General features: G+C 37.0%; 44 protein-coding genes and 1 pseudogene (2 of these 45 cut by a window edge). 41 read left to right on the top strand and 4 right to left on the bottom strand.

Translation table 11 applies throughout. From position 1 onward, the window contains the following. The 16 genes from ISU02_RS18970 to ISU02_RS18895 form a co-directional block, all read left to right on the top strand. A protein-coding gene (locus ISU02_RS18970) for an S-layer homology domain-containing protein (RefSeq protein WP_194703427.1) crosses the window boundary here: on the top strand, positions 1–124 show its 3' portion. It extends 2,939 nt beyond the left edge of the window; the window shows 124 of its 3,063 coding nt (coding positions 2,940–3,063); the start codon falls outside the window, past its left edge; the stop codon is at positions 122–124. 70 nt (positions 125–194) lie between these two features. Next, on the top strand, positions 195–1,730 hold the full coding sequence (locus ISU02_RS18965) for an S-layer homology domain-containing protein (protein ID WP_194703426.1): 1,536 nt from the start codon (positions 195–197) through the stop codon (positions 1,728–1,730). Positions 1,731–1,947: 217 nt separating this feature from the next. Next, positions 1,948–2,970 carry a magnesium/cobalt transporter CorA gene (gene corA, locus ISU02_RS18960; protein WP_194703425.1) on the top strand — a complete coding sequence of 341 codons (1,023 nt, stop codon included), beginning with the start codon at positions 1,948–1,950 and terminating at the stop codon, positions 2,968–2,970. Positions 2,971–3,270: 300 nt separating this feature from the next. Further along, positions 3,271–6,738 carry an S-layer homology domain-containing protein gene (locus tag ISU02_RS18955; protein ID WP_194703424.1) on the top strand — a complete coding sequence of 1,156 codons (3,468 nt, stop codon included), beginning with the start codon at positions 3,271–3,273 and terminating at the stop codon, positions 6,736–6,738. A 300-nt stretch (positions 6,739–7,038) separates the two neighbouring features. Then, positions 7,039–8,997 carry a leucine-rich repeat domain-containing protein gene (locus ISU02_RS18950; protein ID WP_194703423.1) on the top strand — a complete coding sequence of 653 codons (1,959 nt, stop codon included), beginning with the start codon at positions 7,039–7,041 and terminating at the stop codon, positions 8,995–8,997. A gap of 75 nt (positions 8,998–9,072) precedes the next feature. Next, positions 9,073–10,692, top strand: a complete 1,620-nt coding sequence (locus ISU02_RS18945) for a S41 family peptidase (protein ID WP_207736415.1) — start codon at positions 9,073–9,075, stop codon at positions 10,690–10,692. Between the two features lie 402 nt (positions 10,693–11,094). Next, positions 11,095–14,160 (top strand): S-layer homology domain-containing protein, encoded by a 3,066-nt coding sequence (locus ISU02_RS18940; protein ID WP_194703421.1) that lies wholly within the window; start codon positions 11,095–11,097, stop codon positions 14,158–14,160. A 252-nt stretch (positions 14,161–14,412) separates the two neighbouring features. Beyond that, positions 14,413–15,669 (top strand): S-layer homology domain-containing protein, encoded by a 1,257-nt coding sequence (locus tag ISU02_RS18935; RefSeq protein WP_194703420.1) that lies wholly within the window; start codon positions 14,413–14,415, stop codon positions 15,667–15,669. A 186-nt stretch (positions 15,670–15,855) separates the two neighbouring features. After that, on the top strand, positions 15,856–16,656 hold the full coding sequence (gene frlD, locus ISU02_RS18930; RefSeq protein WP_323985060.1) for a fructoselysine 6-kinase: 801 nt from the start codon (positions 15,856–15,858) through the stop codon (positions 16,654–16,656). A gap of 11 nt (positions 16,657–16,667) precedes the next feature. Further along, a complete protein-coding gene (locus ISU02_RS18925; RefSeq protein WP_194703418.1) occupies positions 16,668–18,113 on the top strand; it encodes an MATE family efflux transporter in 1,446 nt (481 codons plus the stop codon). A 74-nt stretch (positions 18,114–18,187) separates the two neighbouring features. Beyond that, a complete protein-coding gene (locus tag ISU02_RS18920; RefSeq protein ID WP_194703417.1) occupies positions 18,188–18,931 on the top strand; it encodes a GntR family transcriptional regulator in 744 nt (247 codons plus the stop codon). Positions 18,932–18,933: 2 nt separating this feature from the next. Beyond that, complete coding sequence (locus tag ISU02_RS18915; protein WP_194703416.1) at positions 18,934–19,095, top strand: hypothetical protein; 162 nt, start codon at positions 18,934–18,936, stop codon at positions 19,093–19,095. 136 nt (positions 19,096–19,231) lie between these two features. Continuing rightward, the gene (locus ISU02_RS18910; protein WP_194703415.1) at positions 19,232–20,080 is read left to right on the top strand and encodes a transporter substrate-binding domain-containing protein; all 849 of its coding nucleotides are present in this window, start codon (positions 19,232–19,234) and stop codon (positions 20,078–20,080) included. Positions 20,081–20,109: 29 nt separating this feature from the next. Next, positions 20,110–20,868, top strand: coding sequence for an amino acid ABC transporter permease (locus ISU02_RS18905; protein WP_194703414.1), 759 nt, complete (start codon positions 20,110–20,112; stop codon positions 20,866–20,868). After that, positions 20,868–21,617 carry an amino acid ABC transporter ATP-binding protein gene (locus ISU02_RS18900; RefSeq protein WP_194703413.1) on the top strand — a complete coding sequence of 250 codons (750 nt, stop codon included), beginning with the start codon at positions 20,868–20,870 and terminating at the stop codon, positions 21,615–21,617. The genes ISU02_RS18905 and ISU02_RS18900 overlap by 1 nt, the downstream gene beginning before the upstream one ends. Positions 21,618–21,637: 20 nt before the next feature. Next, positions 21,638–22,633: an SIS domain-containing protein gene (locus ISU02_RS18895; protein ID WP_194703412.1), complete on the top strand. Its 996-nt coding sequence runs from the start codon at positions 21,638–21,640 to the stop codon at positions 22,631–22,633. An 88-nt stretch (positions 22,634–22,721) separates the two neighbouring features. Here ISU02_RS18895 and ISU02_RS18890 read toward each other — a convergent pair whose 3' ends face one another. Continuing rightward, entirely contained in the window at positions 22,722–23,075 is a 354-nt protein-coding gene (locus ISU02_RS18890; RefSeq protein WP_194703411.1) for a hypothetical protein, read from the bottom strand. A 162-nt stretch (positions 23,076–23,237) separates the two neighbouring features. On the opposite strand from ISU02_RS18890, the gene ISU02_RS18885 reads away from it, so the two are divergent. After that, on the top strand, positions 23,238–24,305 hold the full coding sequence (locus ISU02_RS18885) for a LacI family DNA-binding transcriptional regulator (protein WP_228727887.1): 1,068 nt from the start codon (positions 23,238–23,240) through the stop codon (positions 24,303–24,305). Positions 24,306–24,331: 26 nt separating this feature from the next. Here ISU02_RS18885 and ISU02_RS18880 read toward each other — a convergent pair whose 3' ends face one another. Beyond that, the gene (locus tag ISU02_RS18880) at positions 24,332–25,705 is read right to left on the bottom strand and encodes a YfcC family protein (RefSeq protein ID WP_194703409.1); all 1,374 of its coding nucleotides are present in this window, start codon (positions 25,703–25,705) and stop codon (positions 24,332–24,334) included. A 300-nt stretch (positions 25,706–26,005) separates the two neighbouring features. Here ISU02_RS18880 and ISU02_RS18875 point away from each other — a divergent pair, with 300 nt between their 5' ends. Then, positions 26,006–29,395 carry an S-layer homology domain-containing protein gene (locus tag ISU02_RS18875; protein WP_194703408.1) on the top strand — a complete coding sequence of 1,130 codons (3,390 nt, stop codon included), beginning with the start codon at positions 26,006–26,008 and terminating at the stop codon, positions 29,393–29,395. Positions 29,396–29,510: 115 nt separating this feature from the next. On the opposite strand, the gene ISU02_RS18870 is transcribed toward ISU02_RS18875, so the two are convergent. Then, positions 29,511–30,713: an ATP-binding protein gene (locus tag ISU02_RS18870; RefSeq protein WP_194703407.1), complete on the bottom strand. Its 1,203-nt coding sequence runs from the start codon at positions 30,711–30,713 to the stop codon at positions 29,511–29,513. Between the two features lie 272 nt (positions 30,714–30,985). Here ISU02_RS18870 and ISU02_RS18865 point away from each other — a divergent pair, with 272 nt between their 5' ends. The 9 genes from ISU02_RS18865 (at position 30,986) to ISU02_RS18825 (ending at position 40,845) form a co-directional block, all read left to right on the top strand. After that, positions 30,986–31,270, top strand: a complete 285-nt coding sequence (locus ISU02_RS18865) for a nucleotidyltransferase domain-containing protein (RefSeq protein ID WP_194703406.1) — start codon at positions 30,986–30,988, stop codon at positions 31,268–31,270. Next, a complete protein-coding gene (locus ISU02_RS18860; RefSeq protein ID WP_194703405.1) occupies positions 31,263–31,670 on the top strand; it encodes a nucleotidyltransferase substrate binding protein in 408 nt (135 codons plus the stop codon). The genes ISU02_RS18865 and ISU02_RS18860 overlap by 8 nt, the downstream gene beginning before the upstream one ends. A gap of 46 nt (positions 31,671–31,716) precedes the next feature. Further along, positions 31,717–32,127, top strand: a complete 411-nt coding sequence (locus tag ISU02_RS18855) for a nucleotidyltransferase substrate binding protein (RefSeq protein ID WP_194703404.1) — start codon at positions 31,717–31,719, stop codon at positions 32,125–32,127. Between the two features lie 3 nt (positions 32,128–32,130). Further along, positions 32,131–32,433, top strand: coding sequence for a nucleotidyltransferase domain-containing protein (locus ISU02_RS18850; RefSeq protein WP_194703403.1), 303 nt, complete (start codon positions 32,131–32,133; stop codon positions 32,431–32,433). Between the two features lie 32 nt (positions 32,434–32,465). Beyond that, positions 32,466–33,863 (top strand): Wadjet anti-phage system protein JetA family protein, encoded by a 1,398-nt coding sequence (locus tag ISU02_RS18845; RefSeq protein WP_194703402.1) that lies wholly within the window; start codon positions 32,466–32,468, stop codon positions 33,861–33,863. Continuing rightward, positions 33,860–34,555 (top strand): DUF4194 domain-containing protein, encoded by a 696-nt coding sequence (locus ISU02_RS18840; protein ID WP_194703401.1) that lies wholly within the window; start codon positions 33,860–33,862, stop codon positions 34,553–34,555. The genes ISU02_RS18845 and ISU02_RS18840 overlap by 4 nt, the downstream gene beginning before the upstream one ends. Next, positions 34,552–37,854 carry an ATP-binding protein gene (locus ISU02_RS18835; RefSeq protein WP_194703400.1) on the top strand — a complete coding sequence of 1,101 codons (3,303 nt, stop codon included), beginning with the start codon at positions 34,552–34,554 and terminating at the stop codon, positions 37,852–37,854. Before ISU02_RS18840 ends, ISU02_RS18835 begins: the two co-directional genes overlap by 4 nt. Before the next feature lie 79 nt (positions 37,855–37,933). Further along, positions 37,934–39,181: a Wadjet anti-phage system protein JetD domain-containing protein gene (locus ISU02_RS24400; RefSeq protein WP_194703399.1), complete on the top strand. Its 1,248-nt coding sequence runs from the start codon at positions 37,934–37,936 to the stop codon at positions 39,179–39,181. Positions 39,182–39,435: 254 nt separating this feature from the next. After that, positions 39,436–40,845: an ATP-binding protein gene (locus tag ISU02_RS18825; protein WP_194703398.1), complete on the top strand. Its 1,410-nt coding sequence runs from the start codon at positions 39,436–39,438 to the stop codon at positions 40,843–40,845. On the opposite strand, the gene grpE is transcribed toward ISU02_RS18825, so the two are convergent. After that, positions 40,840–41,121 (bottom strand): nucleotide exchange factor GrpE, encoded by a 282-nt coding sequence (gene grpE, locus ISU02_RS18820; RefSeq protein WP_194703397.1) that lies wholly within the window; start codon positions 41,119–41,121, stop codon positions 40,840–40,842. The genes ISU02_RS18825 and grpE overlap by 6 nt on opposite strands. A gap of 440 nt (positions 41,122–41,561) precedes the next feature. Between grpE and ISU02_RS18815 the strand changes: the two genes are divergently transcribed. The 14 genes and pseudogenes from ISU02_RS18815 to ISU02_RS18750 form a co-directional block, all read left to right on the top strand. Beyond that, complete coding sequence (locus ISU02_RS18815; RefSeq protein ID WP_194703396.1) at positions 41,562–42,836, top strand: RNA-binding domain-containing protein; 1,275 nt, start codon at positions 41,562–41,564, stop codon at positions 42,834–42,836. A 74-nt stretch (positions 42,837–42,910) separates the two neighbouring features. After that, positions 42,911–43,435, top strand: a pseudogene (locus tag ISU02_RS18810) (VanZ family protein). A gap of 19 nt (positions 43,436–43,454) precedes the next feature. Beyond that, positions 43,455–44,504 carry a dTDP-glucose 4,6-dehydratase gene (gene rfbB / locus ISU02_RS18805; RefSeq protein ID WP_194703395.1) on the top strand — a complete coding sequence of 350 codons (1,050 nt, stop codon included), beginning with the start codon at positions 43,455–43,457 and terminating at the stop codon, positions 44,502–44,504. 134 nt (positions 44,505–44,638) lie between these two features. Continuing rightward, positions 44,639–45,235 carry a type IV toxin-antitoxin system AbiEi family antitoxin domain-containing protein gene (locus ISU02_RS18800; RefSeq protein WP_194703394.1) on the top strand — a complete coding sequence of 199 codons (597 nt, stop codon included), beginning with the start codon at positions 44,639–44,641 and terminating at the stop codon, positions 45,233–45,235. Further along, the gene (locus tag ISU02_RS18795; RefSeq protein ID WP_194703393.1) at positions 45,232–45,459 is read left to right on the top strand and encodes a hypothetical protein; all 228 of its coding nucleotides are present in this window, start codon (positions 45,232–45,234) and stop codon (positions 45,457–45,459) included. The genes ISU02_RS18800 and ISU02_RS18795 overlap by 4 nt, the downstream gene beginning before the upstream one ends. 89 nt (positions 45,460–45,548) lie before the next feature. Continuing rightward, the gene (locus ISU02_RS18790) at positions 45,549–46,952 is read left to right on the top strand and encodes an undecaprenyl-phosphate glucose phosphotransferase (protein WP_194703392.1); all 1,404 of its coding nucleotides are present in this window, start codon (positions 45,549–45,551) and stop codon (positions 46,950–46,952) included. Positions 46,953–47,079: 127 nt separating this feature from the next. Further along, on the top strand, positions 47,080–48,132 hold the full coding sequence (locus ISU02_RS18785) for a GumC family protein (protein WP_194703391.1): 1,053 nt from the start codon (positions 47,080–47,082) through the stop codon (positions 48,130–48,132). A 68-nt stretch (positions 48,133–48,200) separates the two neighbouring features. Beyond that, positions 48,201–50,441, top strand: coding sequence for an O-antigen ligase family protein (locus tag ISU02_RS18780; RefSeq protein WP_194703390.1), 2,241 nt, complete (start codon positions 48,201–48,203; stop codon positions 50,439–50,441). A gap of 1,139 nt (positions 50,442–51,580) precedes the next feature. After that, the gene (locus tag ISU02_RS18775) at positions 51,581–52,147 is read left to right on the top strand and encodes a winged helix-turn-helix transcriptional regulator (protein WP_194703389.1); all 567 of its coding nucleotides are present in this window, start codon (positions 51,581–51,583) and stop codon (positions 52,145–52,147) included. A gap of 1,332 nt (positions 52,148–53,479) precedes the next feature. After that, the gene (locus ISU02_RS18770) at positions 53,480–54,100 is read left to right on the top strand and encodes a sugar transferase (RefSeq protein ID WP_194703388.1); all 621 of its coding nucleotides are present in this window, start codon (positions 53,480–53,482) and stop codon (positions 54,098–54,100) included. Positions 54,101–54,110: 10 nt separating this feature from the next. Then, positions 54,111–55,007, top strand: a complete 897-nt coding sequence (locus tag ISU02_RS18765) for an NAD-dependent epimerase/dehydratase family protein (protein WP_194703387.1) — start codon at positions 54,111–54,113, stop codon at positions 55,005–55,007. A 27-nt stretch (positions 55,008–55,034) separates the two neighbouring features. Continuing rightward, entirely contained in the window at positions 55,035–56,255 is a 1,221-nt protein-coding gene (locus ISU02_RS18760) for a glycosyltransferase family 4 protein (protein ID WP_194703386.1), read from the top strand. Next, entirely contained in the window at positions 56,248–57,270 is a 1,023-nt protein-coding gene (locus ISU02_RS18755; protein ID WP_194703385.1) for a polysaccharide biosynthesis protein, read from the top strand. Before ISU02_RS18760 ends, ISU02_RS18755 begins: the two co-directional genes overlap by 8 nt. Then, a protein-coding gene (locus ISU02_RS18750; protein ID WP_194703384.1) for a capsular polysaccharide biosynthesis protein CapF crosses the window boundary here: on the top strand, positions 57,270–57,671 show its beginning. The gene runs 723 nt beyond the window's last position; the window shows 402 of its 1,125 coding nt (coding positions 1–402); the start codon lies at positions 57,270–57,272; its stop codon lies beyond the right edge, outside the window. Before ISU02_RS18755 ends, ISU02_RS18750 begins: the two co-directional genes overlap by 1 nt.

Below are 57,671 nucleotides of genomic sequence, written 5' to 3'. Positions count from 1 at the left end.
GTACTCGGATGCTATTGTGATCAAGAACAATAAAGTGATTTCAAAAGATGATGTTAAGATAGGGGATTATATTTATGTGATGAGGATAAATGCCAACGCATTGGTCATCTTTGTGGAAAGTTAATCCAAGATCTTTTAATCGCTCGATAACTGTTGTGATCGGATAAAAAATAGAAATGAAATAGGTGGTATGTATGAAAAGAGCATTTAGTCTCATTTTAATAATCGTTATGATCTTGACCTCGCAAGTTGCATTTGCCCAAATTCCCTTTGTTGAAGGTGGTGTTATAGGGGATGTGGCTTTAGATGGCACATATGAATATGAAGAAATGTTCTTTTTAACAGGTAAACCGATGACGCTAAAGGGTATTGTCAAAGTACCAGCAGTGCCCAATAAGGACACCTATACGCAGAAAGTGACCTTTAGTCTTGCAAATACAGCTGAGAACATTACACTGACGCGAAACATCACTTATGATGTGGTTAAAACTCAAAAAGATGCTGTGACTCAGACACTCTATGAAAAAACCATTACGAAGTTTGATGAGACAATTGTAACCAATGAAGGGACTTTTACACTTGGAAAATACACTTTTAATGACAGTCGAATTTATGATCATTCTCCAAGTGTGAGTTATTTCGCAGGACAGCTTGTGGGTGAACGCACTTATTACCTTAATGGGGATTATCTGACGAATTCAGGCTATATTAAGATTGTGGATGAAGGTGATCCAATCGTCGGCTATGAACATCAGTGGGGCAAGAGTGAGACCATGGTGAACAGGCAAGAGATCACACATAGTATTCCAAATCCAAACTATGATGCTACGGTAAGGGGGTCACAGGAAAACCTCGTTTGGCATGCCGCTTTAGATATCAATTTGGCATCTACTCAGAAAGTGGATTTCATCTATCAGGGGACTGACCCTCAGAGTATCAGTTTTAGAGGCAGCTATTTTAAAGTGACCACAGAGGAAAATGTGCTCAGTGTCAAGTATGATTTGCCTACGCTGACATCAGCAGGCGATGTGGATTATACTGTGACTAAGCGCAATCAAAGTGAAATGAACAAGAGCAAAGAAGTCATTCTGGAAACAAAGGCGCTGATTACGCCTAAAATTAGAGATATTGGTGATCATTGGGCAAAGGAGGATGTCTTTTTATTGACGTCGCTGGAGATTTTTGATGTGAAGCAAGAATATTTTGCACCAGATGCCTATATTTCAAGACTTGAATTTGGTAAGGCCGTTGTAAATGCACTTGCAGGTGTATTGCCAGAAGCCACGCGAACAGATTTAATCAAGCGCAAAAGACCCGGTGTGACAACGCCGTATTTAGATGTTTTACCTGATGATCCGGATTATCAGTATTTTGAGTACATCCATGAACATCAACTCATGTCTGGTGAAAACCGTTATTTTAAGCCAGACGAGCCCATCACAAGGGCTGAGATGGTAGCGGTACTCATCAAGGCACTTGGTCTTGAATATTTGGCACCAAACCCGCCTTATAAGACTGTTTTTACAGATGACTCTAAGATTGCAGAATGGGCTAAGGATTATGTCTATATGGCAAATGAAATCGGCTTGGTTACAGGTTATGACGATGGTTCTTTTAAACCGCTTAATCGGGTCACTAAGGCAGAAGCAGCCAGTATGATTCATGCGCTTATTAAACATCTTAAAGACGAGATTACGTATGATTATCGCGAAAAGATTATAAATAGATAGGTGGATTAGAGCCGGTTGAACATTCCGTCTCCAATCTTGACGAAAACTAATGACATGCAATCATTGTTTATCAAAACCAATGATTTGAAAAAGGCTTAGTCGATTATGGGATTGGGTCTTTTTTTGTGGGGTGTGATGAAAATGGGGTATAATATGGGCAATGATTGCAAAGTAATGAAATCGGTGCCTAGCACGTCAATAAAGGAGATCGTGTGATATGAAAAAAGCGAAAAGAAATTTACCTCCTGGGACGATGGTTTATACTGGGGAATACGCAAACGAACCTTTAAAGCTTGAACTCTTTTCTTTTTCAGAGGGACACCATGAATATAAAGTACTTAAAAACTTGGATGAGGTACATGCTGCAAAAGGGACTAAATGGCTTAACGTGATCGGTTTATCCCATATTGATGCTTTGAGCCAGATTGCCCAGCAGTATCAGATTAATGACATGATCATGGAAGATATCGTCAATGTCTCTCATAGAAGTAAGGTTGAGTTCGAAGAAAAATATCTTTTCAGCATTTTTAAAATGATTTATTTGGGAAAAGAAGATACCCTCTTTAGGGAGCATTTATCGATCATTCAGATGCCGGGTATTGTGATTACTTTTCAAGAACGTCAAGAGGATGTTTTTGACGGTATCAGGCAACGCATTAGAATGGGACAAGGCAAGATCAGAGGCAATGGCTCAGATTATTTATTTTATGCACTATTAGATGCTATTGTGGATCATCAGTTGGATGTGATGAATTTTATACAAGATCAAGTGGATGAACTTGAAAGACAAATTATTGATGAAGATGATACTCTCATTGAATCCCTTTATCATATGAGAAAAGATCTCCTAATTCTCAAAACAGCTGTGATGCCTTTGGATGACATCATCACAAGATTGCTCTCTGATAAAAACAATCACTTCTCTGAGTATACAAAGCTGTATTTAAGAGACGTGGCAGATCATACAACGCATCTTAAAGAAAATATAGTGATGTATCGCGAAGTCATCGCCACTCTTTATGAAACGCATCAGACCAATGTCAGCAATAATATGAACAAGGTGATGACGACACTGACAATTTTTTCTGCGACATTTATTCCGCTCTCTTTTCTAGCAGGTGTATTTGGAATGAACTTCAAACATATGCCTGGGCTTGGAAATCCGAATGCATTTTTGTATTTTTCCATCTTTTGTGTGCTGAGCACTTTGGGCATGTTGTGGTATTTTAAAAGGGATTGATCTATACGCTTTCAGATCAAGAGTCCTCGACATTGTTTGCTCAAAAAGATGTTGATTGTTTAAATTGAAATAAAAAAATAGAATAGGATAGCTTAAAAGAGCACATTTAATGGATTTAATGCATTAAATGCGCTTTTTTTTTCTCCATTTAATGGTCATAATGGGCAGTAGGCTAGCTCAAAATAAAGATTAAAAAAAGATTTAAAAAATTATAGTCATACTATCAAAGAAGTCAATTCACTAAAAAGAACATATCAGCAGGGTCACTTAAATAGAAAATAGTTGATACGGGGGTACAAAATGATTTTATTCAAAAATATTTTAAAGAGGAAAAGCTTTGCTCTAAGCTTAATTGTACTGATGTTGATTAATCAGTCATTTGTCTTTGCCAGCGCAAAGGGGAGTAACGTAGATTACACAGATCACTGGGCGCAGGCTTATATTTCAAAGTTTTTAGGACAAGGTGTTATCAATGGTTATCCAGACGGGTCTTTTAAACCGGACAATCCGATTACGAAGGCAGAGTATATTACTTTTTTAAATCACGTCTTTGGCTATACTGAAACTGCAAACTCGGATTACAGTTCCGAGCAGTGGTATGAACAGGAGATTAAAGCGGCGCTCAATCAAGGGTATTTGGTAAAGGACTTTACAGGTGCGATAAATGCTGATGCAGAGATTACGCGTCAAGAAGCAGCTGTTTTGTTATCTAATATTTTAATGAAAGATCGTGAGCTGCCAGTACTTACGAATAAATTTAAAGATATTGCTTCACTTAGTGCCACTGTAAAAACAGGCATCAATTTTCTTGTAAATGAAAATATTGTCTCTGGATTTGAAGATGGCACCTTTAGACCTAATCAAAAGATCACAAGAGCTGAGGTGGCGACACTTTTAACGAAAACAGCAGGTGAACTTGTGAGTCAAAAGGACGCTCAAGTGGGCGATGAAGTTCATAGTCAAGTGATCAAGGGAAATTTAACTTTGACTGCAACGGGCATTAAAGTTAAAAATACCACGGTTGAAGGGGACTTATTCATCACTGAAGGGGTTGGTCTTGGTCATATTGAGCTGGATAATGTCATCGTAAAAGGCGAAACAATTATTCGCGGTGGTGGTGAAAACAGTATTATTCTCATCAACACGAAACTTGGAAAAGTGCTTGTCAATGTACCTTTTGGATCAAAAGTGAGATTGGTGAGCGAAGGCAGTACTGAGGTCGAATCAACGACGATTAAGTCTGTTGCCAAAATAGAATCATCAAACAGTGGCTTTAAGACGGTTAATGTTGAAATTCCAAAAGATGCAACCATTGAACTGATTGGGAATTTTGAAATGGTGGACATGTTAACTTCTTTTTCGAAATTGGATTTCATCTCAGGAAAGATTAATAATCTCAACATTTCAAGTGAAGCCGAAGGCGTCAATGTTGCACTCAATAAAGAAGCGAATGTCAGTCATGCTTATGTGAATAAAATAGCGACTTTTACAGGAGAGGGCTCCATAGAGACTGCAACGGTTTCCGTTAAAGATATGAACTTTGCCGTCAAACCAAGTAAGATTGAAAAGATCAATGCGGCAGCAGATGACACCAATACAGATGCCGTTGTTACCGCTGGAGGTGGTGCTTCGGCAGGCCCGACTTCTGGAGGGGGATCTTCTGGTGGTTCAAATGATGATAAAGAAACTGGCAATAATACGGGTGGCGACTCGGGTCATGGTGGCGATAACGGCGGCACAGATCAACCAGCTTTGCTGACACCGCCAGTGCTTAATGCGGATAGTACCACGCCTACGGTAGCTCAAGATATGGAAATTACATTCGCGGATAATGTCACTTGGAGAAGTAAAATTACGGGTTTAATGGTAAAACGCAGCACATCTCAAGAAGGCGCATTACAAGCTTCTGATTATACGCTATCTGAGGGGAAAATTACCATTAAATTCAATGAAACCAATAGACAACTTTTCAATACTACAGGCAGTGCCGTTATAATAACGGTTAAAGCAACAGGATATAAGGATGCTGTTTTAACGCAAAGAATTGAAAGCACAGGTTTTAATCATTTAGAAGTAACGGTTCAACCGCCGCTCAGTATCGTTTCAGGTGAACAATTACCAGAGCTTGCACCAGGACACGTAGAAGGGACTTCAAACGGACAGATCGAAGTGGTTCTCAGAGATGAATTCAATAATACAGTTTCAGAGGACAACGTCAGCGTTATTGGCGTGGTTATGAAGAAGGGTTCATCGGCACAGTGGGAGATTGATGGCTATTATCCACAAGAGCGCAGTTTAAATTCAGGTGCCACTAGATTTTTTGAATTAATCGCCAAGCTTAAATCAGGTCAAACCGAAGCGGTTACAGATGCACAATTTAGATTTTATATTAAAACTTCTGGATTTGATGTAAAAAGTTATGATGGGACGAATTGGCCAGAAAATGTGCCTTATGTGGACTCACGCGTCTTTGAAATCAGACCTTATGCTGGGCCAGCAATAGAGGGCTATTACAAAGAAGAAAAAGGCGCAAAAGAAGTTGGCCTCGGAAGCGGCGATACTTTGACCATCGTATTTAAAGCGGATACGAACATGGCAGGTGCAAAGCAAGGTGCAACACTTGATCAAAATGCGTTGAATGCGCTTATTGATTTTAATGGTCAGTCGTTTGGAGCTGCATATCATGGTCTTTGGATCAATGCGAAGACACTTCAATTGGTTTGTGACACGGCACCTGTAAGCACAACGGTAAGAAATTGGTATAGTGCCCCAGAAGTGGACGGTGACCTCATCTTTGAAGAGCATAGTGTTAAAGACTATAAATTCAAGAGTACAAGTGGTCTAAAAAATGCAGATGGTTTAAGCGATGTTTGTACGCTTTCTTTGAGAAGTGCAGAGCGTGATTTTGGATCATTTGGAACCCCTAAAGCACCAGGTATTAAATTGACTAAAGAAGATACGACACTTTATGGGCCGCACAATATCGGTATTGAAGTATTCAATATTGATCCAAATGCTCAAAGCATAGAAATTAATGTTGGCAGAAATGGTGACGATGAAAATCGATTTAGTACAGCCTATTCAACTGAATTTAAATACAGTGTACAGTGGATTAAGAGTACTTCAACAAGTGCCGTTTTGGTCATTTTAGATCCAACAGAATTTGGATCTGGCGATGAGGTTTGGAATCATCCTCTTAGCAGTATTTCAGTTAGACAAACGGTTAATGGCACTGATAATAATGACTATGTAGCAAGACTTGAAAATGGCATAAGATATGTAAATGGTGAGTTTGAGCCTAATTATTTTGGGACCGGTTATTTGTATGCTCCAGATTATTTCATCACAAGGTATGCTGGAGACGAACGTTACACCCTCAAGCCATATGAGGCTAACCGTGACTACGAAGGCCAAGCCGCTTACCAAACATACTCACTCTATCCTTATTGGAATGTAACAGTCAATGGTCGTATAGAGGATGGTTTCTATGCAAATGGCGATCACGGTACACCTGTGGGGATTATCTTTGGCAACGGTGGCGTGGACTCCGGTGTCGATTATAAGCAACAAGCTATTGGCATGACTTGGTGGGATCTCAAAGAAGAACTCAGAGCATCCATGAAAGGCGTCAGTGGATATGTAGATATCCGTTTTTATTACAACATGAATGATGCCGTGAACGATTCAAATGAAATTCAGGATGCAAGTATTCTTCTCGATCAAGGGATGATTATAAAAATGGATAACAGTTATTACTGGGTTCATTAATCCGGAAATCCATTAGATTTGTAAAAGAGAAGGCATCTCATGGGGTGTCACTTAAAAAGATATAGCAGTATGACTTTTTAAGTGGCCCCCTTGGGATGGCTTCTTTTTAGATTTTAGAGAATTTTAAGTTTATCATATGCATACGGGTATATTTCCAGTACCGAATGCAGACAGATATGAATCCAATTTGAAATTGTGAATTATTTATCGAAAAATCTGTAGTTTAGTGGTATTTTGCTTGCAGAGCGTGTGGTTCCCCAGTATAATAAATTTACAACTATCAAAACTGGGGGGAAAGCGATGCGTTTGAATTTTAATACCTTGTTAAAATTGCTAATTGAGTTGAGATATGAATCGAACAAAAAAAATGTATGTGTCGTGAGCAAATATGAAGAACAGCGTGAGAGATTTCAAAAAGAGATCAAAATAGGCGTGACCCCTGTACTAGATTTAATAATAGAAACATTCGACCTCCGAAGAGGAGATCTGATCACATTTGGCAATAATTTTTATCTTGAAAGTATTAGCAGTTCCAATCTGAGTCAATGGCAAAAAAATATAATGCCTACGCCAGTGAAAGCAGCATTTGTAAGCCATGCAGTGGCTGACGCACTTAAAGACATCGCGGTACAAGAAATGCTGGAAATGACCAATAAACTTAAGCGCACTTTAAACTTAAAGAAAATGCAGTTAGATGAGCCCAAATCAGAGGCCGAATGCTATCTGTTTTTCTTTAAACTACTGGCGTTGGCTTACAAGAATGAACTGATTTATCTAACGGCTGAAGAGATTGAAAAAAAGCATTTGGAAGCAGAGGCACACACCAAATTAACCGACGGAGTAGATTCAGATGAGCCTGTAAAGTCACTTGTCGGCTTAAGCGCATTTTTAAATCTTAGGCACCTTAAATGGATGGTTGCCTTTTTTGTGATTTTGGTGATTGCCAGTATAGGTGTAAATATGACTCTAAATCCATACGTTGATTTTAATGATCCTACTTTGGAAGCTGTTTTAAAACGTGAAGTGGAGGGTGCTATTGGCAAAAAAATTGAGGGCAAAATCACCAAAGAAGAAGCACTTTCAATTTCCAAAATAACCTATGATCTAAAGAATCCGTCCACAACGCAATGGTATAATCATGTCTCCATACATGACCTGTACGGTATACAGTACTTTAAAAATCTAGAATTGATCAATTTTAGAGGGAATCAAATCTCAGAATTGGGTGCCTTAAAGCATTTAAAAAAACTGAATCAACTCTATCTGGGTTCAAATGGATTTGACAGTATAGAAGCGTTGTCGGGATTAACGGAACTCAAGCGGTTGGCGATTGACGGGAATCTGTTAACGGGCTCTTTAGAACCATTGAAAACGCTTAAGAATCTAGAACTTTTGAATATCAGTTATACAAATGTTAAGGATATTACGCCAATCCTTGAGTTGAAGGCTCTAAAATACCTTTACTTTCAAGGGCCTACAAATGCAGATGTGTCTATCATTCGGAAAATGTCACAACTTGAGGACGTGTATCTAGATCATACCAATTTAAAAGGTGGCTATGACTTTTTAGGTCAAATGACAAATCTGAGACATTTAAACCTCAGTCAAAACAATCTTAGCGAAATCAAATTTGTAGCTTCATTGCCACTTCTTGAAGGGTTGGATGTAAAGGAAAATCAAATCACAGACATCTCTCCAATTTTGGAAGCGGAAGCTCGTAAAGAAGTAGATGCCAGCCGCATGAAATTTTTAAAGCTGGACCACAACCAAATTCAAGATATTAAAGGATTAAGCGCCCTAAAGGAATTGAAGCGGTTAACGCTTGCAAGCAACTGGATAACTTCCTATAATGAAGCTTACATTATAAGTGCTAGAAATCCGCTTTTAGAAAAAGATTTTGAAATAGATTTGGAGGATTATGGTAGCATTATCCAAAACCCACATGATGAAATCTGGTATAAGTTTATACCTTCTCAAACGGATTTGTATGTGTGTTTTAGCATCAGTGAAGGTCTTATTCAAGGTGCAGTATTTGATGAAGATAGGGAAAAAATTTTGTCGGGGTGGTACAACGAGGGTGAAGTCATTCGTTTCTATACAGAAGGTGTTTTAGAAGCCGGCAAAACTTATTTTATAAAAATACGTGCTAGAGGGGAACAACTTACGCCTTATAAGTTTCACATAGTAGGAGAGCACACAACGGTTTCAAAAGATCAAATTTCAATAGTAGGCGTAGAAAATCATTTTGTGCCAAAATAATCGTGGAGATTTAGCTTCATTGTTGCTATAATATAAGTTGACATATATCTATGATGAACAAGATGGGAAGGTGACATGGTGAAACAGAAGAAAAAGAAAATGAAGAAAAACAATATAGCACCTAAAAAGAAGACGCAATCGATGATTAACATAAGAAGCATTTTGGCACTTTTATTGATATTGTTACTGATCGGTACGGCTATTTCTCCTGTTTTTTCGGAAACAGTGACGCCTAATCGAGATTTCTCCTATGAAAGCAAGCTTCAAGCAAGGGGACTTCTTGCAGATAATGATGCAGTCGATGAGGGTGAAAAGGCACCGGAAACCACACCAGAAAACACAACGGATAATGCGGCGCAAAATACGGATGACGTGTCAGAGTCAACAGATGTAAGAGCAGCAACTTATAAAGACTATGCAGAATTTATGCTCGATTATGTAAATGAAAATTATTATAAAGATGTTGATCAGCAGAAGCTGATCGATGGGATTTACAAAGGCATCTTTGAAACGCTGGATAAGCACAGTGTTTATTTTACACCTGAAGAGTATTCAGAGTTTAACACAGACATCAATGGCGAATTTAGTGGCATCGGCGCTGTGATTACAAATGGAGAAAATTATGTGGAGGTTGTATCACCCATCAAGGAAACGCCTGCTTATGAAGCAGGGCTTCTACCAGGGGATAGAATTGCCACAGTGAACGATGCAGATGCAAAGGGTTGGACGACAGAAAAAGCGATTTCGGTAATTAGAGGACCTGCAGGTACACCTGTTAAAATCGGCATCTTGCGCAACAATTCAGATGAAATTTTATATTTTGATATTGTGAGAGCGGTTATTACAGTAAAATCCGTCAACTATGAAATGAAAAAGGACAATATCGGGTATATTGAAATTACACAATTTGGAGATAAGACAAACGCTGAGTTTGATGAAGCCATTCAATATATGATTGATAATAATGTAAAGAAATTGGTGCTTGATGTTCGAAACAATCCAGGCGGCTATTTGGATTCTGCAATACACATTAGCGATTATTTTGTAGAAAAGGGCAAGGAAATCGTCAAAGTGGTTTACAAGGACACTACCAATCAGTTGTATCGTGCAGAAAAGCTCAAATTGGATATGGACGTGGTCGTTCTCGTCAATGAAGGTTCTGCAAGTGCGTCCGAGATTTTGTCAGGGACCATACAACAAAATGGAACAGGTATCATCGTTGGTGATGACACCTACGGCAAGGGAACGGTTCAAAATATTGTTCCTTTGACAAATGGGGGGAGTATCAAACTGACCATTGCAGAGTATCTTGTACCGAATGACTACCATGTGGATCAAAATGGCATTCATCCAGATGTTGTGGTTCACGGTGTTACGCCGGATCAACGCAAGCTCTATAGTAATTTTGTCCCAATGAATGAGAAGGCACCAAAGTATAGAGGCGAAATCAGCTTGAATGTTTATGGTGCACAGCAAAGACTTAAATTTTTGGATTATGAGATCGATGTGGACGGTAAATTTGGTCCTAAGACAGAACAAGTAATTAAAGCATTTCAGGCTAGTGTGGGCCTCAGATCCACCGGCGTTCTGAATCTAGAAACCGTGAGCTCGTTGAATCAACAAGCTGAATCCATGCTCAGAGGCGAATTCGATCCTCAGTTAAATAAAGCAATCGAGCTATTAAAAGCAAAATAAGCATCTAAGCTTCTGAGCTTTTATGGTTCCACCATCTAAAAGGGTCTATAGGTGAACAGGGCAATCCGCAGGCAAAAAGCCGAGGACTCTTGCCCTGTTCACCTATAGACCCTTTTGTTACAGAAATATTACAGGCCATGTCATCAAGATGTAACCCACAAAGCAATCCTCATGGTATATAATACTTATATGGTGTAATGAAGCTATTTTACAGTTCTATTACATTATGAAACATCGATTGACCGCTGTTTTCATTTAGTGGTATAATCAGTTGTAGGATTTTGCAATAAACCTCAAGGGATTTGCTGAATCTGAGGACAAAGGTCCTCAGAAGGGGGTTATTGATCAAAACTCTCTTCTGAAAAGAAGAAAACACAATTATTTTAAGGGAGGAATTCACAGATGAAAAAAGTATTATCTTTAGTACTCGTTTTAGCGATGGTACTAGGTATGATGCCAGTATTCGCTGCAGGTGAAACCGGAGCTGAACAGCTTTACAAATATGGTTTTATCGCAGGAAATAATGGCGACTTAATGGTTGACAAAGAGTTAACCAGAGCTGAAATGGCTGTACTTGTTGCAGAAATGAACGGCTTAAAAGAAGAAGCAGCTAACTATGCTGCACCAGCGGACTTCAATGATGTTGAAGCTGGAAAATGGTATACTCCATATGTTGCTTATGGCCAAGCTAATGGTTGGTGGTCTGGATACCCAGATGGTTCTTTCAAACCAGAAATCGGCATGAGCGGACAAGAGTTTGCTGCAGTATTGATGAACGCATTAAAATATGATTTCACATGGAATACTGTAGTAGCTGACGCAGCTGCTATTGGCGTAGACGTACAAACTGCTAGCTTTAACAGAGGCGCTGCTTTCGAAGCTATGTGGGCTGCTGTAAACAAACCAGTTAAAGGCGAAGAAGTTGCTTTAGGCGTTAAATTAGGTAGATTAGAATCTGCTATGACACCTGCTGGTGCTTTAGCGGTTGAATCTATTAAAGCTGCTTCTTCAAAATCAATAACAGTTAAATTTAACAAAGCGGTTACTGAAGCAGATAAAATCACTTTTGCAGTTAAAAGATCTTCTACTCCAGTGACAGTAGTTACTGCATGGAATGAAGAAAAAACTGTTGCAACACTCTCTTCTGCATCTAACTTTGCTGAAGCTGCTTATGTTGCTACTGTTGCTGCTGATGGTAAGGACGTTGCAACTGAAACAATTACTTTTACACAACAAAAAGTTGCTAAAATTGAATTCACTAGTCCTTCAGTTGCTGTAACAGTTTCTGGGACTCCTACTGGTTATGTTACTTACAAAGTATACGACCAATATGAGAATGATATTACAAGCACTTCAATGGCAAATACATTATCACCACAAGTTGGCGTTAATACTGCTGGTGGGTCTTTAACGATCAAAAATGGTTTAATGACAATTGTTCCAGCTCCTGGTACAAACTTAATGACTTTCCAAGCGATTTCAATTGTTTTATACGATGCAAGCGCTGGAGTTACTGCAACAAAATCTCTACCAGTTTCAACTGTAACAGGTACACTTACTGAATTTGCACTTGGCTCAGCTGAAAATCTTCAAATCGTTGAAAACGATACGACTTCAGTTTACTACCTTCCTTACACAGCTAAGGACATGGCAGGAAATGAAACTAAGAGCTATGAGTTGGTAAAAGAAGGCCTTATTGATGGCGATGGATCATTAGATGGTACTCAATTGGTTTCATCTCTTTCAAATGTAGTTGCTGCAATTGTAAAAGATCCCGCAAACTCTAAGAATGCTGCAATTGAAGTAAGATATGTTGGCTCTACATCAAACAGCATGGATATGCCTTTAACACTTACAGCTATGACTTATACTGGATCGAATAGTTCGATTCAATCTAAAGTTGTAAAAGCTAAAGCGATTGATAAGATTATCTTATTAGCGCCAGCTGAAGTTGTTTCTGTTAGTGAAGGAAATGTAGTAATTCCTTTTGAAGCATATGATGTACAAGGCAATTTAGTTAAAGAATACACATATGTTAGTAAAGTAACGCTTCAAGGCGGAGACAGTACTACTAATATTAGATGGATTGAACAATCAAATGGAGATGCTAGTTTGGTATTTACTGCACCAAGTAATACTGGTGTGATTACTTTCACAGCGACTTCACCTTCATCAAAAATGAGCAATATGCTTTCTATCAATGTTCAAAAACAAGCATACCCTGCTTCTATAGGATTTAAATCAAGTGGTATTATTCCTGCAATGGAAAATACTGCAATTCAAAAAATTGACTTTGCCGGTGGAAAAGATGAAGACTTAGTAATCTATGACCAATATGACAGAGCAATGTCTAAATCTAAAATCAATGCTGCATTAGCGGGTACATTTACATTAACTGCAAGCACAAGCAATACTAATGTTGCTTTCCTTGGAACAGATGTAAATGGAAATAATGCATTTGATGCTGCTACTGATCTTGGTGGTACTCCAGTTGTTAGTGGCGGAAAAACTGTTGGCTTTACTAAAGCATTAACAACTGCTGCGGATTTCAAAATAGCTGCAAGTGCTTCAAGTGGTGGTGCTGCAAGTGTTGAATTTACACTTAAAGATGGCACTAAAGTTATGGATAGCACTTCTGTGTCTATATCAGTAATTGAAACTGAAGATGTTAAAAGCTATACTGTAAACACTTCTGATAAAGCAATCTACGCTGTTGGAGCAAATGCTACTATAGTTCCGCCTGCAAAGGTTAGCGCACAAGACTCAGAATACTCGTTTGATGCTGAAGTATATGGTGCAACTCAATCAGGTACGAAAGTTCTTTTAGCAGGAAAACCTATAGTTGATGCTGGTCTATCAAATACTACAGAGTTCACATTAAATTCTGCAACAGTAAATACGACATTTGATGGCATCAGTGTAACAGCATTAGATCCAACTGGTGATAAAACTGAAGCTACAACTACTTTAACTATAACGGTTAAACACAACAATGTGGTTAAATCATTACCAGTTGCAATCAAATCTTCAGATGTTAAACCAGTTCCTACATCAGTTGTAGTTGATGGTGCAGATGATGATGGAATCTTTGATGAAGCAGGAGTTCAAACAATTGTTGCAGGAACTTCTAGAACTTTAATTCTTACAAAATACGATTCTAATCGTGCTACAAGTAACAATAAGGTTGGTGGTGTAGAGACTGACATATTAGACTTCTACATCAAAGATTCTTATGGCACAAAAGGTATGAGCTTCTCTTCATTCCAAATTGCTAAAATTACTAATTCGGCTGGTGTTGCTTATACAGGTGCTGATCTTAGCAGTAGATTAGCTGAATTAACTATCACTCCTAATACTACTAATTTAGTATATACTGCTGGTGGTAACATTAAAACAAATGATAAAATCTATATCACTGGGGTAGCTAACAACGGTATGTCTGCAACTGTGGCTATTATCGTTAAATAGTTCTTTATAACACAAATTGAGACAAGAGCTTCGGCTCTTGTCTTTTTTTAGTTCATATAAAAGTCCAGTTACCATAATAAGTGACTGAAGAAATAATATATGATGGGCAGTATTTTTATGATAGAATGTAAAAGAATCCGTATCCATACAGATCTGAAGAAATTAAGATATAAATAATAAAAAAATAGAAATTTCCATGTTACATACGCTTTATTTAAACATCTAATTCAAATTAGCATAGGAGGTAAAATTATGAAACGAATTTTGATGCAGATTATGCTGAGCTTGCTTATTATATTTCAAACCATTGGTATTGCTTATACAGAGGTTAAGGATAAATCTGGAGCGGACTTACTGCTCAGATATGGTTTTATAACTGGAATTAATGGAGATGCCATGGTCAACAAAATAATTACAAGAGCACAAGTGGCGGTGATTATGGCTGAATTACATGGAGATAAGGAAACGGCTGCAAATTTCCCTTTACCTTCAGGTTTTAGTGATGTACCAGAGGGGATATGGTATACACCCTATATTGCCTACGGCAAAGTATATGGTTATCTAGGTGGCTATCCAGATGGGACTTTTAAGCCAAATGAGCCCGTAAATGCACAAGAGTTTGCAGCGTTTATGATGAATGCGATGGGTTATAGTGGTGAATATCACTATGACCAAGTGATTCAGTTTGCTCAAAATAAAAATGTCATAGTCAGAGCAAAGGGAACTATTTTTTTAAGAGGAGATGCTTTTGAAGCTCTTTGGGATGTGGTCAATCAGCCGGCAAAAGGTTCAAATATAACTATAGGGATGGCACTTGGCAAGTTAGATCGTGCCTATACAGATTCTGAAATCAATTTAGGAGATGAAGAAAATCCTGTAGAGGCACATACCCTAGAAAAATACGATGAAACAGTATTTAAAGTAGTGCCAAGTGGTAAATACACTGTAGAGATTCAGTTTAATGAAATTGTTACTGATTATGAACGGATCTCTTTTATTTTAAAGGAATATATGCTTGAGGTGCCTGTGGATCTGATAACAAGGACAACTTGGAATGACTCTAAGACTGTTGCAACACTGACGACTTATTGGCCACTTGAAGTCGCTAATTATGAAGTTGTGATCAATGATGCAAGAGGAGACCAGCCTATTGTAGTGGGGACTTATAAGTTAAGGGTAGAAAAAGAGAAAATTGGGAAAATTGAACTTGATAGTAAAGTGATCACAATGATTGATGATTATACAGGGACAATTAACTATAAAGCGTATAATCAATATGGTGATGATGTGACAGCAATGCCACTGGGCAAAACATTGTATATTACGGTCTCTACAAGTAAATCAACGCCAGAAGTGGACTACAGTAAAGGGCTCATAGTGATCCAGCACGGTTCTGCTGATAGCGAGGGCGTGTCCTTAAAGGATTTGCCAAAAGTTACTATACTGATTGGAGAGCCAATGAGTGGCTTTGTTTTTAGTACAGAATTGGTGACGCCAGCATTTGATTGATTTACACAGCAATTCTGATTTTATTTATAGACTAGAAGAAACAGATGATGATTTCGAATAGATTGGCTGCAAACTGCATAACGTTATATAACATATTATCATTGACGAATCCGTATCTTTTACGGTATGGTATAAGTACAGTAGCAATACTTCATGTGTATGAAGTCAACGAGAGAGGTGCGTGTGGTGGAAAAGAATAAGTATAAGATTGCAACGATTGGGGATAATTGTATTGATTATTATGTACAAACGCAAGAAGCTTTCCCAGGGGGTAATCCTGTAAATGTAGCTGTATATGCGAAAAGATTGGGGCATGATGCGGCGTATATCGGCGTAGTGGGAGACGATGAAAACGGTCAAATTATAAGGAAGGCCCTAAAGCAAAAAAATGTGGATATTTCTCATCTCCATGTGTCCAGTGGCAGTACAGCCATTACAGAAGTCACTATGGAAAATGGCAATCGTGTTTTGGGAGATTATCATGAAGGCGTACTGGAGCAGTTTAAGCTGACTGCGGCTGATAAAGAGTTTGCAGGGACTCACGACTTGATCGTATCAGGGATCTGGGGTAAAATTGAACATGAACTTGAAGCGTTAAGCACTTATGGCAAACCAATTGCATTTGATTTTGCAGATAAAATGAATCATCCAGTGGTGCAGATGGCGCTGCCGTATGTTGACTATGCGTTCTTCGCATCGGAGACAAGAAATGAACAAGAACTAAAAAAAACCATGAAGCAATTGTATGCACAAGGGCCAAAAGTGATCATCGTGACACTCGGAGAAAGAGGCAGTATCGCATATGATGGCACTGCATTTATTACTTATGGCATTGAGCCCTGTGAGGTGGTAGATACCATGGGTGCTGGCGATAGCTATATTGCAGGTTTTTTGATCGCAATGCTCTCTGGGCTCTCTTTAGAGCATTGTATGGCAGCAGGGGCACAGAATAGCAGTGTTACCATTGCATACAATGGTGCTTGGTAGGTGCTGGACAGATGAAAGGCACTTTATCAAAACGAAATACAAAGTATAAGTTGACCAATTTAAAGGGCGACTCAAGTCATAAAGTCATCTTTTGGACAATGGTCATGCTTGCTTGGCCAACCATAGTGGAGTACTTCTTGGAGACCATCGTTCAATATGTGGATACTGCTATGGTGGGTCAAGTCAGTGCAGAGGCTTCTGCAGTGGTTGGTCTGAGCACTTCTCTAAATTGGCTTGTGAATAGCCCCTTATTTGCAGTGGGGATTGGTTTTTTAGCGATGGTTGCAAAAGCCACAGGAGATGATGACCCTAAAGCTATAAAACGCGCGGCAGATCAAGCCATCTTGCTTGTTATTGGCCTCAGTGTTGCCGAAGGTATCTTGGCAATTGCAATGAGTCCTTTTATTCCGAAGTGGATGGGTGCTGATAAACTGATTTGGCAGGATGCATCGATCTATTTTGCCGTTATTTGCATGCCGATGATCTTCCGGGCATCTATTATCATCTTTGGAAGTTTACTGCGGGCAACAGGTGATACGAAAACGCCCTTGAAAATCAATTTGCTTGTGAACGGCACGAATGTATTATTAAATTTGCTGTTCATTTATCCTTCACGCACAATTTATATAGTGGATCAACCTGTAAAAATATGGGGTTTAGGCTTAGGCACATTTGGAGCTGGCCTAGCAACTGCCATAGCATTTGTCATAGGCGGTGGACTCATGTGGCGTGCTTTTAGTCAAAATGCTTCGTTACATCAGGGATTGAAGCACATTAAGTTTGAAAAGGACACAATGATCAAAGGACTTAAAATTAGCCTGCCCATTGCATTAAACAAAACAGTGACCAGTTTAGGCTATGTGGTTTTTTCCGGTCTTGTGAGCAGTATGGGCACCTTTATTTTTGCAGCGCATACCATTGCAATCGTTGCAGAATCCATTTTTTATGTCCCGGGTTACGGCATGCAGGCGGCAACCTCTACGATGATTGGGTATACATTAGGCAAAAGAGACTGGCAGCTCTATATGAGGACGGTATTGTTAAATGTCATGTTTATTGCTGTTTTGATGATGCCAGCAAGTCTGTTGCTCTATAAATTTGCAGTGCCAATTATGCATTTTTTTACTCAAGAGGCGGCTGTAATTGCTCTCGGGGCTAAAGTGCTTAGGTATGTTGCTTTTTCAGAACCTTTCTTTGGTGTGTCCATAATACTGGAAGGTGTGTACAATGGCCTTGGCAAAACGACGTATCCTTTTGCTGTCGAAACGACTTCCATGTGGTTGATTCGCATTGTAGGTGTAATTATCATATTGCATTTGCCTGGAGCAACGCTCACAAAGGTTTGGCTTTACATGATTGCAGATAATCTTGTGAAGACGATTCTGTTCGGCTGGGGGATATTTCATTTTAAAAATAGGATGCGCTTATTCGAAAAGGCACTGGCGACTCACAGCTGAGCTCATAAATGCGCTTATGATTGCGAACGCCCTATATTTATAATAAAATAGTACATAATCGTGAGGAGATCAGAATGAAATTAGATGCTGAAAATACAATTCCCTTATATCAACAATTAAAGGATGTTATAAAAAATGCCATCATTGAACAGTCCTATAAGCAAGGGGAGAAAATTCCCACAGAAATCGAACTCAGTGAAAGATATGGCGTGAGTCGTATCACTGTGAGAAAAGCGATTAATGAGCTCAGCGAGGAAGGTTTCTTGGTTAAAAAACAGGGCAAAGGCACCTTTGTGAAGAGCAAAAAATTGTATCGCAAAATCGAACATCTGGTGAGTTTCAGTGATGCATGTGAAGAGAACAGCATGAAACCGTTTGCAGTGGTGTTGAGCAAGCAAGTGGTCTTTCTAGATAAGAGCACGGCTGAGAGCTTTAATATGCCTCTGGGCACAAAAATGATAGAAATCAAGCGCCTCAGAAAGGCGGATACAGTGCCCATTATGTTGGAAATCAACTATTTTGAATATGAAAAGTTTCAATTTTTGCTAGAAGAGAATCTTGAGTCTTCATTGTATCAGTTGCTTGAAGAAAAGTATAACATCGTTATCAATGCAACCAAGGATACGTATCTTGATGTTATAAAAGCCGATACCAAGCTGTCAAATCTTTTGGAGATTGGATGTGGAGAGCCTATTTTTAGCGTTCATGCGCAGGTTTATGATCGAGAAGATGAGCGTGTTCATTTTGCAAAGGAATATATTGTCTGTGAGCGGTATAGATATGCACTGACAGATTATTATATTGATAAGAGTAAATAGATGTGTTTGTGTACAGAATTTTGATGAATAATGATTTCAGTGAAGTGGCCATGATGTGGCATATACATCATGAGCCATTTTTTATATTGCCAGCGGATTATAGATTGATCTCGGTAGTGATGGAGCCAGTTTTAATCGTGACAATGGGACAAAAATATGAATAAAAAGATATAAAATACATTGCTTTTTTTAAAAATATGTTATAATTGACATAACGTTATGTATCGTTATGTCAAATAAAGATGCAAAATGTACTATGGAAATACTTTTGGGGATGAAAAAACTGAAGAGGAGAAAAAAATGAAAAAGAGAATTTTTGCTTTACTTTTAGTAAGTATAATGGTTTTAAGTTTATTGGCAGGATGTGCTTCTAAAGCAGAAACACCTGAGACAAGTGGTACTGAGAAGAAAGTCTTTAGGGTGGGTATGGAATGCAGCTATGCACCTTTTAACTGGACACAAAAAGATGATTCCAATGGTGCTGTGCCGATTATGGATTCATCTGATTACGCTTATGGGTACGATGTTGAAATGGCGAAACGGATTGCAGAGGCAAATGGTTGGGCGCTTGAAGTGTACAAAATAGACTGGGATGGATTGATTCTCGCTTTAAATGCCAACAAAATTGATGCGATCATCGCTGGCATGGGTGTGACGGAAGAAAGACAAAAAAGCGTGGATTTTTCAGAGTATTATTGGTCTGGCGACATGGTAATGATTGTTAATGTGGATAGTCCGTATGCAAGTGCGACGAGTCTTGAAGATTTTAGAGGCACTAAAGTAACCAGCCAGTTGAATACAGTTTGGATGGACTTAATACCTCAAATTCCTGAAGTAGACGAGAAACCAGGACTTGGCGGCAATTCAGAAATCCTTGTAGCAGTGCGTTCTGGCAAGTTAGACGGTACGATTTTAGGTGAAACAGAAGCTTATTCGGCAGTACTTGCGAATCCTGACTTGGCCGTTGTTAAATTTGAAGAGGGCAAAGGATTTGATTATAGTAAAGGAGAAGCTTCAAATGCAGTCGCTGTTAGAAAAGGGGATTCAGAAACATTAGAGGCCATTAACAAAGTGCTTTCTTCATTCTCTGCTGAAGACAGATCTGCCTTGATGGAGAAAATTATTAAAATGCAACCCATTTTAGAGTAATAGCGGACAGAGAATAGAGGAGTTTTAATATGAGTAGCATACCTGAAAGTTTTTTTGGTTGGGTTGCGTTAATTTTTAATGAATACGGGGGCATGTTTTTAAGAGGTACAGGGGCAACCCTATTTATTGCGGCCTTAGGAACGATTTTTGGCTGTTTAATCGGGTTCGTTGTCGGTATTATTCAGGGAACCCCCATAGAAAAGGGTACTCATTTTGGAAAGAAGTTTTTGATTAAATGCTCACAGATTTTTGTGAGCATTTATGTAGAGATCTTTAGAGGGACACCGATGATGGTACAGGCAATGGTTATTTACTATGGGAGCATGCAAGTACTGGGGTGGAACATGGTACCGATATACGCAGGCGTTTTGATTTTAAGCCTAAATACTGGGGCTTATATGTCAGAATCCGTTAGAGGTGGCATTGTATCAATAGACCTCGGTCAAACAGAGGGCGCTAAAGCTATTGGCATGACACATTTTCAAACGATGATCTATGTGATTTTACCACAGGCTTTTAGAAACTTGATTCCACAGATTGGCAACGGCTTTGTTTCAGCCATTAAAGATACGTCGGTTTTAAATGTTATTTCTGTTACGGAACTTTACTTTATGGGACGAACAGCATGTGGCACCTATTTTAGATATTTTGAAGTGTTCTTCATCATCTCTCTCATCTATCTAATGCTGACTTTTGTAACATCGAGATTGCTTCGTATTCTTGAAAGAAAATTAGATGGCGACAACAATTATGATTTAATACACGATGCGGATTTAGGAGAGATATAATGGTTGATTTACAAAATGTGACCTTACGTGTGGAACACTTGGGTAAAACTTTCGGCAATCATGAGGTTTTAAAAGATATAGACTTTTGTGTTCAAAAGGGCGAAGTCATCAGTGTGATAGGTGCATCCGGTTCTGGTAAGTCCACGTTGCTTAGATGCATCAATATGCTTGAAACCCCAACAAGTGGACATGTCTTTTATCATGGCAAAGTTATTGAGAACAAACCCAAAGAAATTTCTCTATATCGCGCCAATGTGGGTATGGTTTTTCAATCCTTTAATCTCTTTGCAAATATGAAAGTGCTTAAAAACTGCATGGTTGGCGCTGAAAAGGTAAGGAAGAAAAGTGAAAGCGAAGCGAAACAGCTTGCCATGACTTTTTTGAAAAAAGTCGGCATGGGTGCTTATATCAATGCAAGACCCCATCAGCTTTCAGGTGGTCAAAAGCAACGTGTGGCCATTGCAAGAGCACTTGCAATGGAACCCGATGTGTTGTTGTTCGACGAACCCACCAGTGCGCTTGATCCTGAAATGGTGGGCGAGGTACTTGAAGTTATCAAGCAATTGGCAAATGAGGGTTTGACGATGGTTATTGTCACTCATGAAATGGCATTTGCAAGAGATGTTTCCACAAGAGTCGTCTTTATGGACAAAGGCGTAATTGAAGAGGAAGGATCACCAGAGCAGATCTTTGGTCATCCGAAAAGTGAAAGGACAAAAGCGTTTTTAAGTCGTTTTACCAGTCAGTAATAATAAAATGGAGAATAAACATGTTAAAATTTGACGAAAAGAAACAACGTGATAGTATTAATGGTGCTTTAAATTTACGCCATGAAATCAACAAAATTGCTGATCAACTACATGCAGAGGGTTATAAAAATATTTGCTGGTTGGGTATTGGAGGCACATATGCTTCTTGCATGCAAGTTGTGACGCACATGAAGGAAAAGACAGCGCTGGAGACCTTCGTAGAGAATGCAGCAGAATACTGCACCACTGGCAACCATCGCATTGGCAAAGGGACCATTGTGGTCATTTCTTCGGTGACAGGCAGCACGTCAGAAGTGATAGATGGGGTTAGAAAAGCCCAAGCAAATGGTGCTGTAGTGATTGGTTTCGTCGATGTGATCACGACAGAGCTTGCACAAATGGTCGATTATGAAATCGCTTATCCAATGAATGAACAACTCAAATTCTTTATGCTTGCGGATCGTTTTATGTATTTAGCAGGTGAATTTCCAAGATATGATGCACTTTACAAGGAGATGGAGGCTCATTTAGCAGATGCCCTCATTGAAACCGAAAAAGAGGCGGATGCCTTTGGTCTTGCCTTTGCCGAGAAACACAAAGACGATAGGATGCATTACTTTGTGGGTGCAGGCAACCAATGGGGGGCAACGTACTCGTATGCAATGTGTTATTGGGAAGAGCAACACTGGATTCCAACAAAATCAATTCATGCTGCTGAGTTTTTTCACGGAATGTTTGAAATCATTGAAAGAGATACGCCGGTGACGGTATTTGTCACTGAAGATTCACAGCGTGTACTCGGAGAACGCGTGGCTCAGTTTTTACCTCGTATTTGCGGCAATTATACGATTATAGATACAGCTGAATATGCTCTAGACGGTTTTTCAAAAGAGTTCAGAGGCGATATTTCACATTTAGTGATCCGCGTAATTACGAACCGCATTGATATGCATCTTGAAAATATCAATTGCCACCCTATGGAGATCAGAAGATACTATCGAAAATTAGAATATTAAGCGTGTGAAAAAAATATAAAGCGTTGAAAAAGGCTTTATATTTCGAAGATAAAATGTAAGAATAAAGCAAATATAGAATAATAAAGATTCAATGTGTATTTTTATAGAGGGATCTCAATGTGTACTCTACTATTTTAGGGATGTCATCAGCAGAATCTGAATGTTTTTTAATGGTGTCTATAATATCATCTTCAGTTTCTTTTAAAGTGGTTATCAGCGTAGACCTAAAGACCGTTCTCTGAAAATCAGTGGCATAGTCTGAAATACATTTATTGATTTCTGTAATTAAAGGGGAAAGCAATTTTCGACTGGGGTAAGAATCCGATTTCCAGTGTCTAACTCGACTGGGGCATCGATCAAGGCGTTCGGCAATGTAATCGTTTTCAATATCAAACTCTTCAAAAATCAGTCTGAGAACGAGATGGAAGGGCTGATTTTTCATATGTAACCTCCATAAACAAGTGAAGTGTATCCGCAGAGAATTGTATATCAGCAATAACTTTAACGTTTAAGTAAACTATATCATATTTTTAATTTTCTTGTCAATTGTTCTAATTGACTATGGTATAATAATGGCATTACAGCTTAAGGAAGTGATTTGAAAATGCCAACAAAGGGCTTCAGCCATAAAAAACCCACCATTAAAGATATTGCGAAGTTAGTTGGTGTGTCTCATGTGGCGGTTTCAAAAGCATTGAAGGATGCACCTGATATTTCAAGTGCATTAAAAGAAAAAGTAAACCGTGTTGCGAGTGAGATAGGTTATATGCCCAATGCTTCTGCAAGCTATTTATCTTCCAAAAATACAGCGCACAACATAGGCATGATTGTACCTTCACTTGGGGCAGATACTGCTTATGATGAAGCATTCAAGGCGATATCTGAAGCTGCAGCTTTTAAAAATCATTCGATTCTTTTAGGTGTTTCGGATCGCAATAGGGATCTTGAAAGGCAGTACTGTAGAATTATGTGTGAGAATAGAGTGGGGGCGCTTATCATTTCACCGATTTCAAGTGAAATTGAAGACATCAAGCAAATTTGTGCTCAAACCGTGCCACTTATTTTTATTGGCGGGAAAGTGGACTCAAAAGAGCAGCATTGTGTTCATTTAAATTATTCAAAAAGCGCGGCATTAGCCGTCGATTATTTATACGCATTAGGTCATCGAGATATTTTTTTGTTTTTATATCATCCCATGAATAAAACGATCATGCAAAAAAAAGAGGGTTATGAGAAAGCCATGCGCGCAAGAAACCTCACACCGACAGTCTATTTGGAAGGAGAAAGCGCGGATACGTATACTGCGGGTTGTGTTTTGACAGAGTCTCTTATAAAATCAGGCAACTTACCCACTGCGATTTGGTGTGCCAGCGATCTCATGGCAATTGGCGTTATGGATACCCTTAAATTGAATCATTTCAAAATTCCTGAGGATATTTCGGTGATGGGACACGATAATTTACCTTTCAGTAAATTCTCCGCTTACCAGCTGACGACATTTGACGTGCCAAAGAAAGCGCTTGGAGAGGCAGCTGTGAATATGGCGCTTACAATTATGGAGAATGGTGATGATGAAGAGCGTATTCATGTTTCATTGGAAGCCCTACTGATTAAGCGAGGGTCCACTGGGAAGGCTCCTGTGAAAATAAGAGACAAAGGTAACGAGATCTGAAAAAGCATGACAAAGCATGACAGCGGTTAGTAGCCAATCACACCGGCAAGAATAATGAAAACAGTGCCAATGAGAATATAAGCACCTAGAAATGGTAAATAGAATTTGATCCAACGGTTGTACGGGATATTGGCAACAGCGAGAACGCCCATCAAAGTCGTAGAGAGTGGAGAAGTAATGTTGGTGAGACCGTCACCCAGTTGGAAAGCGAACACCAGACTTTGGCGTGTCAATCCAAGGATGTCAGAGAGTGGGGTGAGAATCGGCATGACCAACGCGGCTTGCCCTGATCCAGAAGTAATTAATAAATTTAGGATGCAATTTGAGTAGAATACCCCTAAAAGTTGAATCCAATGAGGCAAAAATTGGATGTTTTCAATCAAAGCGTGAGCAAGTGTGTCCAATATTTGTCCTTCTGTAAGAATTGTTCGCGTCGTGGCAGCAAGGCCAATAATCATAATACCTTTGGTCATTTTTTTAAAACCACTTACATAACATTCGCTGATTTTTGTGCTGTCATAGCCCATGGATAAACCGGCTATAACGCCAAAGATCATAAAGGCGGTGGCAATCTGCGGAATACCCCATTGCCACGTCGAGACACCGATCATTACAATTGCCCAAAAGATGCAAAAGGCAAAGAGGGTCCTTTTTTGCTGAGCAGTGAGTACGCGTTCAACATTTATTGTAGAGCTATTTATAGAACCTATTAAGTGAGCTTCCTGTATGTCCAGGCTCGCTTTTTTTGCGTGTTGGATAAGGCGTAGAGATGTGGTCAGCAATAGGACAATCCATAATAGCCATCTCAAAGAGCTTCCAGAAAACATGGGAATTTCTGCTATCGTTTGAGCAATGCCTACTGAAAAGGGATTGAACATACCCGCGGCAAAGCCGAGATTAGTCCCCATTAGGATCATAGACATACCCGTTAAATCATCTAAAGAGAGCATTTTTGAAACGGCAAGCCCTATGGGAACAAAAATAATTGAGGCTGTGGTTAAGCCCATAGAAAAACCGATAATTGAGAAAAATGTAAGAAAAAATGGAATCACAAAAAAACGCTTTGCCTTAAGTGAGGCAATTAACTGATAACTGATGACTTCTATGCACGCGCTGGTCAAAAAAACTTCAAATGCGCCGCCAATAATGAGGACGAAGAAAATCATCTGCGCAACGCTTGGCGTGATAAGTGTGTTGAAAATGTAAATTGGAATTTTCCAAGGGGGAACAGGAGGCATATTTGTATAGTGGAAACTATTTGGGACAACACGTGTTTGACTCGTTGAAATATCCTTTAAACGTTCATATTGGCCTGAGGGCACTAAAAAAGTCAGAAGACACGCGAAGAGTATGATATAGATGAGGATCACAAAAATATGCGGCCATTTTTTTATTTTCATATGAGGTCTATCCTTTTCAATATTTGTGTTGAGATCGAAAGTGCACGGATGATGCAAAAAACTGATAGATGTAAAGTACTGATAATAGTATACAGAAAAGTATTCACATAGACAAATAAAAGCGTGTTCGATAACGCACAAAATCGCACAAAAACACACGGCTTGAACCGTTGTTGTTTAATACCTTGTTTGATATCATATGGTGATATGACATATGTTAGTCGCGAAAAACCAACTCATTTTAAAGGGGGTTGAGTTGACGTGAAATTTGGGTCTAAATAATAAAAGGAGAAAGGGTCAATGAAAAGAATATGGTCAGTAATGTTAATCGTCGTGCTCATGGTAATCATGATTACACCAGTTTATGCAGATGTGCCCGTTCAAGACGACTTGATTGGACATTGGTCAGAGCAGATTATGAGGGAATGGATTGAGGCAGGTCTCGTTTCAGGATATGAAGGAGATCACTACAAACCCAATGCCGCAATAACGCGTGCTGAATTTTGTACACTGCTCAATAATGTTGTTGGCTTAACGCCATCCTATAATGCCATTGCATTTAAAGATGTTTCGCCTTCGGATTGGTTTTATCAAACCATAAAGAATGCAGCGGGCAATGGGTTGATCTCTGGATATGAAGATGGTTTATTCTATCCAAACAAACCTATAAAAAGGGAAGAAGCTGCTGTCATTGTGGAAAAGATTTTATCTCAAAACACGGCATTTCATCCCGCTTCATTAAATGATTTTAAAGATTACAGTGAAATCAGCGCCTGGTCAAGAGAAGCAATGGGTGTATTGGTGGCTAAGGGGTATCTCTCTGGCTATCCAGATGCCACTTTAAGAGCGCAGCAAAGTATTACACGTGGTGAAGTAGTGGCAATGCTTGATAAAATCTTTGGCGAAATTTTTAATGTTGAAGGTATTTATAAAGGCGAGAAGGGGTCATCTTATGGAAATGTCACCATAGCATCCTCAGCAGTGACGCTTGAAGATATGGTGGTTAAAGGTGATCTCTACATAGCTGAAAGCGTTGGCAATGGCGATGTGACGTTAAATAATGTAACTGTTGAAGGGGACATCATCGTAAAAGGCGGTGGCGAGCATTCCATTCATTTTAACAACATCAATGTCTTAGGGGCCTTGGTGGTTAAAAAAGCAGATAATAAGATTAGAATCGTCGCATCGGGCACAACACGTGTCAATGTCACTTATTTAGCTTCTGGCGCACTTTTAGTGGAAGATGAATTGGCTGCGGAAGGATTTAATAATGTCATTTTAGATGCTAAAACACTAGAGGGGCTAGAAGTTGAACTCGTGGGGACTTTTAACACTGTGGAGGCACTTACAGAGGGTTTTAAAATCAATTTATCTGAGAAGTCGATTATCCAACAATTAAATGTGAATGATAAAGCGAAGGGATTCGACATTGCCGGTAAAGGGATAATAAAAGCTGCCAGTATTAATGCTGATAATAGCCACATCAATGCAAACGTGGAAAAAATGTCAGTGGGGGAAAATGTAAAAGAAGTCACTGCAAATGGAAAATCAATAGCAGCAGGTACGAACACGAATAATGCACAAACTGGTGGCGCCACAGGTGGTGTGCCGGGAGGCGCAACTGGACCTAGTTCAGGCGGTGACTCGTCTTCTAATGATTCAAAGGATGACTCAAAGGATGATGATCAAAAAGATCCAGCGCCTTTAGCGGTCTTAACGCTTTCCAAATCAAGCGTTCAAATGACAACCTCCCAAATGCTTACTGTAACAGCAACTGTTCAGTACACAACCTCTAGTATGGTAAATGCAAATGTCATCTGGGTATCTCAGTCGCCTAAAGCGATTTCAGTGGCAAAGAATGGTTCAGAAATCTCTAATACAGGGTCTCAGATGGTGATTGAAAACCAATTGAAGGCTTTATCCACTACAAGCAGTGCCATAATTACCGTATATGTGGTAAAAGATCCGTTGCTTTCCGATCCGCTTGTGAGCAGTAATGTGATTACATCAAAATACATTTCAGCCAAAGTGTCTGAAGCGACTACAGAAGTCCATACGATCTATTTTGAAGTTGCTGAAGGAGACACTACAAGTGTTCCCCAAAAAGAAGTTATCCATGGTCAAGTTGTGGTGGCACCAGTTGTGCCAACTAAAACAGGATATACTTTTAAAGGCTGGTATTTAGACAATATCCAATATGATTTTTCAAAACCAGTCGAAAAGGATATGACTTTAAAAGCAGTATGGGAAATTGCAACGACTCAATATATTGATAATCGATTTGATACAGGGTATCCACTTGTAAAGATTGATGATAAAGGCTATATTACATTGAGCCTTAAATTGAAAGATACACCTGTGTCTGCTGTAAGAGCATATATTATTGCTGATCCGCGCAACGCGCACTTAACGCCTGATAAAATCGCTGTAATGCATGGTCATACAGGAAACGGCAATCATGTGGCAGAAGTATCTTATAATGGCTATCTCGAAATTAAGGATGCGGCAGTCCATAATATTACGACGACTGCAAAAATCAGAGATGAAAAAGCATTGGTGGCAATCGTTCTTGAAGATCACAATATGACGTCATCAGAACCGACGATTATAGAAATTGAGAAGCCGCTGATAAGTGAATTAGATGAGTACCCACCAACAATGAGTGGAATCTATATCAATGATGCAAAAAATAAAATCTATGTCTACACTTATGATGAACTGGATGGTTCTAAGACTGCAGCAACATCAGATTTTAAACTCACTTATAGAGGAAAACCTATGGCAGTCACCAGTGTTCATGTTTTAGAAGATGCTATAAAATATTATGATGCTGTGGAAATCGGTATCTCTGGATTAGCTTCAGATATTCAAATTTCAGATTTAAGCTTGAGCTATACAGGTACTGGCATCACAGACAAAGCAAAGGTACCAAATGCATTTGAAATGTTCAGTGATGAGAATGTGCAAAGTGCAACGGCTAAGATAACAGATGTATTTGTTTCTCCAGATGTTCAGTTTGTTGGATTTAAAATCAGACCAGGTATAGAAACGGCATATGAAAGTGGTCATGTGTATGATGTCAAAGCCTATTATACGAACAGCTTTGCGAGTATCAGTTCAAGTAATAAATTGACAATTGAAGAGGCCCATTCGAGCTTTAATATGGATGAGATCGATTTTGTTTACAAAATTACAAATGCACCATCCCCTGTGGAAGGCTATAAAATATACATTGTGGCAGAGGTGACAACTTGTGCAAGAGATCGTGTGACCATTAATTCAAGTGCAATCACACCGAAAGTTGTGAATACACCGAGCCTGTTAAGCGCTTCTTACAATGCAAGTAGTCAACGGTTTAATATTGTGTACAATGGTCTGATCCGAGAACATTCGATATCAGGTTGCTTATTCGACATTAAAGTCGTAGACAGCAATAATGCGATTATCGAGACCTCTACACTTGAAGGCAAAGGATATGGCCGTTCAGAGGATGATGGTTCTGGCATCTACCAAAACACATCCATAATCGATTTTCATGGCAACTACTACTATGGGACTTTGCCGACAGTTTCGTCAGGAATGAAGCTCTATATACGCTACAACCCAAAACACAGCGATGGGTATCTAGAGAGTATTTCTGGTCAAGAGTTAAAAACCATTTCGGATTGGGTGGAGGTTACAATTCAATAGTGATTGAAGCGATAGACAGTAGAGCAGGGCAATAGTCACTGCTCTATTGTTTCGTTTAAAAAATAAGACTTGAGCCGAAAGATTTTCTCCGTGGCATCGAGAGATGGCCCGAATGTTATTCCAGCAGGAAATCCATAATATTTTTAACTTTTATTCCAGAAAAATCATTAAAAACGGATTGATCCATGGTCAAAATATATTTTGGATAATTGTCAGGGATGGACTCAAGAGGGCGTAATTCACGTGCTCTTGTTTTTTCGTCTAGAATTGAAGCAGAGACTTGATAATATATTTTTTCATCTACCTTTGTGGCTACAAAATCAACTTCTAATGATCCGATTTTTCCAATAGAGACTTCGTAGCCACGTCTTTTGAGTTCTAGAAAAACGAGGTTTTCTAGGATATGGCCAAAATCTGTATTGCGTAGCCCAGTGAGCTGATTTCTAATGCCCATATCGACGATGTAGTATTTTTCGAGGGTTTTTAAAAACAGTTTACCTTTTAAGTCGTAGCGATTGGCTTTGTAGATGATAAAAGCACTTTCTAACATTTTAAGATAATTATCAATGGTATCGCTGGTTGTCTTTCTACCACTACTAGTGAGGTAATCGCTAATTTTCTTAGTGGAGACGATACTGCCGACATTAGAAGCGATAAATTTTAAGATGCTTTCCAGAAGTGCTGCATCCCTTACACCATTTCTTTCGATGACATCTTTCATCAGTACTGTATTATAAATGCCTTCAAGGAAAGGTCCAATTGTATCTGGATAATCCATCAGTGTGACCACTGTGGGAAGTCCCCCAAATTTAAGGTATTGATCGAAAGACTCTTGAAGATTATCCTTCTGGTCTGCTTCAATAAAATCGAGATACTCTTTAAAAGACAAGGGTTGCATTTTAATTTCAACATAACGACCAGATAATAATGTTGAGAGTTCAGATGATAATAAATAGGCATTAGAACCTGTAATATAGAGGTCTACATTGGCGTCCACAAGCAAAGCATTGATGGCCTTTTCCCAAGATGAAACTTGTTGGACTTCATCTAGAAGAATATAATGTTTCTCGGTGTTGTTTTTAAGGCGCTTTTGTATATAAGCATGAAGTTCTTTGTAGTCAGAGATTTCATCGAAATCAAAGGATTCAAAGTTCATACGAATAATATGATCTTTCAGAATACCATTTTCAAATAAATAATTTTCAAATAGAGAAAGTAGAGTTGATTTACCACAACGTCTGATTCCAGTTATGACTTTTATGAGTGGCTTATCTTTATAATGGATAAGTTGTGTGAGATAAAGCTTTCGGTCCTTCATGATATCACTCCCCTTTATAAAGATTATAAACATAAAAAGGCACATATTCAATAGTTTTTAGATTATACTTGAAAAACTATTGAATAATATACAAAAATAGAATATAACATGAAAATTGCTGAATAAACTTGTTGATTGATCATTCCGTTGTGCAGTTCCGTTGTGTACCACGTACACAACGGGAACTACACAATTTTCAAGTATAAATTAGTATGAAAATATGATACGATAAGGGCATATAAATGTGAAATTTTAAGCTGAGGGATCATAAAATGCAAGATGATGTTTTAATTCAAATAAGGGCAATAGCGATCAAATATAAAGTCGAAAGTGTTTTGTTGTTCGGGTCTCGTGCAAGGGGAGATCATTCCGATACCAGTGACTATGACATTGCAATCTTTGGAAAACATTTATCACTGGTAGATCAAATGCTTTTGCGTGGAGAGATAGAGGATATTCATACACTTAAGAAAATAGATATCGTATTTGTAAGCGAAGATTTGAACGAGACGTTTATGGAAAATATTAAAAAAGAGGGTGTTGTTATATATGGGTAAGCTGGAAGCCAAGAGAGTCAATTTTAAAAATGCAGTGAATCGATTGAGAGAAGCAGTTGCAGAATTTAAGCAAGAAGGCGCTAGTGATGTCGTTCGAGACGGCTTAATTCAGAGATTTGAATTTACATATGAGCTCTCTTGGAAAACCACAAAAGCCTATCTTGAAGATATGGGCATTGTGGATAAAAATTCTCCCAAAGCTGTTATTAAAGAAGCGTATGCTCAAAAGTTGATTGTCAATGAAACAAATTGGTTGCTCATGCTGACCGATAGAAATATGACTTCTCATGTTTACAGAGAAGAAATGGCAGAAGAGATTGCAGAAAGAATAACGACTTGTTATCTTAAAGAGTTTGAGATGCTTTTGGAGAAGTTATGCCAGGCGTTTGACGGTCGATAAGATTTAGATTATAATCAAGGCGATAAAACAAGATGAGGTAGGCGCAATGGATGTAAGATGGAAACAGAGATTTGACAGTTATAAAAAAGCACTTTCTCAACTTAAAGAGGCGATTGAACTCATGTCTCAAAGGCCTTTATCCAATCTTGAGAAGCAAGGGGTTGTTCAGGCTTTTGAGTTTACGCATGAATTATCTTGGAATTTGATGAAGGATTTCTTAGAAGATAGAGGCAATACAGGCATATATGGCTCTAGAGACGTGACGAGACAAGCCTTTAAATATGAGCTCATTGTAGAGGGTGACATCTGGATGAATATGATCAAGAGCCGTAACTTGACGAGCCACACTTATGATGAAACGACTGTCGATGAAATCATAAGACTCGTAAGTAAACAGTACTTAAGGGCTTTTATTGAATTAGAAGATACTTTTTTAGATTTAATGGATTCGGAGTGAGAGATGTACGGATTAAAAGATAGCGACTTATTAAAGATGCAACAGGTATTTGTCCAGTTTTCTGAAATAGATGCCGTTATTTTGTATGGCTCCAGGGCGAAGGGGAACTTTAGAAATGGTTCTGATATTGATATCACTTTGTTGGGAAATGAGGTTGATATCCATACTTTGTTAAAAATAATGACAGCATTAGATGCTTTAGATTTACCCTATGAATTTGATGTCTCTATTTATAAAAACATTGAAAACACAGAACTCAAAGCACACATTGATAGAGTGGGGATTAGACTCTACAACGCGACTTAAAGTTAGCAAAAAAACACAACAAGGGGCTTAGTATGAACAATATGAACCTTTTTGATAAAATACCTGAAAATCTATTTTCAATTTTAGCATCCAAGAACAAGGGCATTTATATAGATGCTCTTTTTGTCGTTAAAGAGAGCTTTAAATATGAGCTCAATGTGACGAGAAGCGATTTGAATGCGTTGTTGATTTCCAAATTGGAAGATGAAATTTATGAAATAGAGCCCACCGAGGATGAAGATGCCTTTGTTAAAAATTCAGATCTGTCTGCAAAGGCCAATTATATCATCCGAAAACTCCTGGAGACGAAATGGCTGAGGGCAGAATTTAGAGGGGCAGATTTTGAAAACATCATAGAACTGCCGGATTACTCAAAGCAAATATTGGATACATTAGAGGCGATATTAACGGAGAAAACCACAGAATATAACGGTCTGGTGGTATCGACATACAACAATTTAACCGCTGCAGATAGATCACCAGAAGAGTATGCCTTTCAAGCGCTTGGGCGTGCACTTTCGGATACAAAAATGCTGATTGAACTCTTAAAATCGCTATATCAAAATATAGGCCGTTATCATCAGCTTGCCATTGAAATGACAGATGTCAATGAGATTTTGAAGTCGCATTTCGATGATTTTCAAGAGACAGTGGTGTCGAAATTCTTGCATCCCTTTAAAACCTTTGACTCAGTGCCGAGATTTAAAGGGCCTATTCTAAATATTCTCAATAAGTGGTACAGCGATGAGACCATGCTGGATGTTTTAAGCAAACAGGCCTTAGCTTACAAAACCGTCAAGACAGCCGAAGAAGCTCATGAAATGGTGGTCAGTATGATTTCAGAAATCATGAGCTGTTTTGACAGCCTTCCTGAAATCGTGCATGAAATTGATATGAGACATAATGCCTATACGGGTGCTTCCATAGAAAAAATTCAGTATCTGCTCAATCGAGATCAATCCGTAAAAGGGAATCTAGTCACCTTAATCAAAGGGTTAAAGGCAGAAAACATTGAAAATGAAACGGTTCACACAGGCATTAATGCTTATAGACAGAGCTATATCACACAGGATTCACTCTATGCGCGCTCTAAAATCGTCAAGTCGAAAGTGATGCATTCAAAGCCTGTTAGAAGGGTAGAAGTAACTTCTATTGAAAAAGCCACCGATGGGTTTATGACAAAATTGAAAGAGACTTACAGTAAAGAGGCTGTGGTAAAAGAAATTTTAGCCTTTTTAGAAGAGGGCAAAACAACTTCAGAGGACTTGCCACTTGAAACAGATAGAGATTTTTCAAGGCTGATGTTGGCGTCAATCATCGGTATGCAGAGCAAACCGCCATATCTTGTCAAATTTTATGAACGGCGTGTATCAACAAAGCAGTATGATGTGCCAATGATTCAGTTTTCAAAGAAAGGAGATGTTTTATGAGGGAATGGGTTATTCAATACGAACGATTTAACCAAACCGAAAAATTGCTTTTCAAAAGACTTGTAAATATGCTCCTTGCAAAGACTTTTATCATAAGAGATGAATATGAGGCTGCCACTGGACGCTTAAAGGTACACGCCGATTATCGCTTTATCGAACGGACTTTTGAAGTTTTTAGTGGCTATCTCGAACTCGCAGGGTGGACACTTCATCGAGACAATACGTATGGGGTCATCTATCTAAACAGTCAACACGATTACAACAAGGTTCAGCTCAATAAATTTACGACTTTAATGCTGCTCACCTTGAGATTGATCTATGAAGAGCGCAGAGAAGAGGTCAGTCTTAGGAATGAGATTTTTTTCGAAACACATGAGATGATCCTTAAAATGCAAGTCCTTGGCATCTTGGATAAGAAACCGAGCATGAAGGATATTTCAGAAGGTCTTAAACGGTTGAGTCACTTTAACCTCTTAAATAAGATTGAAGGCAAGTGGGATGCACCAGATACCCATTTTTTACTGCTACCATCGATTCTTTTTATCATTCCAAATGATAAAATCAGCATGCTTGCAGCACTTGTTGAATCGTCAAAAGAAGATGAGAGACGGCCCTCAGATCAAGATGAAGATGATGAAAACGAAGCAGAAGATGAGGCGGATGCGTCAGAATTGATGGAGGATCTCCTATGAAATCACTTGAGAAAATGCTGTTGATCAATTGGCATTATTTTAGCCACACGATGGTTGAATTTAAAATGCTCAATTTTTTAACGGGCCAAAATGCGGCGGGTAAATCGACACTTATTGATGCCTTACAAGTGGTCATGCTTGGAGAGACACGTAGCCATATATTTAACAAAGCGGCGAACGATAAATCAGAGCGTACCTTAGTGGGTTATTTAAAAGGTGAGCTTGGGGATGACGGTGGAACAGGCTATCGTTACTTAAGAGAGGGGGATTTTAATGCCTATATCGTATTGGAATTCTATGACCATGCAAAGGGCAGAAGTTTTCTAACCGGGGTCGTGTTTGATGTCTATGGGGATGGCACTCAAAAGCACAGCTTTTTCATCGCCAACGATTGCGCGATACCAGATCACGGCTTTTTAGATAAGGGCATGCCTTTAAATCGAACACAGCTCAAGCAGACTTTAAAGACCCTTTCTCACAACAAATTCAGTTTTTATGAAAGTCAGAATACTTATAGGCAACATTTGATGGCAAAATGCGGGAACATTAAGCATAAGTTTTTCAGCCTCTTTAAGAAAGCTGTGCCCTTTTCGCCCATCAGTGATATCGAAAGTTTTATCACAGAATATATAACGGATATCAAAGGGCGGCCTAATATTGAAGAAATGCAGCAAAATCTCAGATATTATAAGCGACTTGAAAGTGACGCTGAAACGATTCAAAACCGAATTTTGAGACTTGAGACGATTCAAAAATATCACGAGGACTTTCTAAGTAAAAAGAGACTTCAAAAAATACACGAGGTTATCTCAGGGCTTGCAGGCATTAAGGATACCGAGAATCAGTTACGAGCATTTCAAAGAGATTTTAATGAGCATGAACTCAAACTTTCTGAGATTAAAGACCACATCGTGACTTTAAAGATCGAAAAAGAAAAACTGGAATTTCAAAGGGATGAAATTACTGCTGAGAAGCTGAATTCAGATATTCAGAAGAAGCTCAATAGTTTAGAACTTGCGCTTCAACAAGAACAAAAAAGGCTTGCAGAGTATATGATTCAAATTAGAAAGACCATCGATAGAGTCCGCGAGCTGGCAAATGATTACGCTCTATTTTTAAGCGATGAAACCTCCGAAAATATAAAGGTGCAAACGCTCTATTTCTCAGAGCTCACCATAAACACATTGAGCAATGAGACTTTTCAGAGACTAGAGCTTTTAAATCGCCATATTGCATCATGGCTTGAGGCAAACCAAAGACGCCTTTATGAATGTGAACACATGCTGCGTGATTTGGAACAAGAGATTCGCGATTTAACGGCGTCTCTTAGGACTTTGGAAAAAGGGGTTAAGCCATATCCGGAACCTGTGATTAAGTTAATGACAGCTCTAAAAGCATCAGGTCTTAAAGAGGTTGCCATTTTAGCGGATGTGATTGATGTCACTGAGGATAGGTGGAAAAATGCCATAGAGGCTTATTTGCATACTCAGAAATTTTACTTGTTGGTTGAGGATTCAGAATTCGAACACGCACTGGAAATTTACGATGGTCTCAAAAGAAATAATCCAATTTATGGTGTTGGGCTAATCGATCTTGAAAGGATTAGAAAATTGAAGCCTTCTGCTCAACAGGGCAGTTTGGCGTGCTTTGTTACAACAGAGCATTCAGGGGCAAAAGCCTTTATCGATTATGTCCTTGGTGGCGTCATGGCGTGCGATGAAGTCAAAGAGATTAGAAGGCATGCCATTGGCATTACAGACACGTGCATGCTCTACCAAAATTATGTGGCGAGACAGTTGCATCCTGATAGGTGGCGGGTGCCTTACATTGGTCGAAAAGCGATCGAACAACAAATTGAGCTTGTGACGGCAGAGCTGGAAGCTTCTAAGAAAACGAGAAGATCACTTGAAGGTGAGCTTGTGGCTTTAAAGGCTAAATGCAAAATCAAGGCAATGTCTGAGCATGAGATGATCATACATGAGGACAGCCTTTCGAAATTAGACGCTTTTAAGCATTGTCAGCAAAATATCGAAGCACTGAATTTAGAAAAAAGTCAATTGGATTTATCCTATATCATGAAATTGGAAGATCAGCTTAAGACAGTCAAAGTGCAGATCAAGACCTGTGATGATGCCATTAACACAGCACATGGGACTCAAGAGAAACTCATTACAGAGATGCGTTATCTCTCTGACAAAGAAATGCCTCAAGTTGAATCTAAAATCGCACAAAAAAAGGCATTTGTGGATCAGAAAGCATATGATGAGGTCAGAATTGAAGGATTAGAACGTATTGAAAAATTGTTACTGGATCAGCGCCCTGAGCAAATTGAGATCAATTATGCGCGATCTGCTAAAGCCGCTGGAACGGATAAGGACAAATTGTTTGAAAGTTTAACCCGTCAGCGGGAAGAATACAATAGAGTCTTTCATATGTCCCACGATATTCATGAAGAGGACAATGCCGTCTATGCAAATGCTTTAAAACAGCTTGAAGAGACGAATCTGCCGGACTATCTAACTAAGATTAAATCGGCAAAAGAAAAAACGTCGGATCAATTTAGAGATGAGTTTTTAGCCAAACTCAAAGAGAATTTTGATACGGTCTTTACTCAGATTAAAGAACTGAACATGGCGATTAAGGACAGCCCTTTCGGAGCAGACAGTTATCGCTTTGAGGTGAAACCAAAGCCTGAAATGCGCCTTTATTACGATATGATTATGGATGATCTTCTGCTCAAGGATGGTATGAGTATTATGTCCTACGCCTTTAATCAGAAGCATCATGAGGCGATTGAAGAATTGTTTCGAATGATCGTGGACATAGGCGAAGACAGTTCAATGGCAAACCGGTCAATGCTTGAAAAGAACATCCTTTACTATACGGATTATCGCTCTTATTTGAACTTTGATTTGGTGGTAACGGATGAAAATGGCAGTGAGCAACGGCTTTCTAAAACACTTCTGAAAAAATCGGGCGGGGAAACGCAAACGCCGTTCTACCTTTCTGTATTGGCATCGTTTGCTCAAATGTACCGGATTAATCACAGTGGCAGCAACAGTGAGACCATCCGTTTGATCATCTTTGATGAAGCCTTTAGCAAAATGGATCAGCAGAGAATTGAAGAGAGTTTGAAGCTTCTCAGACGGTTTCATTTGCAAGCGATTATATCTGCACCACCCGATAAGATCGTGGACATCACACCACATGTGGATCAAAATCTTTGTGTCTTTAGAGAAAACGATATTTCCTTTGTACAATCGTTTGAACGCAAAGTATTGCTTCAGTTGAGTCAATGATAAAGTTTGAGTCAGTAATTAGAGTTGAGTTGTTAATAAGTTGAGTTGTAATTAAGATCCAAACAGAGGAGGCTGACGCGTGGATTATCAGAAGCTCATTCTCAAAAAATTGTTAGATAAATACGAAAAAAGCAAAGTTTACTCCAATCAGACCACACAATCGAGGCGCATTTTAGCGAAGGTTGCCGAGTTTAAGAAGGTGGATTTTGAGGACTTCGAGCAAAAGTCAGCTTTTTTTGAGGCGCTAGAAGCACTTAAGCAATTAGAGCTTTTAGACTTCAATTGGATGCCATTTGAAGCAGGCAACCTCCTTAAAGAGATTTGGTTAAATCAAGAACTGACGCACATTCAGAGGGCTTATTCGTACATTGGTGTGAAATCGACTTACGGTGCGTTTGAAGAGATGGTTTCTCTGATAACGGCTTATGAGTTTACGGCTTATGAATGGATGGCTCAATTTAAGATGGAACTTTTAGAGAAATTCAATAAGACCGGAAAGTTTGGACAAGTGTTGTTTCCAGATCAAGGGGTAAATCGTAGGCTTATCCAGTGTTTGATTGAGCTGGATAAACTGGCTTATAAGGCGGTTCACGAGCGCGTGTTCAGTGCAAAGGTATTCGGAGATTCCAAGCTGTTTCAAAATGAGATCAAAAGCAGATTAACGGTTTTGATCAAGCGTTATAATGACGTGGAAGAGGGCGAGGATCTAATGAGCTACGTGGGCCTTTTTTCAAATCCCGAGCTGATTTATTTTTGCGGTCCTGTGAAGATTGAATTTCAAAATGGGGTTTTAGAGGGCAGCGTGTTTCAAAACGAAGGCGCGGTTTTGATCGGCACTTATGTTTCTGAAATCATTCAGATCACCGCTGAGCAGAATATTAATTATGTGATCAGTGTGGAAAACAGAGCCACTTATGAACTCATGATTAAGACAAGACCTCAAGAGGTCTTGCTTTTGTATCATGGTGGATTTGCCGGCGAGATCAAAAGGGCTTTTTTTGAATGCATTTTCTCTAATTTTCCAGATGCCGCTTATTATCACTGGTCAGATCTAGATTTAGGTGGAGTGAGGATCTTAAAAGCTTTAAAACAATTGATTCCCGTTGTAAAACCCTTGTTGATGAATGAAACTGTTTTAAACGCTTATCGTGATTTCACAACACCACTCGCGAAAAATTATCACGACAAAATTAAAAACCTGTTACAAAGAGAAGAGGATGCTGATGTCCTAGATATCCTTATGACCCTTGATCGGTATGCTTTGAGACTTGAGCAGGAACATATAGAAGTGAGTGAAGCTTATGCGAGGATTTTTGAAGAGCAATAGAGTTCCGCTCAGGGAGTTCCGCTCCGTACCACGTACGGAGCGGAACTCCCTGAGCGGAAATTAACTTGAAGGTCATTTGAAAAAGGTGTATTATTATAATGTAGATTATAATAATCGTGATTATAATCCTTGAGGAGGTGTCCCCCACTGAATGCAATCCTAGCGGATTGCACAAGGGTTACGAAGGTAGCGAAGCGGACTGAATATACGCTTTGATTAGTTTGATTTTAAGCAACAGGAAAGAAGGTGCTTTTATGTTTATAGGACGCAAAGCTGAATTGAACTTTTTAGAAGAACGTTATGAGTCACAAAATGGCGAGCTTGTTGTGTTGTATGGTCGCAGACGTGTGGGCAAAACAGAAACGTTACGAAAATTCTGTGAGAATAAACCTCATGTTTTTTTTGCTTGCACGGAAAGTCCTGATGAGCAACAGTTAACAGCCTTCAGTGAGCGCCTATTACAAAAAGGGCTACCTGTGGCGCAATATATCAAACGGTTTTCTGATTGGAAATTAGCATTAGCAAGTATTTTAGAATTACCAAATGACCAAAAGAAATTATTGATAATTGATGAATTTCCTTACATGGTCAAGGGGAATAATGCAATCCCTTCTATTTTACAAAATCTATGGGATGAAAAACTCAAGGATCAGAATGTTATGATTATTCTTTGTGGTAGTTCGATGTCTTTTATTGAGAAGGAGATTTTAGCAGAGAAAAATCCTTTATATGGTCGTGCTACAGGCATTTTAAAAATGAATGAAATGAGTTTTTATGATGCGATTCAATTTGTTCCCAATTACAGTGTCTTCGATAAAATCACCGCTTATGCGATACTTGGAGGCATTCCACATTATTTAAAACAGTTTGATGATACTTTGCCGTTGGCTCTAAATATAGAACGCCGTATTTTAACAAGAGGCAGTATTCTATACAGTGAAGTTGAATTTCTTATGCATCAAGAATTGCGAGAAACAGCAACTTATAATGTGATTATTGAAGCGGTGGCATTAGGAAATACGAAACTCAATGATATTCATCAGAAAACTCAAATTGAAAAGACCAAACTGAGTGTTTATTTAAAAAACCTCATGGATTTAGGCATCGTTACTCGGGAATTCCCTGTGGCGGATGGCATCAAAGCACATGCAAATATTCACAGGGGGCTTTATCAAATAGCAGATCAATTTTTTCGTTTTTGGTATGCATTCGTATTCCCCAACTTGTCTGAACTCGAAGCAGGAGATGCAAAAGGCATATGGAAATTTGTAATTGAACCAGAACTTGAGCGACATACTTCGTATGTATTTGAAGCTATTTGTCGCCAGTATTTGAGATTGAAAAATCAAAAAGAGATGTTGCCTTTTCATTTCACAAAGATAGGAAGATGGTGGAACAAAACGGATGAACTTGATATTATGGCTACCGATCCTAAGAAAAGGGCTTTTTTATTGGGTGAATGTAAATATAAAAATAGTGATTGTACACTGTCTGACTATAAAAATATGAAAGAAAAATTTACATTAGCGGGGTCAGATCAGAAAATTTATTACTGGTTATTTTCTAAAAATGGCTTTTCAGAGGAGCTTGTTAAAATAGCGATAGAGCAGGACGTTACTCTCGTTACAGCAGATAATATTGTAAAAGAAGTGGGAAATTTATGAGCAAGCAGGTGAAGGGAAAATGTGAGCTTTTCTCAATATTTGAGTGTTATAAATATAGCCACTTTTTAAGACTTCTAGTATGGTGTCTTCCAATTGGTTTTCATCATAGCTTGTTTGAATAGGGATATTCATTTGTGGATTGATTTTGATGCCGATCTGATCAATTCGAGTGACGCCACAGCCTATAAGGCTTGCACCAATATTATCCCAAAGAATCTTCATTTGCTTTGCAAGTTCTGCATTTTCATATTTTAGGGTGTCAAAAACCAGTTTCACACGAACCCTCTACCCTATGCTGTATCGCGTCCTTCCCGTAAACGGCATCATAGGGTAGAGGGTTACTCAACTTTTGGATTTGACACTCGGACCAATTATACCAAAATTGATTGAGATTGTGTACGGGTTATTAGATCATATTGTCATAGAATATTATCTAGCGGGTGAAAGTCCCAAGTGTAGGTTGATCGTGCAAAGAGCGCATGACTCTTAAGCTAAAAGATGTGATTGAAAAAGAAATGCTAATGTCTAGCTTAAAAACAGCTCAAAGGGGTAAATTACTTTTCTGTATGTGGTACACATCGGAACATCGTTGCAAAGGGATGTGCAACGATAGTCTTAGGATCGCTTCACAATGAAACGATAAATAGAACGATAAGTAGATCGTTGCAAAAATAGAATGCATTTGGTACAATCAGACTATAAAGGAGGTATCGCTTGTGGAAACTAAAGAAAGTTATAACTTAGAATTCAAAGTAGAAGTTTCGAGAACTTTTTTAAAGACAGTTTGTGCATATGCTAATTATAATGATGGGGAAATAATCTTTGGTATAGATGATAATGGGAAGCTCGTAGGTATAGAAAGTGCAAAAGAAGAAGCCTTACGAATTGAGAATATGATAAATGACTCTATCGTGCCAGTTCCTCATTTTGAAATTGCGGTTAAAGAAATAGAACATAAAACGATTATTCTTGTAGACGTAAAAAAAGGCAAAGATACACCCTACTATTATCAAGGAAAGGCTTTTAAAAGAGGTGATACTTCAACCGTGGCGGTAGACAGATTTGAGCTTAGAAGATTGGCTATGGAAGGCATTAATATTGATGATGAAGAGAGAAAAGCGGCTTCACAAGATTTAAGTTTTAGGGTATTGGAATCTAAGTTAAAAGAAGAAGCTAATATAGAAAAAATAAGCTTGGATGTTTTAAAGACATTAAATTTATATAACAAAGATGGCTATTACAATATTGCGGGAGAACTATTATCAGATAAAAACGACATCGCTTTTTCAGGAATTGATATTGTTAAATTTGGAAAAGACATCAATAAGATTTTGTATAGAGAAACTATTAGCCATAAATCTCTATTAGAACAATTTGATAGAGCCATAGAGATTTTTGAGCAATATTATTTGTTCGAAGAGATAGAGGGCTATATCAGAATAAAAAAAGAATTGATTCCCAAAGAAGCTTTTAGAGAATCTTTGGCAAATGCAATTGTTCATAGAGTATGGGATACTAACTCATACATACAAATAGCAATGTATGAGAACAGGATTGAAATAAACTCTCCAGGAGGTTTGCCGGCAGGTATTTCTAAAGAAGAATATCTAAATGGAAATATTTCCGTTTTAAGAAATCCAATCATTGCAGGGGTTTTTAATAGATTGAATATTATAGAAAAGTATGGTACAGGAATTGCAAGAATAAATGATGAATATACCCATAGCATTGCTAAACCTGATTTTGATGTTAGTGAAAATAGGATTAGAATAATATTGCCTGTTACTAATGTTGATCAATTAGATTTGTCTAAAGATGAACTTTTTATTTATGGATTATTAAAAGAAGATCTAGAACTTTCTAGAAAAGAGATAGAATTAAAAACTAAATTTGAAAAGTCTAAAACGCTTAGAATTTTAAATAGCCTTACAGATAAAAATATTGTTATAAAACGAGGCAGTGGGACTGCGGTAAAGTATAGATTAAAGTAAATTTTGATTTTTGTGGTGTGTTTTGATATAAAGCGTACCACGTACACAGCGGAACACAAATCAGAACAAAAAGAATGGGAGCACAAATTATTTTGAAAAGTGAATTGCCTTATAAATTTAGAAAAAAAAGCGCTTTTATTATAGTATCGTGGCTAGTAGTTTTCATATGGATGGGCGTTATATTTCACTTCTCATCACAGGTGAGCACAACCTCCAATAATTTGAGTTTGGGTGTAACTGAGATTGTTGTGAAAGCAATTCACAAGGTTGCTCCCAAATTGAGGTTGGAAGTAGATACGCTCAACCATATGATCAGAAAGAATGCTCATTTCTTTAATTACCTAATTTTGGGTTTGTTTGTCATAAATGCATTCAGGCAGCATAAAGAGGTGAAAACCTCAATTATTTTAGCGCTTATTTAATGTGCGCTATACGCAGTGAGTGATGAAATCCATCAGATTTTCGTGCCTGGAAGAGGGCCACAAGTGAAAGATGTGATAATAGATACTTCTGGCGCTATGGTTGGCATTTTGATATATGTGGGATTGCTTTATTTTATCCGGAAAAGTAGATCTGACTTACAGAATAGGCGTGTTTAAACAAGGAAGTGGTGGTCAATTGAAAACGATATTAATAACAGGGGGCGCTGGATTTATTGGAAGTCATTTTGTTAAGTTAATGCTACAGAAGTATCCAAAATACAGGATCTTAAATATAGATCATCTGACTTACGCAGGAAATCTAGAAAATCTTGAATCTATCCAAAACAATGAAAACTATACTTTTATCAAAGCAGATATAAGAGATCGCGTAAAAGTGGAAAGCATTTTTGAAACCTATGATGTGAGTTTGATTGTTAATTTCGCTGCTGAATCCAATGTGGATAGAAGCATCGAAGCACAGGAAGTCTTTTTATCAACGAACATCATTGGCACTCAAGTTCTTTTGGATACTGCTAAAAAGTACTGGAAAGTAAATCCAAGGGATAAATACTGTCAAAAGTATAAAGCCGGTGTGAAATTTCTTCAAGTCTCAACAGATGAAGTCTATGGTGCATTAGGTGAAACCGGACTTTTCGATGAAACAATGCCACTTATGCCCAATAATCCGTATTCTGTCTCTAAAGCAAGTGCAGATATGTTGGTTCGAGTCTATCATGAAATGTTTGGCATGCCTATAAATATAACAAGATGTAGCAACAACTATGGGCCCTTTCAGTTCCCTGAGAAGTTAGTCCCTTTAATGATCTATAACTGTATCCATGAAAAAGAGCTTCCTATTTATGGTGATGGTATGCAAATTCGGGATTGGTTACATGTTTCAGATCATTGCTCTGCCATTGATCAAGTGCTTCATGAAGGCATAGATGGTGAGATTTACAATGTAGGTGGTAATAACGAGAAGACCAATTTAGAAGTGGTCAAATTGATTATTCATACGCTTAGAAAATCTGAAAACTTAATTAGATACGTTGTAGATCGCCCAGGGCATGATAGAAGATATGCGATCAATAATACGAAAATTACGACTCAACTGGGATGGAAGCCTACTTATACTTTCGAACAGGGGATGCAGGAAACGATTAGGTGGTATCTTGATCATACTGAGTGGGTTGAAAATAGTGTGTTAGATGTATCCTCTTGCGATCAATATAGAGAAAACTTTTAAGTGTCGGATAAGAGATTGTCAAATAAAGGGTTGAATAAAAGAAAATACACCTGATACTCAGAAAAATATTTTGTCATTGCCGTTCGTATATGATATCATATTTACGAACAAATATGTCGGAAGAGGGGGACTTTATGGCTCAAAAGAATCTAGTCATTAAACTACTGAAAGCTAATCAAGGGATTCTGACATCAGGTGAAGCTAAGAAAGCGGGTGTGGCCTATAAAACCCTACAACGCATGTATCAAGCTGGCGAAATTGAAAAAATTGAACAGGGTTTGTATATGGATCCTAATCAGATGCAAGATGAGTATTTTTTAACTCAATATAGATGTAAGAAAGGCATTTTTTCACATGAGACAGCTTTATATTTTCATGATTTAACGGATAGGACGCCTTTCCAAATGATGCTTACTATTCCATCAGGATATAATACGAGACTTCTAAAAGACAAAGAAAAATATAAGTTTTTTTATGTTGTTGACAAACTCCACGAAATTGGCAAGATTACTACAGAGACACCTTATGGTCATTCTGTTCATGTATATGATATAGAAAGAACCATATGTGATTGCCTTAAAAGGAAAGATAAACTTGATTTAGGTTTAGTAACAGAAGCGGTCAAACGATATATGAGAACCCCAGGAGCAGATTATACGCAATTGCTTAAGTATGCTGAGATTTTTAATATCAAAGAGTTGGTTCGAAATTACATGGAGATGTTAGTGTGAAAAAAGATATTGATTTTGAGAGTCTAAAAATTGCAATTCAAAAAAAGGCTGAAGAGAGAAAGACATTAGTATATTTAGAGAATGTAGATAAGTATTTAAAGGATATTAAGGAAAGTGAAGAACTTAATACTATATGGGAATCGTATTCACGAAAATTTCCATATGCGGAAGGCATTCAATTCAGTGAAATCACGAATATTCTAGTAGAGATTTTCAATATGTAATCCTTTTTTCTTTATGTCCTCATAATTTAAATGTATAATAAGAGGAAGGCTCAAATTAAATTGGCAAATAGAAACAAAAGAGGACAGCAATGTTTAAAGAAAACCAAAAAACATTAAATCAATTACAAATAGTGATTGATATAGTCGTGATGTGCATCACCTTCTCACTGGCACATTACATAAGATTTTACACGACTTTTTTTTCAGAAGGTATTTTAGCGATTACATTGGCCGAAGCTTTTGTGCCATTACTTGCTTCAGTACCTATCTATTTGATTTTATATAATTTTTTAGGGCTGTATCAAGTGAGATCTTATAGAATTTTTGATGAGCTGAAGGGTGTTATCAAAGTAAATACCTATGGGATTGTAACCTTGGTTCTTATTTTATTTGTATTCAAAATAGTGGATTTTTCTAGGCTTGTATTAATGACGTTTTATTTTTTAAATATCATTTTCACCTTTTTTTCAAGAGCGATGATTATATCACTCGTTCAAAATTACAGAAAAAGGGGCTATAACCTTAAAAAGTGCCTTTTGATAGGCTTTAATGATATTGGGAAACAATTTATAAAGAATGTCGAAAAGAATCCTGCTTTTGGTTATAAGATCATAGGAATCTTAGATGATGTGACCATTAAGAGAAGAGAATTACCAAAAGAGTGTGAAATTAAAGGAAAAATTGATGAACTGGAGACTTTATTAGAAAGTGAACCTATAGATGTAGTTACGATTGCACTTGCAGGTGACGCCTATGATCGTTTAGGAACGATCATTTTTCTGTGTGAGAAGCATGGGGCCAAGACGAATATAATTCCCTACTATTATCAATACATCCCAGCAAGGCCTTATATGGATGATTTAGAGGGGATGCCTATTATAGACACAAGGCATGTACCGCTGGATAATCTCTTTAAAGCCATCGCGAAAAGACTTGTGGACATTTTAATTTCAAGCATTGCCATTGTACTGTTTTCACCTATAATGCTTCTAAGCGCACTGATCATCAAATTGACATCACCAGGCCCTATTATCTTTAAGCAAGAACGTGTAGGTTTAAATCGAAAAAACTTTGAAATGTATAAATTTAGATCCATGCATGTGGAAACGCCATCTCAGGAAAAAGTCAAATGGACCACGGAAAATGATCCTCGTAAAACCAAGTGGGGTAATTTCATGAGAAAGACGAGTATCGACGAATTGCCACAGTTTTTTAATGTGCTCAAAGGGGACATGAGTGTGGTGGGACCTCGGCCTGAGAGACCTTACTTTGTGGATCAATTTAAAGAAAAGATTCCAAAATATATGATCAAACATCAAGTGAGACCGGGCATCACCGGTTGGGCGCAGGTCAATGGTTGGCGTGGCGATACTTCCATAGAGAAACGCATTGAGTTTGATCTCTATTATATAGAGAATTGGACGATGAGTTTAGATGTTAAGGTGGTGCTGTTGACTTTTTTTAAAGGCTTTATAAACAAGAATGCTTATTGATGAAATATGAAAAGTTATACGAAAAGTAAAATATTAAAATTTGGTGTCAAAAATATGATAATATATTTATGTGAAAGCGTTTGTGATAAAATATAGATTGGATGAAATCAATGGAGGTCATATAAAAATGCAAGAGTCTAATAATACATCTTATGAAAATGATGAGATCAGTTTAAAAGAACTTATACAGTCGATTTGGGATGAACGTAAGCTCATAAGTTTTATAACGGTGGTGGTTGTTTTAATTTCAGCAGTGTATACGTTCTTCGTTGCAACACCTGTCTATGAAGCAACCAGTGAATTAATGATTGAGACACCAAAAGATGTTTTGACAAGATTCGGCACCTATACATTTCCCTCTGAGAATATCAATGACTATATTCAGTATATTTATAGTAATGATGTAGTAGATAAGGTGATCAGACTAAACCAAATGGACATTACGAGAGCTGGTTTTAAAAAAATGATTTCTGTAAATTTTGATCCTAAAGATGAAACAAATCTTTTTAGTGTCATCATAAGTACTGATGAACCCAAACTGGCTAAAAGTATAAATGATGATTTGATCAATCAATATTTGAACAGTATAAGAATCACTTATAAAAAAAATGCACTTGAAAATTTTATTACTTCTTATGAAGTGAGTATCGATAATTTAGAACAGGCTATCAAACAACAAGAATCCATTTTAAAAGAAACAAAGGTTTTAATGGATACTGTTAAACCTATCTATACCCTTCAAAAAGCGCTTTTTGCGGATCCAAAATCAGCAGCAGCTTATGCGGATCAACTCAATTTGGACTTGGCATCACTCTCTGAGCATGTAATGACTGAAGAATATGTCAATGGAAACTATTTTTCGCTTGAAAGCCAATATCTAGAGAAAGAATCAGATTTAATTAACACAAAAGAAGCTTTATCACAAAAGAAAAACTTTTATGAAGAACTTTTGACAGAAAGAAGCCTTATTAATCAAGCGATTTCAGAAAATACACCAGAAAAGATATTAAACGGACGTATGGATGTGTTATCACAAAATATCTCTATTATTTCTAGGGCTTATGAACCGGAGAGGGCAATTTCGCCTAAAAAGGCGTTGAATTTAGCTATAGGCGTTGTCTTAGGTGTGATATTGGGTGTCTTTCTAGGATTATTTAAGTCTTATTGGGCAAAAAATTAATTATTTAGAGCTTAACGGGTGATCCGTTAGGCTCATTTTTGGTTTATTGATGATGGAAGGTATAACTTATGAAAGTTAAAAAGGTAGATCATATAGGCAAGATTATAGTTATCATATTTATTTTGACGCTGAATATGACGAAGGTCATTCATATTGGATCAACGCCTTTTAATATTGCGCTATCAGATTTTATATTGCCTTTATTGGGCGTGCTATTGATCCTTAGAGTGAAGACTGAAAAGTTTAAGAATATCTTCTTTATATGGCAATGGGCAGTGCTTTTGATTTTATGGTTGATGGTCACTGGAATCCACGCAATTTTAATGCCTGAAATTGTGGCAGGCTCTATGAAGAACCTTTTGGGTGAAGTGACAAAAACGATCATTAGTGTTGCTTATTTTTATGTGGGATTTAATACTTTAAAAATAATAGAAAAAAGCATTTTTAGGAAGGTTTGGTTTGTAAATTCAGTTTTATTCGTTGCAATTGGGATTGCATTTGCTTTGATGGCACAAATGCCGACATTAGCCCCTTTGGTAGATGTGCGATATCGATCCTTTTTTATGGGTACTTATACAGATCCAAATCACGCCGCTACTTTTTTGGGGCTTAATACTTTTTTATTTTTTGGTTTTTCAACGAATGAAAAAAAGAAGCTTCTAAGAAATTTATATTTATTTATGGGCATAATCTCTTCTTTTTTAATACTACTTACGGATTCTCGTGGAGGATTAATTGCCATTGTTTTGGCTTATATTTGTTTTGGTGTTCTTCATTTTAGAAAATTATATGGTTATGGGAAAGAACTTTTGTTAGCGATCTGGGGTATGATTTTAGTAGCATTTACTTTAGATCATTTCATTTCTCAGAATACCTTTATTTCAAAGCTCTACTATAGTTTTGTAAATTTTGAGAGTGGATTGGGCACTCGTGAAGCGCTCTGTAAAACAGCGTGGCAGATGGCGCTTGATCATCCTCTATTGGGTGTGGGGAGAGGCAACTATAGATTGAACTCATTGCCTTATTTTGAAAAGCTTAATTTCAAGTATATCGATAATATTCCTCATAACACTTATGTGGGGCTCTTTGCTGAAACTGGAATTTTAGGTTTAATTCTATTTTTTATTCCTATCGGTGTCATTCTAGTGTATAGTGTTCGAACCTTTAAGAAAAATCAAAATAAAAGTTCACTGCACTTATGGGGTTCTATCTTTTGTTCAATTTTAATTATAGTGGGTGTACAAGGCTCTATTCTAAATGTTGAAAATCAGCGTGTTTTATGGTTTTTGATGGGATTGATTTTGTATGTTGTATTGTATGGATGTTATGATCAGCAAGAACTGTTTGTTAAAAACAGGCTTGAAATAAAAAGAAATAGCAATAAAAAGATTGTTTTAATAGCAATGACTCTAATAGTGGCGACTTATTTATCAAGAAATTCTTTATATATAAATTTAAATACAGAGTGGATAGAAGATTCTTTTATCTATGAGTTACCACTAAAAGATTTTGACAAGAATACAGAGTTTGAACTTAATTATCAAATTATCATTGCTCAAAATGGCTTCGATCAGCACGGAGTGGAGATGCAGTTACAAGAACGGTTGATAACGGGTGAAATTGTCATTTTAGACAGAATTTTATATACGCCTGTGAATGGAAATGAAAAAATTATCTTTAAGAAAACAACGAATTATTCAGATGTGGTACTTATAATTAAAAAGATCAATCCTCAATTGAATAAATTTAGAGTGAAACCTGTTTCGTTGAAGATAAACCATGAAGTAGTTGCTTTAGATCAAAATAATTTGTTGCTGAAAAAGGAACTCCTCAATACACCTTTCAAATTCCTTGTGATGAACAAAAAAATGAAAGCATACACATCGATAGATGAGTTGAGGGATACTAATATAGATGATTTCTTCAATTTAAGTTTTATAAACCTTGAATCTTATGAAACGTATGATCGCGTTAAATATAAAATCACGACGCTTAAAGAGTTGCCTTATAAAACTATTTTTTTATGTTGTGGTGTTCCAGATGATCTCAGTGTTTTGACACGTGCTGAGATGTCTTCTGGGGTGAGATATTTTAAGAGTGAAACATCAAGTGTTTTTGACACGATTCATGAACATCAAGTGGTATATTTTACCTATGATATTCCAAAAGATGTGCAATATGAATTGCGGTTTAAAATCTATTGTGTTAAAGAGAGTAAAGGAATTTATTTGAAAAACAAATTTTCTGATGAGATATATGTAGAACTTGGATTTAATGATATTAACCTACAATCTTTAAAACATAAATGAGCGTATCAAATTTTCAGACTTTATATATAAGGTCTAAAAAAGAAAATTGTTTTTCAAGCGTAAAAAGGATAAAAAGAGATTTTAAAATTAGAATTAGATTGTTAAAGATGGTATTGCTTGTATGCTCAAGATAGACATTGTAATCACGCGGAAAATGTTTACTCATTTTAACTGAAACTAAAAAATAGTATAAGCAAGAAGAATATTTAAAATTCTATTTGAAAATGGTGTACCTTCTCATTGTACGTATGAACATATATTTGAAAGTTTGGATAGTAAATCTTTTGATATATCCTTTTTGAACTGTATGAGTAAGCTAGCTACACAATAAGAAGAAAAGAGTGATGAGTTTACAGCAATCCTAGACCTGTTGGATTTGAAAGTTATAAAGAAAAGTCAGTTATATGCTTTCATCAAAAGGAAATCAAGGAAATTTCAATGGAAAAGTAAAATATTATTTTAGTATGTGATTAAATCAAATTTTAGAGATGCCTAAGCAGTAGAGAAACAGCTATATAAAAATGTTATGGAAGATTGACAAAGAGAGTATTTTCATACAAGTGACATAGAATAGTGCTTGGGAAAAGAGAATTGAAAAAAATATCAAGTATTGTTATGATAAGGTGTGCAGTGTCAATAAAAGAAAGTCTAGAAAATTGTCATTGGATACTAGATGTGGTTTTCAGAAAAGGTCATAGTTGAGTAAGAATAGATAATGGTGTAATGAATCGATCTGTACTGAATATTTTAAATAAGATTAGTTTAGAGTTGAAACGCTATATATTATCAATAGATGATTTTTTTCTAATGAACGTCGGATCTGAATCATACCATTTGTAGGGTAAGGTAGCTATTGTAATATAAACGGTTTGTTAGTTGTGTCCTCAAAACTGTAAAAAATTGAACTCTCTATTAAAACATAAATCCTGTCACATAATCAAATAGTGCAATGTTATTTTTTAAGACTTTGAATAAAAGTATTGATTGCGGTAGATTTTGTATGATAGCAGCGAACGAGCACATATTTCATCTTGACAAAAACATGTAAACTTGTTAAAATGTCTATGGTGTTCGTTTTTCGAACTGTATTATAAATCGTTAAAATTTTGATTATTGGTTAATCAAAAGGGGAGATAGAAGTGACAGATATTAAAAGCATTTTTGTAGATAAGGAATATACCATCATGTCAGAAATAATAGATAACGAAAATGTTACTCAACGCGCCCTTTCTAAAAAGCTTGGTATTTCTGTAAGCACAGTGAATACACTAATCAATAAAATGATTAGAGATGGTCTTATTAAAATGACTCAGGTTTCTCAAAAACAAGTATTTTATATGTTGACACCTATAGGTATGATGGAAAAGACAAAAAAAACAGTAACTTATTTAAAAGTTCATTACCGAACTATTTATGAAACTAAAGAAAAGATTAAATCGATTATTGCTGAATTAAATCAAGAACATGATGTAATTTTTGTGTTATTGGATGATGATGAAATGGGTGAGATAATGGGGATCGCATTGGATGAAATAGATAAAATTCCTGTTAAATCAAAGATTCAATTAATTGTTAAAAATGAAAAACTTGATATAAAAGGTTTTGATTTACCGGTTTTGGTTCATATGTCTAAACAGGAAGAAGTTTTAAATGAATATAAGGGCATTAAAGGATTAAAGATGGTTGATTTGATTGAGAAATTGTAGAGAAAAGGTGGATTTTAAAGTAAAGTGTATATTTGAACACGAGATGTTGGGTAAAAATGGCGTGAAACTAAATTCATATGTAACGTCGTAGATATAAGAACAAATATTCGAAAATTTTGATGAGGTGGTATTTTTGAAATAACTTACTTGGTTTATAGATTGAAGTTAAAGAATGGGACTAAGTGGTGAACTCAAGAACAATCCTGTATCAGACGTAAAATAGTTTAACTAGAATTGAAAAAATACCATAGAGCTTTCAATAGATCAAATGGTAGAATTGATTCAGCGTGATAAGTCTACAATCTCTTGATATAAAAATATTATCTTTATTAAAGGTGAATTTAATCGTCATTCAAGGGTTGCAAATTTTGAAACTTCTGCAGCTGATGGTGAAACCTATCATTACGATTGTTATAACCTCGATGATATCATCGAGGTTAATTATCGGGTAAAGTCGCTTAATGTACTCAGTTTTATATTTAAGTAATTAGGAGTTTGAAAAACATCTCAAAAGCGGATTTGCTATGAATGATGACTTTTTTAAGAAATCAGAAGGAACAACTATATTCAAGAGCTTCTGAGTTCATTTTTTTCAAAATAGTATAAAATAAAAGGCACGTATGTAGCTTATGGTTATACAGCCACAGAAATTGTTTATTTGAGTATTGGTAATAGGTAGGTTCCATATTTAAATGATGATTAGGGTGAGATGCTGAATAAAATAGTTACTGTATATTTGGAATTGCTGAGTTACAATCTAGTCACCAAAGACTAATTAGCAAAAGTATAGAGAGATTTCATAAAGCGTGTAAAAATATACAGAGGAAACTTGAAAAAGGGTAGGATTAATTCTATCAAATTCAATAGGGTTTCAATTCAACTGTAAAGGGTGCCCTACTAGTTTAAAATGTTTGTTAATTTAAAAAGTTTAATAAGAATACCGCGGATGAATAAATTGGAAGTATATGATATATTGCATAAATCTTATTTATTATCTTCAACTAAGTTCAATGTGAATATGATGGAAGGATATCCAACTGTTTGAACGTCAGTTGGCTCGGTGGAAATGAAAAGTCAGTTAAGACATTATTTTGAAGAATTTACCTTGAATTATTTTCTTCACCATTCAAATACTGACTACTTTACCAACAAAGAAAACACAAATTTAATTATATATTAATACTACTAACAAATTCTTAGTTTGAAAGAAATCACATGAGCATAGATGAAGTTAGTAGGTTGCTTGGAGGGATGATTAAAAGATAGATGTTTAATTTTTTCTGACCAACTGAAAACTGACTATCTGTTAGATATGAAGGAGGCACGGCTGAAATGTACTTAAAAATTAAAAGATTAATAGATATAATACTTTCAACAGTAGGACTGATCTTATTATCTCCTGTGTTTTTAATTCTTATTGTTGCAATTAAAATAGATTCGAAAGGTCCAGTCTTTTTCAAACAGAAGAGAGTAGGAATTCATAAGAGTCATTTTAATATATTTAAGTTTCGTACCATGCGAATTGATACGCCAAAAGACACGCCAACACATCTTTTAGAGAATCCAGATCAGTGGATTACAAAGGTTGGTAAGTTCTTAAGACGGTCGAGCTTAGATGAGTTACCTCAAATTATTAATATCTTTAGAGGTGAGATGAGCATCATCGGTCCTCGCCCAGCTCTTTGGAACCAGTATGATCTTATTGAAGAAAGAGACAAGTACAATGCTAATGATGTACCAGTCGGTCTTACTGGATGGGCGCAGATAAATGGCAGAGATGAACTGTCAATAGAAATTAAAGCCAAGTTAGATGGAGAGTACACGGAGAAGATTGGTTTTCGAATGGATGTAAGATGCTTTTGGGGGACAGTGATAAGTGTGCTGAGGACCGAAGGTGTTGTTGAAGGTGGGACTGGTACGGAAAAGGCCGATAAAGAGTCATTGAGAGAGTAGGAGTGAACAGATGTTATTAGTGACAGGGATTACGGGACATACAGGTAGATATTTCTTACAAGAACTTATGGATCATAAATATGAAGGAGCAGTTCGATGTATCGTGAGGGAAACATCAGACACTTATATGCTTGATAATTGCGGATTAAATATCGAGAAGATCTATGGAGATTTAAACGATCAAGAATTTATGAATAAGTGTATTAAAAATGTTGAAACGATTATGCATATTGCAGGGATCCAAAACAGCGTAAATGTAGTTACTGCAGCTAATTTTAATAAGGTAAAAAATGTGGTGTTAGTACATACTACCGGAATATATTCAAAGTACAAATCTGCTTCGGAACTCTATCAAAATATCGAAGATGAGATAAAATTATTAACTGAAAAAAGTGATCATAAGCTTAATATAATTATTTTGAGACCTACGATGATATATGGTGATTTGTGTGATTTAAATATGAGTAAATTTATAAAAATGGTCGATAGATTAAGATTATTTCCAGTGATAAATGGAGGTACAGGTTTAATTCAGCCAGTCAATGCAAGAAGCTTAGGACGTGCTTACTTTCTCGTTTTAAAGAATTTATCAAGGGCTTCCCAAAAAGAATACATTATTTCTGGTGAAAAACCAATAAGTATGAAAGAGGCATTTAAGCTAATTAGTTTACACCTCAATAAAAAAACTTGCTTTATAAATGTTCCGGTTATGGTGGGAGTAGCACTGGCATATATTTTAAAAGTAGCTAGTTTGGGTAAAATTGATTTTGTAGAAAAGGTTCAAAGAATGGCTGAGGACAGAAGCTTTAGCCATGAATTAGCACGGAAAGATTTCGGTTACATACCAATTGAGTTTAAAGAAGGGATTGGAATTGAAGTAAAACAGTTTTTGGAAAAAAAGAAATAAGGATATATAGTTGAAGGAGTTTGAAACATGAAAATTCTATTTATTACAACAGAGGGGTTCGATACCCCAGGGCCCAACAATCAGATGGCAATGACTATGATCAATGATTTCTTAGAAGAAGGTTTTGAAGTTCATTTAGTACAAAGCAGGCGAACAAAGATAAACCCTGATATACCTGAGTTGATAAAAGATAAACAGGGTTTTTCTTGTGATATAATAAATCGGAAAGTCATTGATAAGTCCAGATTTATTAATAGATACATTGATGAAATGAAATATGCTTTTCAGAGTTTTAAATACTGGAGAAAAGTCAAAAATGTAAATGTGATATTTTTACAATCCTGTCCAACTGTTGTATATCAGCTTATGCTTCTCAAAGTATTTAGTAAAAAGCCTATTATTTACAATATATACGACGTATTTCCTGGACACGCGTATGACATTGGTGTAATGAAAAGTAAAGTTTTATATGAAATATTACAATTAATACAAAAAATCTCTTATAAATTGAGTACTGTAATAACTGTGTTGTCTGAGGATATGAAGAAAAAAGTTGGTGATCAAGGCGTAAATCTTTCTAAAGTGAGGGTTATTCCCGCTTGGTATGATGATAGAGCTGTTAAAGAAATTAACGATGATGAAAATAGGTTTATTAAAAAGTATAAAATATCAACAGATAAGTTTGTAGTTCAATTTGCAGGGACAATTGGATATGTGTTTAATTATAAAGCTATACTTGAAGCTGCGGAAGGTTTAATAGATTATAAAGATGTAATATTTCAAATAATAGGTGATGGAAATGTTAAAGAAAAGTTTGTTGAGGAAGCTAAAAGAAGAAATCTTAATAATATAGAGTTTTACCCACTCCAACCTATAGAAATAGTTCCGGATGTGTACAGTGCATGTTCTGTTTGTGTAATACCTTTAAATAAAGGCGTAATTGGCAATGGGGTCCCTAGTAAAGCACCACTATTAATGGCCTGTAGGAGAGTTATTATAAATGTAGTGGAAAAGGACTCGGAATATTTTAGAATGTTTAAAGAAAATAATGTTGGCATATCTGTATCTAATGATGATCACAAAGCTTTGACCAAAGCAATTTTGGATTTGTACAATAATCCAGAAAAACTAAAAAAAATGGCTGATAGTGCTCAAAAATTTGGGAATGAGCATTACTCAAGCTCAAAAAATACTCGAAAATTCATTGATTTATTTTATGAATTGATAAAGGAGACTAAGAATGTTTAAAAATAAGACTTTGTTAATAACAGGAGGAACAGGTTCGTTCGGGAATGTAGTTTTAGAAAAATTTTTAAATACGGACATTAAAGAAATTAGGATTTTTTCTAGAGATGAAAAAAAACAAGATGATATGAGAAGAAATTATCAAAATGATAAGATAAAGTATTATATTGGTGATGTAAGAGATATATCAAGTATAAGAAATGCTATGCACAATGTTGATTTTATTTTTCATGCAGCAGCTTTAAAGCAAGTTCCATCGTGTGAATTTTTCCCAATAGAAGCCGTAAAAACAAATATTATTGGAACTGATAATGTACTAACAGCTTCTATCGAAGCCGGTGTAAGAAAAGTAATTTGTTTATCAACAGATAAAGCTGCTTATCCAGTAAATGCTATGGGGATTTCTAAAGCGTTAATGGAAAAGACTTTCATAGCGAAATCAAGAACGGTATCATCGGAGAGAACCCTGATATGTGGCACTAGATATGGTAATGTTATGGCTTCAAGGGGATCAGTTATCCCACTATTTATTGAACAAATTAAAACTGGACAACCAATTACAGTTACTGATCCAAAAATGACAAGATTTATTATGAGTTTAGATGATGCTGTAGATTTGGTTTTATATGCTTTTGAAAATGCTGAAACTGGTGATATTATGGTTCAAAAATCACCGTCATGCTACATTGGAGATTTAGCTCAAGCACTCAAAGAACTTTTTAAAGTTGATAATGATGTAAAAGTCATTGGAACGAGACATGGTGAGAAAAAATATGAAGTATTATTAACCAAAGAAGAGGCAGCAAAAGCTATTGATAGAGGAGATTTTTATAGAATCCCAGCAGATAATAGAGACTTGAATTATGAGAAATACTTGGAGCAAGGATCTCCAAAGATTACTTTGACTGATGAGTATAACTCAAATAATACTAAAATATTAACTGTAGGGGAGATAAAAGAAAGATTATTGTCTTTGAATGAAATTAGAGAAGAAATACAAAACTGGGAGGCCAAATAATGAAAATATTGGTTACTGGGGCTACAGGATTTGTGGGAAAAAATTTAATAGCAGAGCTAAGAAATAGAAAGTATGATAATATTTTTGAGTTTGATAAAGAAACAGACCCTAATTTACTAGACTACTATTGCAAAAAAGCTGACTTTGTATTTCATCTTGCTGGGGTAAATCGTCCAAAAGAACAATCAGAGTTTATGGAAGGGAACTTTACCTTTACCTCAGAGCTATTAAATACTCTAAAAAAATACAATAATACTTGCCCTGTAATGATTTCATCATCTATTCAAGCTGAGCTAGATAACCCATATGGGAAAAGTAAAAAGGCAGGAGAAAAATTATTATTAGATTATGGTGAGGAAACCGATGCGAAAATCTTGGTTTATAGATTTGCTAATGTGTTT

It is taken from the genome of Fusibacter ferrireducens (genome assembly GCF_015352425.1).
Taxonomy (GTDB): Bacteria; Bacillota; Clostridia; order Peptostreptococcales; family Acidaminobacteraceae; genus Fusibacter_A; species Fusibacter_A ferrireducens.
This window is presented reverse-complemented; position numbering and strand designations above follow the sequence as displayed.

Excerpts from the sequence above, each read along its gene's own strand:
- ISU02_RS18850 (WP_194703403.1), top strand. The coding sequence starts at position 32,131 with ATGTACGGATTAAAAGATAGCGACTTATTAAAGATGCAACAGGTATTT.
- ISU02_RS18765 (WP_194703387.1), top strand. The coding sequence starts at position 54,111 with ATGTTATTAGTGACAGGGATTACGGGACATACAGGTAGATATTTCTTA.
- ISU02_RS18945 (WP_207736415.1), top strand. The coding sequence starts at position 9,073 with ATGGTGAAACAGAAGAAAAAGAAAATGAAGAAAAACAATATAGCACCT.
- ISU02_RS18800 (WP_194703394.1), top strand. The coding sequence starts at position 44,639 with ATGGCTCAAAAGAATCTAGTCATTAAACTACTGAAAGCTAATCAAGGG.
- ISU02_RS18865 (WP_194703406.1), top strand. The coding sequence starts at position 30,986 with ATGCAAGATGATGTTTTAATTCAAATAAGGGCAATAGCGATCAAATAT.
- ISU02_RS18880 (WP_194703409.1), bottom strand. The coding sequence starts at position 25,705 with ATGAAAATAAAAAAATGGCCGCATATTTTTGTGATCCTCATCTATATC.
- ISU02_RS18955 (WP_194703424.1), top strand. The coding sequence starts at position 3,271 with ATGATTTTATTCAAAAATATTTTAAAGAGGAAAAGCTTTGCTCTAAGC.
- ISU02_RS18905 (WP_194703414.1), top strand. The coding sequence starts at position 20,110 with ATGAGTAGCATACCTGAAAGTTTTTTTGGTTGGGTTGCGTTAATTTTT.
- ISU02_RS18760 (WP_194703386.1), top strand. The coding sequence starts at position 55,035 with ATGAAAATTCTATTTATTACAACAGAGGGGTTCGATACCCCAGGGCCC.
- ISU02_RS18900 (WP_194703413.1), top strand. The coding sequence starts at position 20,868 with ATGGTTGATTTACAAAATGTGACCTTACGTGTGGAACACTTGGGTAAA.
- ISU02_RS18965 (WP_194703426.1), top strand. The coding sequence starts at position 195 with ATGAAAAGAGCATTTAGTCTCATTTTAATAATCGTTATGATCTTGACC.
- ISU02_RS18925 (WP_194703418.1), top strand. The coding sequence starts at position 16,668 with ATGAAAGGCACTTTATCAAAACGAAATACAAAGTATAAGTTGACCAAT.
- ISU02_RS18885 (WP_228727887.1), top strand. The coding sequence starts at position 23,238 with ATGCCAACAAAGGGCTTCAGCCATAAAAAACCCACCATTAAAGATATT.
- ISU02_RS18825 (WP_194703398.1), top strand. The coding sequence starts at position 39,436 with ATGTTTATAGGACGCAAAGCTGAATTGAACTTTTTAGAAGAACGTTAT.
- ISU02_RS18910 (WP_194703415.1), top strand. The coding sequence starts at position 19,232 with ATGAAAAAGAGAATTTTTGCTTTACTTTTAGTAAGTATAATGGTTTTA.
- corA (WP_194703425.1), top strand. The coding sequence starts at position 1,948 with ATGAAAAAAGCGAAAAGAAATTTACCTCCTGGGACGATGGTTTATACT.
- ISU02_RS18935 (WP_194703420.1), top strand. The coding sequence starts at position 14,413 with ATGAAACGAATTTTGATGCAGATTATGCTGAGCTTGCTTATTATATTT.
- ISU02_RS18840 (WP_194703401.1), top strand. The coding sequence starts at position 33,860 with ATGAGGGAATGGGTTATTCAATACGAACGATTTAACCAAACCGAAAAA.
- ISU02_RS18940 (WP_194703421.1), top strand. The coding sequence starts at position 11,095 with ATGAAAAAAGTATTATCTTTAGTACTCGTTTTAGCGATGGTACTAGGT.
- ISU02_RS18890 (WP_194703411.1), bottom strand. The coding sequence starts at position 23,075 with ATGAAAAATCAGCCCTTCCATCTCGTTCTCAGACTGATTTTTGAAGAG.
- ISU02_RS18790 (WP_194703392.1), top strand. The coding sequence starts at position 45,549 with ATGTTTAAAGAAAACCAAAAAACATTAAATCAATTACAAATAGTGATT.
- ISU02_RS18920 (WP_194703417.1), top strand. The coding sequence starts at position 18,188 with ATGAAATTAGATGCTGAAAATACAATTCCCTTATATCAACAATTAAAG.
- ISU02_RS18870 (WP_194703407.1), bottom strand. The coding sequence starts at position 30,713 with ATGAAGGACCGAAAGCTTTATCTCACACAACTTATCCATTATAAAGAT.
- ISU02_RS18785 (WP_194703391.1), top strand. The coding sequence starts at position 47,080 with ATGCAAGAGTCTAATAATACATCTTATGAAAATGATGAGATCAGTTTA.
- ISU02_RS18950 (WP_194703423.1), top strand. The coding sequence starts at position 7,039 with ATGCGTTTGAATTTTAATACCTTGTTAAAATTGCTAATTGAGTTGAGA.
- ISU02_RS18855 (WP_194703404.1), top strand. The coding sequence starts at position 31,717 with ATGGATGTAAGATGGAAACAGAGATTTGACAGTTATAAAAAAGCACTT.
- ISU02_RS18770 (WP_194703388.1), top strand. The coding sequence starts at position 53,480 with ATGTACTTAAAAATTAAAAGATTAATAGATATAATACTTTCAACAGTA.
- ISU02_RS18845 (WP_194703402.1), top strand. The coding sequence starts at position 32,466 with ATGAACAATATGAACCTTTTTGATAAAATACCTGAAAATCTATTTTCA.
- ISU02_RS18755 (WP_194703385.1), top strand. The coding sequence starts at position 56,248 with ATGTTTAAAAATAAGACTTTGTTAATAACAGGAGGAACAGGTTCGTTC.
- ISU02_RS18895 (WP_194703412.1), top strand. The coding sequence starts at position 21,638 with ATGTTAAAATTTGACGAAAAGAAACAACGTGATAGTATTAATGGTGCT.
- ISU02_RS18860 (WP_194703405.1), top strand. The coding sequence starts at position 31,263 with ATGGGTAAGCTGGAAGCCAAGAGAGTCAATTTTAAAAATGCAGTGAAT.
- ISU02_RS18875 (WP_194703408.1), top strand. The coding sequence starts at position 26,006 with ATGAAAAGAATATGGTCAGTAATGTTAATCGTCGTGCTCATGGTAATC.
- ISU02_RS18835 (WP_194703400.1), top strand. The coding sequence starts at position 34,552 with ATGAAATCACTTGAGAAAATGCTGTTGATCAATTGGCATTATTTTAGC.
- ISU02_RS18780 (WP_194703390.1), top strand. The coding sequence starts at position 48,201 with ATGAAAGTTAAAAAGGTAGATCATATAGGCAAGATTATAGTTATCATA.